54 protein-coding genes, 1 pseudogene and 2 riboswitches (1 of these 57 running past the window's edge) are annotated in these 57,671 nt (G+C 42.1%); of the genes and pseudogenes, 42 read left to right on the top strand and 13 right to left on the bottom strand.

What is annotated here, in order from left to right; translation table 11 throughout:
- Nucleotides 1-587, bottom strand: the 5' portion of a protein-coding gene (locus M8E35_RS20255) for a phosphotransferase (RefSeq protein WP_252471735.1). It extends 328 nt beyond the left edge of the window; 587 of the gene's 915 nt are visible here — the first part of the coding sequence; its start codon is at nucleotides 585-587; its stop codon lies off the left edge, out of view.
- Nucleotides 588-914: 327 nt separating this feature from the next.
- Here M8E35_RS20255 and M8E35_RS20250 point away from each other — a divergent pair, with 327 nt between their 5' ends.
- From M8E35_RS20250 to M8E35_RS20140, 23 genes are all read left to right on the top strand, one after another.
- Nucleotides 915-1,214, top strand: a complete 300-nt coding sequence (locus tag M8E35_RS20250; RefSeq protein WP_252471733.1) for a BMC domain-containing protein — start codon at nucleotides 915-917, stop codon at nucleotides 1,212-1,214.
- A 27-nt stretch (nucleotides 1,215-1,241) separates the two neighbouring features.
- A complete protein-coding gene (locus tag M8E35_RS20245) occupies nucleotides 1,242-1,532 on the top strand; it encodes a BMC domain-containing protein (RefSeq protein WP_252471731.1) in 291 nt (96 codons plus the stop codon).
- 55 nt (nucleotides 1,533-1,587) lie between these two features.
- Nucleotides 1,588-3,081, top strand: coding sequence for an acetaldehyde dehydrogenase (acetylating) (locus tag M8E35_RS20240; RefSeq protein ID WP_252471729.1), 1,494 nt, complete (start codon nucleotides 1,588-1,590; stop codon nucleotides 3,079-3,081).
- Nucleotides 3,082-3,108: 27 nt separating this feature from the next.
- Complete coding sequence (locus M8E35_RS20235) at nucleotides 3,109-4,245, top strand: 1-propanol dehydrogenase PduQ (RefSeq protein WP_252471727.1); 1,137 nt, start codon at nucleotides 3,109-3,111, stop codon at nucleotides 4,243-4,245.
- A gap of 51 nt (nucleotides 4,246-4,296) precedes the next feature.
- A complete protein-coding gene (cutC, locus tag M8E35_RS20230) occupies nucleotides 4,297-6,840 on the top strand; it encodes a choline trimethylamine-lyase (protein ID WP_252471725.1) in 2,544 nt (847 codons plus the stop codon).
- Between the two features lie 81 nt (nucleotides 6,841-6,921).
- Nucleotides 6,922-7,932 (top strand): DMT family transporter, encoded by a 1,011-nt coding sequence (locus M8E35_RS20225; RefSeq protein WP_252471723.1) that lies wholly within the window; start codon nucleotides 6,922-6,924, stop codon nucleotides 7,930-7,932.
- Nucleotides 7,933-7,934: 2 nt separating this feature from the next.
- Nucleotides 7,935-8,225, top strand: a complete 291-nt coding sequence (locus M8E35_RS20220; protein ID WP_252471721.1) for a hypothetical protein — start codon at nucleotides 7,935-7,937, stop codon at nucleotides 8,223-8,225.
- Between the two features lie 37 nt (nucleotides 8,226-8,262).
- The gene (cutD, locus tag M8E35_RS20215; protein WP_252471719.1) at nucleotides 8,263-9,246 is read left to right on the top strand and encodes a choline TMA-lyase-activating enzyme; all 984 of its coding nucleotides are present in this window, start codon (nucleotides 8,263-8,265) and stop codon (nucleotides 9,244-9,246) included.
- Nucleotides 9,247-9,272: 26 nt separating this feature from the next.
- A complete protein-coding gene (gene eutS, locus M8E35_RS20210) occupies nucleotides 9,273-9,626 on the top strand; it encodes an ethanolamine utilization microcompartment protein EutS (protein ID WP_252471717.1) in 354 nt (117 codons plus the stop codon).
- The gene (locus M8E35_RS20205) at nucleotides 9,623-10,078 is read left to right on the top strand and encodes a EutP/PduV family microcompartment system protein (RefSeq protein WP_252471715.1); all 456 of its coding nucleotides are present in this window, start codon (nucleotides 9,623-9,625) and stop codon (nucleotides 10,076-10,078) included. The genes eutS and M8E35_RS20205 overlap by 4 nt, the downstream gene beginning before the upstream one ends.
- 118 nt (nucleotides 10,079-10,196) lie before the next feature.
- Complete coding sequence (locus M8E35_RS20200) at nucleotides 10,197-10,868, top strand: cobalamin adenosyltransferase family protein (protein ID WP_252471713.1); 672 nt, start codon at nucleotides 10,197-10,199, stop codon at nucleotides 10,866-10,868.
- Nucleotides 10,856-11,698 carry an ethanolamine utilization protein EutJ gene (gene eutJ / locus M8E35_RS20195; protein ID WP_252471711.1) on the top strand — a complete coding sequence of 281 codons (843 nt, stop codon included), beginning with the start codon at nucleotides 10,856-10,858 and terminating at the stop codon, nucleotides 11,696-11,698. Before M8E35_RS20200 ends, eutJ begins: the two co-directional genes overlap by 13 nt.
- 19 nt (nucleotides 11,699-11,717) lie before the next feature.
- Nucleotides 11,718-12,029 carry a BMC domain-containing protein gene (locus tag M8E35_RS20190; RefSeq protein WP_252471709.1) on the top strand — a complete coding sequence of 104 codons (312 nt, stop codon included), beginning with the start codon at nucleotides 11,718-11,720 and terminating at the stop codon, nucleotides 12,027-12,029.
- Nucleotides 12,026-12,286, top strand: coding sequence for a EutN/CcmL family microcompartment protein (locus tag M8E35_RS20185; RefSeq protein ID WP_073027696.1), 261 nt, complete (start codon nucleotides 12,026-12,028; stop codon nucleotides 12,284-12,286). The genes M8E35_RS20190 and M8E35_RS20185 overlap by 4 nt, the downstream gene beginning before the upstream one ends.
- A 21-nt stretch (nucleotides 12,287-12,307) precedes the next feature.
- The gene (locus tag M8E35_RS20180) at nucleotides 12,308-13,645 is read left to right on the top strand and encodes a 4Fe-4S dicluster domain-containing protein (protein WP_252471707.1); all 1,338 of its coding nucleotides are present in this window, start codon (nucleotides 12,308-12,310) and stop codon (nucleotides 13,643-13,645) included.
- Nucleotides 13,638-14,186: a BMC domain-containing protein gene (locus M8E35_RS20175; protein WP_073027699.1), complete on the top strand. Its 549-nt coding sequence runs from the start codon at nucleotides 13,638-13,640 to the stop codon at nucleotides 14,184-14,186. Before M8E35_RS20180 ends, M8E35_RS20175 begins: the two co-directional genes overlap by 8 nt.
- 52 nt (nucleotides 14,187-14,238) lie before the next feature.
- Nucleotides 14,239-14,919 carry a EutQ-related cupin domain-containing protein gene (locus M8E35_RS20170; protein ID WP_252471705.1) on the top strand — a complete coding sequence of 227 codons (681 nt, stop codon included), beginning with the start codon at nucleotides 14,239-14,241 and terminating at the stop codon, nucleotides 14,917-14,919.
- Nucleotides 14,920-14,930: 11 nt separating this feature from the next.
- Nucleotides 14,931-15,599, top strand: coding sequence for a BMC domain-containing protein (locus tag M8E35_RS20165; protein ID WP_252471703.1), 669 nt, complete (start codon nucleotides 14,931-14,933; stop codon nucleotides 15,597-15,599).
- A gap of 76 nt (nucleotides 15,600-15,675) precedes the next feature.
- Nucleotides 15,676-17,160, top strand: a complete 1,485-nt coding sequence (locus tag M8E35_RS20160; protein WP_252471701.1) for an acetaldehyde dehydrogenase (acetylating) — start codon at nucleotides 15,676-15,678, stop codon at nucleotides 17,158-17,160.
- 2 nt (nucleotides 17,161-17,162) lie between these two features.
- Nucleotides 17,163-17,804: a phosphate propanoyltransferase gene (locus M8E35_RS20155; RefSeq protein ID WP_252471699.1), complete on the top strand. Its 642-nt coding sequence runs from the start codon at nucleotides 17,163-17,165 to the stop codon at nucleotides 17,802-17,804.
- A 20-nt stretch (nucleotides 17,805-17,824) separates the two neighbouring features.
- Nucleotides 17,825-18,115, top strand: coding sequence for an ethanolamine utilization microcompartment protein EutM (eutM, locus tag M8E35_RS20150; protein WP_073027707.1), 291 nt, complete (start codon nucleotides 17,825-17,827; stop codon nucleotides 18,113-18,115).
- Between the two features lie 396 nt (nucleotides 18,116-18,511).
- Nucleotides 18,512-19,705: a histidine kinase gene (locus tag M8E35_RS20145; protein ID WP_252471697.1), complete on the top strand. Its 1,194-nt coding sequence runs from the start codon at nucleotides 18,512-18,514 to the stop codon at nucleotides 19,703-19,705.
- Between the two features lie 2 nt (nucleotides 19,706-19,707).
- Nucleotides 19,708-20,469, top strand: a complete 762-nt coding sequence (locus tag M8E35_RS20140; RefSeq protein WP_252471695.1) for a response regulator transcription factor — start codon at nucleotides 19,708-19,710, stop codon at nucleotides 20,467-20,469.
- Nucleotides 20,470-20,737: 268 nt separating this feature from the next.
- On the opposite strand, the gene M8E35_RS20135 is transcribed toward M8E35_RS20140, so the two are convergent.
- Nucleotides 20,738-21,646 carry a LysR family transcriptional regulator gene (locus M8E35_RS20135; protein ID WP_252471693.1) on the bottom strand — a complete coding sequence of 303 codons (909 nt, stop codon included), beginning with the start codon at nucleotides 21,644-21,646 and terminating at the stop codon, nucleotides 20,738-20,740.
- Nucleotides 21,647-22,101: 455 nt separating this feature from the next.
- Here M8E35_RS20135 and M8E35_RS20130 point away from each other — a divergent pair, with 455 nt between their 5' ends.
- The 6 genes from M8E35_RS20130 (at nucleotide 22,102) to M8E35_RS20105 (ending at nucleotide 30,887) form a co-directional block, all read left to right on the top strand.
- Nucleotides 22,102-23,667: a BCCT family transporter gene (locus M8E35_RS20130; RefSeq protein ID WP_252471691.1), complete on the top strand. Its 1,566-nt coding sequence runs from the start codon at nucleotides 22,102-22,104 to the stop codon at nucleotides 23,665-23,667.
- Between the two features lie 375 nt (nucleotides 23,668-24,042).
- Entirely contained in the window at nucleotides 24,043-26,091 is a 2,049-nt protein-coding gene (locus tag M8E35_RS20125; RefSeq protein WP_252471689.1) for an alkaline phosphatase family protein, read from the top strand.
- Between the two features lie 164 nt (nucleotides 26,092-26,255).
- Nucleotides 26,256-26,582 carry a thioredoxin family protein gene (locus M8E35_RS20120; RefSeq protein WP_252471687.1) on the top strand — a complete coding sequence of 109 codons (327 nt, stop codon included), beginning with the start codon at nucleotides 26,256-26,258 and terminating at the stop codon, nucleotides 26,580-26,582.
- Between the two features lie 26 nt (nucleotides 26,583-26,608).
- Nucleotides 26,609-27,823 carry an FAD-dependent oxidoreductase gene (locus M8E35_RS20115; RefSeq protein WP_252471685.1) on the top strand — a complete coding sequence of 405 codons (1,215 nt, stop codon included), beginning with the start codon at nucleotides 26,609-26,611 and terminating at the stop codon, nucleotides 27,821-27,823.
- A 173-nt stretch (nucleotides 27,824-27,996) separates the two neighbouring features.
- On the top strand, nucleotides 27,997-30,057 hold the full coding sequence (locus M8E35_RS20110) for a methyl-accepting chemotaxis protein (protein ID WP_252471683.1): 2,061 nt from the start codon (nucleotides 27,997-27,999) through the stop codon (nucleotides 30,055-30,057).
- A 220-nt stretch (nucleotides 30,058-30,277) separates the two neighbouring features.
- Nucleotides 30,278-30,368, top strand: a riboswitch (cyclic di-GMP riboswitch).
- 129 nt (nucleotides 30,369-30,497) lie between these two features.
- Nucleotides 30,498-30,887, top strand: coding sequence for a helix-turn-helix domain-containing protein (locus tag M8E35_RS20105; protein WP_252471681.1), 390 nt, complete (start codon nucleotides 30,498-30,500; stop codon nucleotides 30,885-30,887).
- 399 nt (nucleotides 30,888-31,286) lie between these two features.
- On the opposite strand, the gene M8E35_RS20100 is transcribed toward M8E35_RS20105, so the two are convergent.
- Entirely contained in the window at nucleotides 31,287-31,466 is a 180-nt protein-coding gene (locus M8E35_RS20100) for a GntT/GntP/DsdX family permease (RefSeq protein ID WP_252471679.1), read from the bottom strand.
- Between the two features lie 165 nt (nucleotides 31,467-31,631).
- Between M8E35_RS20100 and M8E35_RS20095 the strand changes: the two genes are divergently transcribed.
- The gene (locus M8E35_RS20095; RefSeq protein ID WP_252471678.1) at nucleotides 31,632-31,865 is read left to right on the top strand and encodes a hypothetical protein; all 234 of its coding nucleotides are present in this window, start codon (nucleotides 31,632-31,634) and stop codon (nucleotides 31,863-31,865) included.
- Between the two features lie 39 nt (nucleotides 31,866-31,904).
- Nucleotides 31,905-32,012, top strand: a riboswitch (TPP riboswitch).
- A 232-nt stretch (nucleotides 32,013-32,244) separates the two neighbouring features.
- Here M8E35_RS20095 and M8E35_RS20090 read toward each other — a convergent pair.
- The 5 genes from M8E35_RS20090 to allB (M8E35_RS20070) form a co-directional block, all read right to left on the bottom strand.
- Complete coding sequence (locus tag M8E35_RS20090; protein ID WP_252471676.1) at nucleotides 32,245-33,633, bottom strand: cbb3-type cytochrome c oxidase subunit I; 1,389 nt, start codon at nucleotides 33,631-33,633, stop codon at nucleotides 32,245-32,247.
- Nucleotides 33,633-33,974 carry a c-type cytochrome gene (locus tag M8E35_RS20085; RefSeq protein ID WP_309446488.1) on the bottom strand — a complete coding sequence of 114 codons (342 nt, stop codon included), beginning with the start codon at nucleotides 33,972-33,974 and terminating at the stop codon, nucleotides 33,633-33,635. The genes M8E35_RS20090 and M8E35_RS20085 overlap by 1 nt, the downstream gene beginning before the upstream one ends.
- Before the next feature lie 269 nt (nucleotides 33,975-34,243).
- A complete protein-coding gene (locus M8E35_RS20080; RefSeq protein ID WP_252471672.1) occupies nucleotides 34,244-35,638 on the bottom strand; it encodes an NCS1 family transporter in 1,395 nt (464 codons plus the stop codon).
- A gap of 61 nt (nucleotides 35,639-35,699) precedes the next feature.
- Nucleotides 35,700-37,052 carry an allantoinase AllB gene (gene allB, locus M8E35_RS20075; protein ID WP_252471671.1) on the bottom strand — a complete coding sequence of 451 codons (1,353 nt, stop codon included), beginning with the start codon at nucleotides 37,050-37,052 and terminating at the stop codon, nucleotides 35,700-35,702.
- A gap of 60 nt (nucleotides 37,053-37,112) precedes the next feature.
- A complete protein-coding gene (allB, locus tag M8E35_RS20070; protein WP_252471669.1) occupies nucleotides 37,113-38,471 on the bottom strand; it encodes an allantoinase AllB in 1,359 nt (452 codons plus the stop codon).
- Between the two features lie 661 nt (nucleotides 38,472-39,132).
- Here allB (M8E35_RS20070) and allE point away from each other — a divergent pair.
- Together allE and M8E35_RS20060 are read left to right on the top strand one after the other, a co-directional pair.
- On the top strand, nucleotides 39,133-39,894 hold the full coding sequence (gene allE, locus M8E35_RS20065; protein ID WP_252471667.1) for a (S)-ureidoglycine aminohydrolase: 762 nt from the start codon (nucleotides 39,133-39,135) through the stop codon (nucleotides 39,892-39,894).
- A gap of 38 nt (nucleotides 39,895-39,932) precedes the next feature.
- A complete protein-coding gene (locus tag M8E35_RS20060; RefSeq protein WP_252471665.1) occupies nucleotides 39,933-41,156 on the top strand; it encodes a Zn-dependent hydrolase in 1,224 nt (407 codons plus the stop codon).
- A gap of 150 nt (nucleotides 41,157-41,306) precedes the next feature.
- Here M8E35_RS20060 and M8E35_RS20055 read toward each other — a convergent pair whose 3' ends face one another.
- Nucleotides 41,307-41,831, bottom strand: a complete 525-nt coding sequence (locus tag M8E35_RS20055) for an ureidoglycolate lyase (protein ID WP_073027750.1) — start codon at nucleotides 41,829-41,831, stop codon at nucleotides 41,307-41,309.
- Nucleotides 41,832-42,016: 185 nt separating this feature from the next.
- Here M8E35_RS20055 and M8E35_RS20050 point away from each other — a divergent pair, with 185 nt between their 5' ends.
- The 4 genes from M8E35_RS20050 (at nucleotide 42,017) to M8E35_RS20035 (ending at nucleotide 46,184) form a co-directional block, all read left to right on the top strand.
- Complete coding sequence (locus tag M8E35_RS20050; protein WP_252471663.1) at nucleotides 42,017-43,654, top strand: PucR family transcriptional regulator; 1,638 nt, start codon at nucleotides 42,017-42,019, stop codon at nucleotides 43,652-43,654.
- A 55-nt stretch (nucleotides 43,655-43,709) separates the two neighbouring features.
- Nucleotides 43,710-44,372, top strand: a complete 663-nt coding sequence (locus M8E35_RS20045) for a response regulator transcription factor (protein WP_252471661.1) — start codon at nucleotides 43,710-43,712, stop codon at nucleotides 44,370-44,372.
- Between the two features lie 93 nt (nucleotides 44,373-44,465).
- Complete coding sequence (locus M8E35_RS20040) at nucleotides 44,466-45,218, top strand: exodeoxyribonuclease III (protein ID WP_252471660.1); 753 nt, start codon at nucleotides 44,466-44,468, stop codon at nucleotides 45,216-45,218.
- A gap of 228 nt (nucleotides 45,219-45,446) precedes the next feature.
- Nucleotides 45,447-46,184 (top strand): MgtC/SapB family protein, encoded by a 738-nt coding sequence (locus M8E35_RS20035; protein ID WP_252471658.1) that lies wholly within the window; start codon nucleotides 45,447-45,449, stop codon nucleotides 46,182-46,184.
- Between the two features lie 102 nt (nucleotides 46,185-46,286).
- Here M8E35_RS20035 and M8E35_RS20030 read toward each other — a convergent pair.
- Nucleotides 46,287-46,795: pseudogene (locus M8E35_RS20030) on the bottom strand (gamma carbonic anhydrase family protein).
- A 289-nt stretch (nucleotides 46,796-47,084) separates the two neighbouring features.
- Here M8E35_RS20030 and M8E35_RS20025 point away from each other — a divergent pair.
- The 6 genes from M8E35_RS20025 to M8E35_RS20000 all read left to right on the top strand — a co-directional run bounded on the left by M8E35_RS20025 (nucleotide 47,085) and on the right by M8E35_RS20000 (nucleotide 52,729).
- Nucleotides 47,085-47,279: a helix-turn-helix transcriptional regulator gene (locus M8E35_RS20025; protein WP_073027772.1), complete on the top strand. Its 195-nt coding sequence runs from the start codon at nucleotides 47,085-47,087 to the stop codon at nucleotides 47,277-47,279.
- 4 nt (nucleotides 47,280-47,283) lie between these two features.
- Nucleotides 47,284-47,730 (top strand): DUF6773 family protein, encoded by a 447-nt coding sequence (locus M8E35_RS20020; protein ID WP_252471656.1) that lies wholly within the window; start codon nucleotides 47,284-47,286, stop codon nucleotides 47,728-47,730.
- Nucleotides 47,731-47,968: 238 nt separating this feature from the next.
- A complete protein-coding gene (gene hcp, locus M8E35_RS20015; protein WP_252471654.1) occupies nucleotides 47,969-49,606 on the top strand; it encodes a hydroxylamine reductase in 1,638 nt (545 codons plus the stop codon).
- A 261-nt stretch (nucleotides 49,607-49,867) separates the two neighbouring features.
- Nucleotides 49,868-50,500 (top strand): hypothetical protein, encoded by a 633-nt coding sequence (locus M8E35_RS20010; RefSeq protein WP_252471652.1) that lies wholly within the window; start codon nucleotides 49,868-49,870, stop codon nucleotides 50,498-50,500.
- A 357-nt stretch (nucleotides 50,501-50,857) separates the two neighbouring features.
- Complete coding sequence (locus M8E35_RS20005; protein WP_252471650.1) at nucleotides 50,858-52,135, top strand: HD-GYP domain-containing protein; 1,278 nt, start codon at nucleotides 50,858-50,860, stop codon at nucleotides 52,133-52,135.
- Between the two features lie 21 nt (nucleotides 52,136-52,156).
- Nucleotides 52,157-52,729: a DUF5317 domain-containing protein gene (locus M8E35_RS20000; protein ID WP_252471648.1), complete on the top strand. Its 573-nt coding sequence runs from the start codon at nucleotides 52,157-52,159 to the stop codon at nucleotides 52,727-52,729.
- A 4-nt stretch (nucleotides 52,730-52,733) separates the two neighbouring features.
- Here the strand turns inward: M8E35_RS20000 and M8E35_RS19995 are convergent, their stop codons facing one another.
- From M8E35_RS19995 to M8E35_RS19985, 3 genes are all read right to left on the bottom strand, one after another.
- Nucleotides 52,734-53,498, bottom strand: coding sequence for a tRNA threonylcarbamoyladenosine dehydratase (locus M8E35_RS19995; RefSeq protein ID WP_252471646.1), 765 nt, complete (start codon nucleotides 53,496-53,498; stop codon nucleotides 52,734-52,736).
- 283 nt (nucleotides 53,499-53,781) lie between these two features.
- On the bottom strand, nucleotides 53,782-55,524 hold the full coding sequence (locus tag M8E35_RS19990) for an NADH-dependent [FeFe] hydrogenase, group A6 (RefSeq protein WP_252471644.1): 1,743 nt from the start codon (nucleotides 55,522-55,524) through the stop codon (nucleotides 53,782-53,784).
- Between the two features lie 153 nt (nucleotides 55,525-55,677).
- Entirely contained in the window at nucleotides 55,678-57,561 is a 1,884-nt protein-coding gene (locus M8E35_RS19985; protein WP_289710941.1) for an NADH-quinone oxidoreductase subunit NuoF, read from the bottom strand.
- Nucleotides 57,562-57,671 lie beyond the last annotated feature (110 nt).

The following is a 57,671-nucleotide window of genomic DNA, read 5'->3' as shown; positions in this document are numbered from 1 at the left end:
GTTTTGCCAGTATCATCAGTGATAAAGTTTTCAGGTACTGTGTCATTGTGACAGGGCACCAAAATTGTATTTTTGATATTTTTTTGGACGAAAGTGACTAACTGGTCTCGTAGAGTTGTGTAATCAAAGAAAAGGTCGCCGTGCAATTGTTGGATAATCAGTTCGTATTTGGAAAGCTCTGCTTGCCAATCGAAGCGGTTCAAAAAACCCTTGGGATATGAGTGGATTCTCTTCATTATAATCGAAACGGAATCCAGGTTTTTGGGTGAGCCAGGATCAGCTTGAGCCAAGTTTTGGCTATTTTTTATGTTTATGCTTATTTTGATTCCGCTGTATTCATCAAAGTAAATGCAATCGGAGTTCACGCCTAACTCAGAGGCAATATTATTATTGACTCTCTCTATTTTTCGATCAATAATCTGTTCCGTCATGCCGCCGGGTTGCCTGATGACATATTCAATACCCTTAATGTTCATGATGTAGTTGTAATTGGTAAGTCCGCCGGCAAAGCGGGATTTATCAAAGACAATGCTTTCATCATGAAAAGCATGGCGCAGTTTTTCTTGGACTAATTCTTCCATTCTCATAAATATCTCCACCAAGTTATTAACTTGTATTTTAGGATTATTTGTTAATTTACTTTAGCAAATAATCCTAACAAAATCAATGCTTGGACAAATGAATTTCGGATAAGTGAATTTTGAACTAAGGTATCGATTGTGCAAAAAAATCACTTTAATACAATAACCAAATATTGCTGGATACAATAATGCTAATTATACATATTCATTCTTCAAAAAAAAATTTTCTGCATGCGATACTATTAAAGTACAAATTATCGGTTTAGTTAAAAAGTAAAACTGACAATCCTAAGAAGTTTAAATTTAATAGAAAGAAGAAGAGGGGTTGTTTCAATGAAATACTCTGGAGAAGAGGCATTAGGTCTTATTGAAACAAGAGGCATGGTTCCGGCAATTCAAGCGGCAGATGTCATGTGTAAAACGGCTGACGTTGTTCTTGTTTCGTATGAAAACATGGGTTCCGGACTTGTCACGGTCATGGTTAAAGGGGATGTAGCAGCAGTGAGGTCGGCTGTAGAAAACGGTGCAGCAGCCGCAGCAGCCATTGGAGAGTTGACAGCCTTCCACGTTATGCCGCGTCCCATCAGCCGAGTAGGCAAGATTGTTTCGAGTCATGACATTGATGCGGAATGAAACATTGATTTGGAAAGGGGAGTCCGCGTGGACAACAATAGTGCTTTAGGGTTCATAGAAACGTATAGCCTGGTTTCGGTGCTGGAAGCAGCGGATGCCATGTGCAAGGCTGCGGATGTAGAATTGGTTGGGTATGAAAACGTGGCTTCCGGTTTGGTTTCAGTCGTGGTCCGTGGGGACGTGGGCGCGGTGAAAGCGGCGGTAGATGCCGGCGTTAAAGAAGCGGGCAAAGTGGGCCAGATCTATAGCTCCCTTGTGATTGCCAGGCCGCATGCGGAGGTAGAAAAGATTGTCGCCAAATACGTTATCGACTGGTAAATAACGCATTTGTAAAACCATTGATTCTGCGAGGGAAAGGGGGGAGCAACTGAATATGAGTAGAGTTGACAATGATTTGCTCTCCGTCCAAGAGGCTCGAATTCTTGTGGAAAATGCCCGAGAGGCGCAAAAGGAGCTAGCGGCTTTTCCACAAGAAAAACTGGATAAAATCGTCGGGAATATGGCTGAAGCAGCCTATAAACATGCTAGAGAACTTGCAGTGATGTCCCAGGAAGAAACAGGATTTGGTAAATGGCAGGACAAGCTTGTCAAGAATATTTTTGCGAGTGATTTTCTCTTTAAGAAAATCAAGGACATGAAAGTTGTCGGCATTATCAATGAAGACAAAGAAAACAAGACCATGGATATTGGCGTGCCTGTTGGAGTGATTGTTGCGTTGCCACCTTCAACCAACCCTGTATCAACTACTATATATAAAGCGCTGATTGCCATTAAGTCTGGTAATGCGATTGTTTTTTCTCCTCATCCTAAGGCCAAAAAAACAATCACCAAGGTACTTGATATATTAATACAGGCTGCAGAAGAAAGTGGATTGCCAAGCGGTGCCATCGGTTATTTGCGAACGCTGGCCGTGGACGGTACGGTTGCCTTGATGAACCATAAAGATACATCTCTTATTCTGATTACGGGCGTGCCCAAGATGGTCAAGGCGGCGTATACATCTGGAAAACCGACTATTTATGGTGGCCCGGGGAATGGACCCGCCTTTATTGAGCGTTCTGCTGACATTAAAAAGTCCGTAGCAGATATCATTGTCAGCAGAACCTTCGATAACGGAATTGTCTCAGCCTCGGAACAATCCATTGTTGCTGAGGGCTGTATCGCTGATGAAGTAAGGCAAGAGCTCAGGAAAAAGGGAGCTCATTTCATGTCAGAGCAGGAATCAGTTCAGCTCAGTAAGTTATTTTTCCGTCCTGATGGCAGTTTAAATACAGAAATTGTCGGAAAAACGGCGTTAGAGTTGGCGCGGCATAGCGGCATATGTGTCCCCGAGGATACGGTAGTATTGATTTCAGAACAAAAATATGTCTCCTCCAGCAATCCGTATTCAAGGGAAAAACTTTGCCCGGTTCTGGCCTTTTACGTTGAAAAGGACTGGATGAATGCTTGCGAAAAATGCATAGAATTGCTTATAAATGAAGGTCGAGGACATACCTTGGTCATTCACTCGAAGAATGAGAATGTGATCCGGGAATTTGCCCTAAAAAAACCTGTATCCAGAGTACTGGTGAATACGCCGGCGTCATTAGGGGGTATAGGGGCGACAACCAATCTCTTCCCGGCTTTAACCTTGGGTTCCGGTACGGCAGGCGGCGGGTATACCTCTGATAATGTCACCCCCATGAACTTGATTAATATTCGAAAAGTCGGCTATGGTGTACGGCAACTAGAGGATATAACCAAGGGTGCGCAAGTGGAAGAGGTCGCTGAAACAAGCAGAACTCGTTGCTTCGTCGATGGTTGTTCCATTGAAAGTTCGGGTGATTTAAAAGAGGTGCTCGAAAAATTGCTTGAGCTACTTAAGTAATGCGGAGACGATTGAGGTGACGCGTTAATGAAAAAGTTTGTTATTAAACCGAAGATCTATTTTAACGAGGGATCCATGGAATTTCTTAAAGAAATCAAAGGGTCCTGTGCGTTTATTGTATCTGATTCTGTTATGGAGAAGTTGGGGTACCTTCAAAAAACTATCGATTATCTTAATGAAACAGGGATAAAGTCTGTTGTTTTTACGGAAGTGACTCCTGACCCTGATGTAAGAGTTATTGCCGCAGGGATGAAAAGATACCTGGAAACCAGTGCGGATACTATCGTCGCTTTGGGCGGTGGGTCTGTCATTGATGCAGCTAAGGGCATTTTATACTCTTTGTGGCAGTTCCGAAAAGCTGCCGGAGAGGAATTCAAGAAACCGCTATTCATTGCTATTCCTTCCACAAGCGGGACAGGATCTGAAGTGACGAATTTCGCCGTCATTACTGCCGAAGGGGAAAAGGTGTGTATTGTTGATGAGTGGATGGCTCCGGATATAGCCATACTTGATTCCACTTGCATCCAGCATGTACCCCAGTCCGTGGTGGCAGATACCGGTATTGATGCTTTGGTACATGCCATCGAGGCTTATGTTTCTACGGAGGCGACGGATTGCACTGATGCGCTTGCGGAAAAGGCGATCCAATTAATTTTTGGGAATCTCAGGACTTTATATAAAGATGTGACTGATTCCAGTGCGAGAGAGCGAATTCAAAATGCATCTTGTATTGCGGGTATGGCGTTTACAAATGCCAATCTGGGAATTAACCACAGCCTCGCCCATGCTTTGGGAGGAACGTTTCACATTTCCCACGGGAGATCCAATGCGCTTTTACTGAGTGCAGTGCTTGAATACAATGCTAATTTGAACAGCAATACCAGTAGAAACGTTTCCCAAAAATACGCGAAATTGGCCGCTATATTGCAACTGCCTGCTCGGACTAACCGGGAAGGAACGATAAATTTCATGCAGGCCGTCGCGGATTTGAGGAAATCCCTGGGCATTCCCAGTCGCATTCGCGATTTGGGAATTGATAAAAGCAACTTTGAGAACGAAGTAAGTAATATGGTTGAGCTGGCCCTTCATGATCGGTGTACCCCCACCAATCCTAGACAACCATCCAAAGAAGATCTGATCGGTATCTATCAAAAAGCATTTTAATCGATCAATAGAAGCTTATCCTGCTTAATTAAGTAAGAGGAGGAAAGAAAGTTGGATATCAAAGAGTTTTCAAATAAATTTGCGGATGCCACAAAACACTTGTCCCCAGAGGAAACATCCGCCATCATGAAATTGTTTCAGGGGATTTCCAAGGAATTGTCCGCAAACACTCCGGCAACAAACACTGTGACAAAATCACCTGTCTATGAAGGGGAAATCACAGGACTGACACCTCGACTGGAACGACTGAAAGCAGCTTATTTAAAGGTTAAACCAAGTGTTAGTATTTATCGTGCCAGAGCCTTCACCCAAGTGACCAAGGAAAATGTGGGGTTACCCAAAATTCTCCTACGGGCCAAGTGCTTTAGAAAAGCCTGTGAGACTGCTCCCTTGGTGATTCAAAACGATGAGTTGATTGTAGGACATCCTTGTGGTAAACCAAGAGCTGGTGCAGTATCCCCGGATATTGCCTGGAGATGGGTTCGGGACGAACTAGACACCATGTCAACTCGGCCCCAGGATCCCTTCCAAGTCAGTGAGGAGGACAAGCGGATTCTGCGGGAAGAAATCTTCCCCTACTGGGAAGGAAAGAGCCTAGATGAGATTTGTCAGAATCAATATGAAGAGGCTGGGGTATGGTCATTTTCTGGCGAATCTTTTGTCAGTGACCTTTCTTACCATCAGGTCAACGGCGGTGGAGACACTTGCCCGGGTTACGATGTCATACTGATTAAAAAGGGTATTAACGCTGTAAGACAGGAAGCTGTCGACAGATTGAACCAATTGTCCATGGAAAATCCGGATGACATGGATAAGATTTACTTCTATAAAGCGGAGATAGAGACTTGTGACGGTATTTTGGCTTATGCCAAACGGCTTTCTGATTATGCAAGAGAACTGGCTGACAGAGAGCATGACTTAGCCCGACAGAAAGAACTTTACAAGATTTCCGATATTTTAACGTCTGTACCAGCTAATCCGCCTCGTACTTTCCATGAAGCACTCCAGTCCATCTGGACCCTAGAATCCTTGTTTGTAGTGGAAGAGAACCAAACAGGTATTTCCCTCGGACGCTTGGATCAATACATTTATCCCATGTTCAAGGCCGACATGGAAGCAGGCCGAATGAACAAATTAGAAGCCTTTGAACTGCTGAGTAGTTTTATTATTAAATGCTCCGAAGTAATGTGGCTCTCCAGTGAACTGGGAGCAAAGTATTTTGCAGGCTATCAACCGTTTATCAACTGTACTATTGGCGGACAGAAGAGAACCGGTGGTGACGCAACCAACGATCTGACGTATCTGATTATGGATGCCGTTCGTTTCACTAAGATGTATCAACCGTCTCTGGCTTGCCGGATTCACAACAAATCACCGCAACAATATTTGAAGAAGATCGTCGACGTTGTTAAAGCAGGGCTTGGATTCCCCGCCTGTCACTTTGATGATTCTCATATCAAAATGATGCTTGCCAAGGGATTCTCCATAGAAGATTCACGGGATTATTGCCTTATGGGCTGCGTAGAACCGCAAAAGTCCGGCCGAATTTATCAATGGACATCCACCGGTTATACCCAATGGCCTATTGCTATAGAATTTGTTCTTAATCGCGGTATGATGAAATGGCATGGCACCATGCAAGGTCTAGACACAGGAGATCTTGACAATATCAAGACCTATGAAGAATTTGATGCTGCCTGCAAACAACAAATCGAGCATATTATCCGCTTATCTGCCATAGGAACTCTTGTCAGCCAGCGGGTTCACAGAGACGTAGCTCCAAAACCCCTCATGTCTTTACTGGTAGAAGGGTGTATGGAAAAAGGCACCGATGTTACAAACGGTGGCGCTCTAGTCAATTGCGGCCCTGGACTTATCTTCTCCGGCTTAGGAACCTATGCTGATTCGATGGCCGCTATTAAAAAGCTGGTTTTTGACGACAAGAAATATACTCTAAAACAAATCCGAGAGGCATTGGTTGCGAACTACGAAGGCTTCGAATCCATTCGCACGGATTGTCTAAATGCACCGAAATATGGAAATGACGATGACTATGCCGATGAAATTGCCTCGGATATCATCATCTGGACTGAACGGGTTCACCAAACCTTTAAAATGCTGTACTCGAACTTTACTCATGGTACCTTATCCATTTCGAACAACACGCCTATCGGAGAAATTACTGGTGCATCCGCGAATGGACGCTTGGCCTGGACACCTTTGTCAGATGGAATTAGCCCGACACAAGGTGCCGACAAATTGGGACCCACAGCTATCATTAAATCGGTCAGCAAGCTAAGTAACGAGTCTATGAATATTGGTATGGTACACAACTTCAAACTGTTACGAGGCATTCTGGAAACTCCGGAAGGAGAAAATGGCCTGATCACCTTGCTCAGAACAGCATCCATCCTCGGAAATGGTCAGATGCAGTTCAGTTATGTTGATAACGAAGTATTGAAGAAAGCGCAAATCGAACCTGACAAGTATCGAGACTTAATCATTCGCGTCGCTGGGTACAGTGCTTACTTCGTAGAACTGTGCAAGGAAGTACAGGATGAAATTATTAGCAGAACAGTGTTAGATCACTTTTAGAATAAGTTTTATTTTAAATGGAATATCTGAAGAATTTAAGCTCTACAGATCTTCCGTAAATAAGGAGGGAGGATAGCCTAGATGAGCATATCTGGAAATCAAAAAGCTATTATGATGAAGGAAAAATTGAATGCAAACTTTGCCAAAAAAGGTGTCTTTACAGGTCTTTTCAGCGGCTGTACTTGGGGTTTGAACAGTGTTCTCTTAGGGCTGGCTTTAAGTATGGTACCTATCATGGGTGAAAGTGCCGCCATATTTGCCATCCCACTTGCCGCCGCCTGCATGAACGATTCTTTTGCAGGCCTATGGTTGCTCCTCTATAACGGCGGGGCAGGACGGTTAAAAGAAATTCTTCGCAGTCTTAAAACGTTCCCAGGTCAAATGGTTTGTGTAGCGGCCTTGCTGGGTGGACCAATTGCTAATGGCGGATACCTATTGGGGATTTCTCTGGCAGGACCTGCTTATGCTTTAACAATTACAGCCCTATATCCCATTGTTGGTGCTCTTCTTTCCCGAATTTTCCTTAAACAACAAATTGTACCGCGCGTTTGGGTTGGTATGCTTCTCTCCGTTGTTGGAGCTATCGTCATATCCTATGTTCCACCCGAAGGCGGGAACAGTGAGACCTTCTACCTCGGTCTTCTCTTTGCATCATTAGCTGCGTTGGGTTGGGGCGCGGAAGCCGTTTTGGCGGTATTCGGTATGTCCATGATTGACCCAAAAGTTGCCATCAATATTCGTGAGCTGACTTCTGGTCTTTTTCTGGCTGTTTTCGTTCTTCCTATCGTCGGTGGCTGGGCTATCGTTTCCCAAGTTTTCACTCTGCCTGGAACACTCGGGGCATTTGCTATTGCTGCCTTGGCGGCGGCGGTATCCTACTTGGCATGGTATAAGGCTAACACCACCATTGGCGTGGCCAAAGGAATGGCTCTTAACGGAACCTATGTCATGTGGGGAGTTATCTTCTCGGTTATTTTCTTGAAATCCCCCCTTACGCAGAACCTGGTTATAGGCAGTCTTCTGGTACTGATAGGGGCTACTCTAGTGGCTATTAACCCGAAGGAGTTTTTCAAGAAAGGAGAGGTGGCATAATCATGGCGGACACATTACCACTGCGATTCAGAGTGCTTCATTATGTTTCCACGGTTGACAAAGCCAGCGCGGGCGAGATTATGAAGGCGTTGAAACCGGAATATGGCACAGAAAAACAGTTTACAAAGAAGGTCTTTGTTGATCATCTCCTTGATATGAAAGCGAACTTTATCCTAGACGATAATGATGTGGAACTTGATGACAAGGGAGAATTGGTCATTTACTACTCCATCAATGATGAGGGGAGAAGACTTCTCAAAAAGTATCTTCCCAAAGGGTGGAATCAGAATTAAATTTTTGCAGGGGACTTTTTAGAGGGATGGGGACAATATGAGTACAGAAACCGGTAGCTTCTTAGAAAGAAAGGCAAGAGTCTTCAATGTCCAGAAGTATTCCATCTATGATGGACCGGGCGTTAGAACATTAATTTTTTTCAAAGGGTGTCCCCTGAGATGCAAGTGGTGTTCAAATCCGGAGGGACTTGAACGAAAATATCAGGTCATGTTCAAAGAGGATTTGTGCGTTGACTGTGGCAACTGTATTCCTGTTTGTCCCGTCCAAATACATCATTTCTTAGATGGAGAAGACGGGCAACTGCAAACTAAAAGTGAAAGACTCGTGCATAAAGTCCGGAGAAGTATCGACTGTGTCGGTTGCCGAAAGTGCGAAACCGTATGTCCTAAACAGGCACTGTCCATTGTTGGCACGGATAAAACTATTTCCGAAGTCCTGGAAATTATTCAACAGGATTTGCCCTTCTACCTCAGTTCAGGCGGTGGAGTCACTCTTGGGGGAGGGGAAGTCACAGCACAACCGGAATTTGCCACCAACCTGTTGACGGAATGCAAGCGCATGGGAATTCACACAGCCATTGAAACCTCGGGATATGTAAAACTGGATTCCCTGCTTACGATTGCGCAGTTTACTGATTTGTTTTTATATGATATTAAGCAAATCGATTCTGAGCGGCATTATGAACTTACTGGGGTGCGCAATGAACGTATTCTGGACAACCTGACAGAACTCATACGCCGCGGATATACAGTTAAGGTCAGGATGCCCCTCATCAGGGGACTGAATGATAGTGCAGACACCCTGCGAAGAACACTGGAATTTCTAGAGTCCTTCAAACGTTACAAAAACTTTCAGGGTATAGACTTGCTTCCTTATCATAAATTGGGCATTAACAAATATAAGCAATTGGACTTAAAATACGCTATCAGCGAGGATTTAAGCTTCAAAGAAGAAGAGTTAGATAAAATTGAAGAGTTCATAAAAGGGTATGACTTACAGGTTGAAGTCATCAGACATTAAACCCTTATACCTGACGGAGGGATTTTATGAGTGCAGCCGATGAGTTTGACAGAAAACGTATTATCCAAGAATCCGTGCCTGGCAAGCAAGTCACGCTGGCTCATATAATAGCCTCGCCTGTACAAGACTTGTACGAACGTCTAGGCATTGAAGAACAAGGATCGATTGGAATTTTAACCCTCACTCCCAGTGAGACAGCAATTATAGCAGCCGATGTTGCCACAAAGACCTCTGATGTAGAGATAGGTTTTCTTGATCGTTTTACAGGATCATTGGTTATATCCGGTGATGTGGCAAGTGTCGAAGCGGCCATGATTGCCATTAATGACACCCTGGAAAAGCTGTTAGGCTTCACGCCTGCCAAGATTACACGCACATGAAAAAACGAATTATGGTCGTCGGTCCAACCCAATCAGGCAAATCCACCCTGGCCAATGTTTTAAATGACTCTACAAGGCCCTTAAAAAAGACCCAAGATGTTATTTATGGGAAGAATACCATTGACACACCGGGCTCATATCTTGAAAACGCTTCTATGTATAAATATCTGATTGCAACTGCACAAGCTGCATCTCATGTGCTCATGCTTGTTGATCAATCGAAACCCAGGGAAGTATATCCGCCTGCTTTTGCCAAAACATTTACTTGTCCCGTCATTGGAATAATTACCAAGATTGATTTAGTCCCGGAAAATTCCAAGTTGTGTATTCAACAGTTAAAAAAAATCGGGATTGATGAACCTTACTTCTGGATTTCATTAAACGATAATACAGGCGTGGAAGCCTTGAAGCAATATTTATTTGGAAAACAAGAAACATCTGAAAATAATTGAGTTTTTGATATAGATATATTCGTGATCCCAGTTTAACGTTTCACTTAAATCTAATCACTTCAGCAATAATCTATGAGAAGTTTGCTGAAAGGAGATCTCAGGAAAGGCAGGTGAGGCAATGAAATTCATCACTGAAATGGAACTGCGGGATTTATATAAAGCTGGGCCCTTTGAAACTTATGTTCTGGAATCAGATACAAAGATTACCCCAGGTGCCCGTCAATTTCTGGTGGACAGACGAGTTACGCTGGTTCAGGCTCAGGGCAGTGACAGCAAAACATTAAAAATCGACGAGACCAGTCGGATGCAAGTACGGGAAAACTGGTGTACTCTGAGGCTGCTTGGAAAAATGGAATCCATAGAATCCTTATTTATCCTGACTGCCACAGAAATTCTACACACTGGAAATCTCACTCTGTCAGAGGAAGTCATGGCACTAGCTAAATGCTTCCGAAACGTGCGAAACGCTGAACGGGAACAGATAGTCCCGGACAACCTTCATTTTTGGGGATTGACGGCAGAAGAAATTAAAACACGAGCCGAGAATCTGAAACAATCTATTGACATCAGTGAGTTTTACGTGGGATTGGAAAATGGAAAAGAGATTGCTCTGTTAAATCACTTGCGTGCCTCCCTGCGAGAGGTCGAACCAGCCCTTTTGGAAACCTATTGGGACGAAGAGAAGCAAGTCTGTTCACGCCAAGACCTGATTGATACGGTTAATCTGATCATTAACATACTCTGCATAATGATGTGGAAGTTTTCTGGAGGTAGGAAATGGAAAATGTAAATGCAACTTTTCAATACTGCGATCAACTCGTTCGTGATTTTGAGAAAGTCATCACAACACCCATATTAAATAAATCCTCCGTTTATTACACTGGTGTTGACCTGGGAACAGCCTATATTGTTCTGGCAGTCCTTGATGAGAATTATCAACCTGTGGCCGGCGCCTATCGTTTTGCCAGTGTTGTCAAAGATGGCATGGTGGTAGACTATATCGGTGCAATTCGCATAGTTAAAGAATTAAAACAGGAACTCGAAGAGAAACTGGGCGCTGAACTGATCTACGCAGCAGCAGCGCTTCCTCCAGGGACTGTTACCCTTGACTCAGGCGCTATCAAACATGTAGTTCAAGGGGCTGGTTTTGAAGTTACCAACGTATTGGATGAACCTACGGCAGCTAATGCTGTACTCAAAATTCAAGACGGAGCGATTGTCGATATCGGCGGCGGCACTACGGGAACTGCCATTCTGAAAGACGGCAAAGTAGTTCATGTCGACGATGAACCTACAGGCGGCACTCACTTTTCTCTCGTTATTTCCGGTGCCTATAAAATGAGCTTTGAGGATGCGGATCAATATAAGCGGGATTTCAAAAATCACAGAGAACTAATGCCCGTATTGCGTCCTGTCATTGAAAAAGTCTCATCCATTATCAGTCGCCATATACGTGAATACCAAGTAAAAGAGATCTATCTGGTAGGGGGAACCTGTTGCCTGGAAGGAATCGAAGATATTATCGCTAAACAAACTAACCTTCCCACCTATAAGCCACAAAACCCCATGTTTGTAACCCCTTTAGGTATTGCACTTAACTGCACCCAGGAAATCCTTTAGACAGGAGTGACTTTCACACATGGAATATCGAATTATTAAATCCCCATCCAGTGGGACAGTGGATATTCTCTTTCGGCGAAAAGGCTCCGCTTCAACAATCCCTATCGAGAACTATGATGCTGTAGGTTTGGTTCAGGGACGGTTGATTGATATGGTTTTTGCTGCTGATATTGCTGAAAAAGCAGCCGGAGTAGTGGTAGAAGACATTAAAGGTCATTGCCCGCAGAATCTGATTATGATCGCCATCTTCGGAGACACATCGTCGGTGGAAGCTGCTATTCAGGAAATACAATATAAATTTAAAGAAGCGAAAACAGGTGAGATGCTATGATAGCAGCCAAAGTAATTGATAGTATATGGTCAACCAGAAAAGCCGATTCTCTCGTAGGACTGAAATTCATGTTGGTCGAAGTCCTTGGCGGTATTGATGCCGGACGTCTCATGATCGCTGCCGACACCATCAGTGCCGGCGTTGGCGAACGAGTGATTGTCTGTAATGGCAGCTCGGCCCGCAAAATGTTGGGTCGGGAGGATGTACCGATTGATGCCGTCATTGTAGGAATCATTGACGAAGACTGCAAGTTTTAAAAAACTGGAGGCGGGAAAAAGTTGGATCTAGTAAATATTGTAAGGGATGCCGGGGTTATTGGGGCGGGAGGAGCTGGATTTCCAACTCACGCCAAACTAACGTCCAAAGCCGAGTATATATTGCTTAATGGAGCTGAATGCGAACCCCTGCTCAGAGTGGACCAGCAATTGATGGAGAAGTTCCCTGATGAAATCATCAGAGGAATGGAAGCGGCGGGGCGATATATTGAAGCCCGCAAGGCCATCATCGGTATAAAGGGCAAACACAAACAGGTCATTGTCCTTATGAGAGAAAGAATCGCCGCTCTGGGATTTTCAGATTATATGGAAGTAATGGAACTCCGAGATATTTATCCTGCTGGTGACGAACAGGTTCTAGTTCATGAACTGACTCAACGAATTGTCCCGGAAGCATCTATTCCCCTGAAAGTGGGCTGTGTGGTTATCAATGCGGAAACTGCACTTAATATATGTAAGGCCATGGCCGGGAACCCTGTCACGGAAACCTACATCACTGTTGCCGGTGATATTCCTCAGCCCAGGACCCTTAGAGTACCTGTGGGGGTATCCGTCCGGGAGGTAATTGGACAATGCGGAGTGGAAAATGTGGATGATTATGCCGTAATAGACGGCGGTCCCATGATGGGTTCTGTCATGAACAATATTGATGGGTATGTCACCAAAAAAAGCAAAGGCTATGTACTCCTGAAAAAGGATCACTTTCTCATCCGTAAAAAAACGGTAAGCCCCGATCGAGCAAGAGTGATAGGCAAGACTGCCTGCGAACAATGTCGCATGTGTACCGATCTGTGTCCTCGTTATCTCCTAGGACACAATATGCAGCCCCATAAAGTCATGCGTGCTTTGAGCTACAATCTAGAGGACTTGAAGGAACAACAAATTGCCCAATTATGTTGTGAATGCAATGCCTGCGAATTATTCTCCTGCCCGGTTAATCTTCATCCCAAATCTGTCAATGTCTTATTCAAGCAAAAACTGGCAGAACAAGGGGTTAAATATCAGCCGATTCAGATGGATTTTCAAGCTAGATCGGCCAGAGAATATCGCCTTATTCCGAGTAAACGTCTAGTTATTAAAATCGGTTTAACAGCCTACGATAAACCGGCACCCATGACCGAGGTCGAATTCCGACCTGAATACATCCAGATCGCTTTGCGACAGCACATTGGAGCACCAGCAATCCCTGCCGTCTCTATCGGCGAACAGGTGAAAGCGGGGCAACTGGTTGGTAAAATTCCGGATAACAGTCTTGGAGCTGCCGTTCACTCCAGCTTTAATGGAACTGTGGTTGAGATCAACGATAATTCTATTGTGATAAAGGTGGGTTCGTATGTATAGTGCAATAGGTATGATTGAGCTTACGAGTATTGCCAGAGGAATTAATGCAACAGATTTAATGCTTAAAACAGCCTACGTGGAAGTGGTTAGTGCGACACCTGTCTGTCCAGGTAAATATATTGCCATCATCAAAGGAGACGTTGCCGCCGTAGAAAGCTCTATCAGCGTTGGTGTTGAGATGGCAGGAGAATATCTGGTAGACAGCTTTATCCTTGCTAATGTTCATCAGGGCATTTTCCCGGCCATCACGGCCACAACCATGCCCGATGGAATCGGGGCCTTGGGTATCATGGAATGTTTTTCACTAGCTTCTATGATCATTTCAGCGGATGCGGTACTAAAAGCGGCTGATGTACAAGCTCTCGAACTGCGTTTGGGCAGCGGGCTGGGCGGCAAAGCCTACTTCACCTTCACCGGAGATGTTGGCGCAGTAGAAGCAGGTATCGAAGCTGGAATATCCATCGCTCGCGAAAGGGGCTTGTTAGTTGATACAGAGGTAATTCCTTCGCCCTCTGACAAACTGTGGGCATCGCTATTCTAAAATCAACAAACACAAACTTCTATACCCGATACGATAGAAAGGAGGTGCGACCTTGAAAAAACTAGTTTCAGCAAACGAAGTAAAAGTAGCAGCGGAAAAGGGACAAAATGTATTTTACGTAGACTGCAATACCATCATTACAGCGGCAGCTAAGGATTTAGCCAAGGAACTGGGCGTGGAATTTACTACAGACTCACCTGCTGAAGGAAATCACACCTGTAAAGAGATTGGCCTGCCGAAGAAAGACAGCCGGGAAAACGAGATTGACCCGGAAATGATCTTTCAAGTGGTAAAAGCGGTACTAGCCAACAGGCTCCTGGAAAGCGTCCCTGTTTCAACTTCAGAAATGCCTTTCCGTGCAGATTGTGACCCGAAAAGTGGATTTAAAATCGTACGCGGCAGAACAGTGAACCTCGAGACCTTTGACACAGGCGATTCAAGCACCGACGTAGCTTATCGTGAAGTGATCAGTAAAGAGGATTCCCAAATGAGCGCAGGCTTTTTGACCATTGAAAAATCCAGCTTTGAGTGGGAATTATGCTATGAAGAGATTGATATTGTTCTCGAAGGAAGCCTAACCATCACCATCAATGGTGAAACTTATCAGGCTAACCAGGGAGATGTCCTCTTTGTACCTAATGGCTCTAAAGTAACCTGGGGTTCCTCCGATTATGTCAAACTCTTTTACGTAACCTATCCGGCAAACTGGCCTGATCTTATGGCGCAACAATAGGAGGGTAAGCTATGCAGGCTCTTGGCCTAATTGAGACTCACGGGCTCCTTCCCGCTATTGAATGTGCAGATGTCATGCTAAAAACGGCACAAGTGGAACTTTTAGGGAAGACCTTTGTAGGTGCCGGCCTGGTAACAATCACCATAACCGGTGATGTGGGAGCCGTTAAAGCAGCTGTGGAGGCAGGTGTAACTGCGGTTGAAAAGATTGGTCCCTTGTCTTTAGTTTCTCACCATGTCATTCCCAGACCTCATCAGGAGATTGAAAGCATGGTTGGAGAAAAGGCAAATCCCGTTGAGGAGCAACCAATCCCAGTAGCAACACAGGAGAAATCAAGCTTTCTTTCGGACGCTGATCCAACCGCCAATATAATCGTTCCCTTGCCAAACCAGGACACAGCAACAGAATCGACGGAACCTGCCAAAACCAGACATGAAAGCATTGAGTCAGCGCAAATAGTGCTGAACCAACTCTGCAAAGAGAGGGTAGATGCCTTCGTAAAGGAATTCGGCCTTGAAAAAAGTTTGGACGTCCTGAGAACTATTACTGTGGTAAAACTCCGAAATTTAGCAAGAGAATACAAAGAACTTGGCATAGCAGGAAGAGCCATATCTAAAGCAGACAAGGACTTACTGATCCAGAAACTAAAGGGATACTACGAGCAGGAGATTCAAAGGTAGCCTGTCCGCAAGATCATATTATGCAAACTTGTCTGCTAATAAAAATAAATAGAGACGTGGAGGGAGGAATAGCAAATTGGAAAACTTTGATTATGATTTACAATCCGTGCAAGAGACAAGAAATCTTGCCCGTCAGGCTAAACTGGCACAGGCTCAACTTGCAAAGTTTAATGGCGAGCAAATTGAGAAAATCATCCGCAATATGGTGAAAGTAGCAGAGGAAAATGCTGTTTCTCTGGCCAACCTGGCTGTAGAGGAAACGGGATTTGGTAAAGTAGAAGACAAGATCTTCAAAAATCATTTTGCTTCCACAGAACTGTATGAATTCATTAAACCTATGCAAACCATTGGAGTCATCAAAGACGATAAGGTCAATAAAATAATGGAAATCGCTGAACCGGTAGGAGTACTCATGGGGATTATTCCCTCAACCAATCCTACATCGACGGCCATATACAAATCCATTATTGCCATTAAATCTCGTAACGGGATTGTGTTCTCTCCGCATCCTTCAGCTTTGAAATGCACCATGCAAGCAGCCAGACTGATGAACGATGCCGCAGTAGCTGCCGGTGCACCGGCTAATATCATTGGCTGTATCTCAAAACCCTCGATGAATGCAACCAATGAACTCATGAAATGCGATGAAGTCGCCATGATTATAGCAACAGGCGGTTCAGCCATGGTTAAGGCTGCCTATAGTGCAGGGAAGCCGGCCTTGGGTGTAGGCCCGGGTAACGTTCCGGCTTATATCGAAAGAACTGCCAATATTACGAAAGCAGTCAAAAATATTATTGCTAGTAAAACCTTTGACAATGGAACCATATGTGCATCCGAGCAATCAGTTATCGTCGAGGAATGTATGCGTGACCAGGTTATGGAAGAATTCAGACGACAGGGTGGATACTTCATGACCCCCGTGGAAACAAACCAAGTTGCCAAAAAATTGTTTGTCCGCGGTCATGCTATGAATGCGAAAATGGTAGGCAGATCCGCTGCAGTTATCGCAGACAGTGTCGGCATAGCCATTCCTCCGGGCACAAAAGTCCTGTTAGGGGAACAACAGGGCGTGGGCGAAGAATATCCCTTGTCTTACGAAAAGCTGACTACCGTGCTGGCATTTTATACAGTAAAAGATTGGCAGGAAGCTTGTGACCTGTGCATCAAACTCTTGAATAACGGCGGTGTTGGGCACAGCCTTTCCATTCATACGGAAAATCAAGAAATGGTCATGAAATTCGCTGAAAAACCTGTCTTCAGGATCTTGGTCAACACAGCCTCCAGCCAAGGCGGTGTGGGCGCAAGTACAGGACTTTCCCCATCCTTTACACTGGGTTGTGGTACTTGGGGCGGAAGTGCAACCTCCGATAATGTAACCCCCATGCACTTGATCAATATTAAACGTATAGCCTATGGAATCAAAGACTTCACCGAAAACACAACCTCCTGCTCTTCAGCCTGCGTGGCACAGAGCAACAGCCCTGCTGCCATTAGCGATGATCAGATTATGAACGTTGTGAATGAAGTTATTTTGCTCCTGAAAAAAAGAGGTGGTAACTAAACGTGGGAAAGTATGACGATTTAGCAGCGCTTCTATTGGAAGCAATCAAAGAAGGGGGGTATTTAAAAGCGGATTTAAGCTCTATACCCGTAGGAATATCTAACCGTCATATTCATCTTTCTCAAGTGGATTTGGAAACCTTGTTTGGTGCAGGATACCAATTGACGAAAACTAAGGATTTGTCCCAACCCATGCAATATGCCTGCAAGGAAACGCTAATCCTGGCTGGTCCCAAAGGGACTATTGAAAAGGTTCGCATCCTCGGGCCGGCGCGAAAAGAGACTCAGGTAGAAATACTCCTGGCAGATTGTTTCAAACTCGGCATAACCGCGCCCGTGAGATCATCTGGAGACCTGCAAGGAACTCCGGGAATCACTCTTATTGGTCCCAAAGGAAGTATCCTTCTTTCCAAAGGGGTTTTGATTGCCCAGCGGCATATTCATATGACCCTGGATGATGCCCATAACTTTGGGGTTACAGATGGAGAATTGGTAACCATCCAAATAGACGGACTTCGGGGAGGAACTTACTCGAATGTCCTTATCAGAGCAAATAACACCTCGGCACTTGAATTTCATCTCGACACGGAAGAAGCGAATGCCATGCAGCTCGCATCAACCTCAAAAATAACAATCACAAAATAAAATTTTAGGAGGAAACAAAAATGAGTAGATCAGAAGCTTTAGGATTAATTGAAACCAAAGGTCTTGTAGGAGCAATTGAAGCGGCGGACGCCATGGTGAAAGCGGCCAATGTTCAACTGATTGGTTATGAAAAAGTCGGGGGTGCTTTAGTTACCGTTATGGTAAGAGGAGATGTAGGTGCTGTAAAAGCAGCAACCGATGCCGGTGCTGCCGCAGCTCAGCGAGTTGGAGAGTTAATCTCCGTTCATGTCATTCCGCGTCCACACGGTGACGTAGAAATGATGCTCCCTCAAGTTAAAAAACAAGCATAATTTCCATTAGACAAGCCATACAGCAAAGGTCAAAATCTCCTAGGGGAGGTTTTGACCTTCATCTTTTCTGGAGAGGTAATCACACATACTCCTAGCAATGTTGTATTATGAAATAATTTGTTGTATTATGAAAATGCAACCGAATCACGTATCTTTGGAGGTCTTCTTTTTTGAGAAGGTTTAGAACATTTTGGGTCGCGTGCTTTATGGAATGCTTGTTTATTTGCGTATTTAATGAATTAAACTACTGTCTAGACAGTGGTTGATTCTTTTTTATTATAAGGGCAGCTTGTTAAGCCAAACGCAACAGGAATCTAAAACACTTTGAAAGTGTTCTCCTGAAAATCTGTCAAGTAAAATAGAATTAATTATAGAAAAGGAAGTTTGGCGAAAAGCATGAACAAGACTGACGAAACATTAAAGAATTTAATGGATTCCAATCTGTATTCGCGCTATAGCGGACTATTATCCCTATCCAATATTTCTTTACAGATGATAGATACCAGTGGCAATATTCTGCTTGAGTTTAATCCGTCTCCCGATTTTTGCAAATTTATTTGCCAGGAAGATGAAACACGGATATGTGCAGACTATATTTCTAGATTAGAACCAGGAAAGAGTGACCGATTTATCTGTCGACACGGACTGGAAAATATCCTTTTGCCAGTCGATATTAGCAACCAAACAATAGCCTATCTCGTCGGAGCGCAGGTTTACTCAACGGATAGTGAATATCAAAAATATCTAATTGATATAATGGCCATAGCAAAGGATAAAAAACTTGAACCGGAAGCTATTGCTAAATCAATTGCAGCGATAAAAACCATTGAAGAAAATAAAATTGAAGTTCATGAACAAATTTGCAACCATATCACTCAAAATATTGGCCACGACTTTTCTCAAAGCATTCATACAGCAGATAAGGCTGTAGTAAGATTGTCTATTGAAAAAGAGATGCTGGAAAAGAAGATTATTGACCTCGAAGCTAAAAACATGTCTCTGGTGATTAATCCCCATTTCTTGTTCAACACCCTAAACTCTATAGCCCGTATCGCCTATTTTGAAAAATCTCATACAACGGAAGAACTCATTTACTGTCTTTCCGATTTATTGAGGTACAATTTAAAGCAAGACGATGAGTTACACACTATCGGAGCCGAGATGGATAATATCGAGAAATACCTTTATATTCAGAAGGTAAGATATAAAAATCGTTTGGAATATGAGATTGACATTGCAGAGCATATTAAACCTCATAGAATACCCAATATGATTATACAGCCCATCGTTGAGAACGCTCTAATCCATGGCATTACACCTAAAAGGGACGGGGGAAAGATAAAAATTTATGCAGAATTATATAAAAATGACATCAAAATTTTTGTTGTGGATAATGGAAATGGTTTCCCCAAAGAAGTCCTTGAAGGTTTGCAACAATCGGAAAATAAGCTGGGAATAGGCTTTCGCAGTACGGACAAACGTTTGAAACGATACTTCGGAGAACAATACGGGCTAAAAATTGCTAAATCAGATTATAGTGGAAGTACCGTCACGATTTCGATTCCAAGCAAACCCAATGTGAGGCGATAGTGATGAGCGTAGTTTTAATTGTGGAAGATGAATTACTCGAATTGGAATTTCTCAAATCGATTGTGGCCGAAGAACTTCTCCCTACAGATAAAATAATCACCTGTGATAGCGGAATACAGGCTGTTAAAATGGCCAAACAGTATCGACCGGACATTATAGTCATGGATATACTTCTTCCCGAAATGGATGGCTTACAGGCCCTTCAGGAGATAAAGAAATTCCATCCCCAGGCCTGCGTTATGATTCTATCGGCTTGTTCAGACTTTTCTTATGCACAGACAGCAATTCGCCTCCGCGTTCAGGAATACTTGCTCAAACCCATCAAGCCGTCCGTTTTTAAGAAAACATTTCATGAGCTGTTGACTACTGTAACTGCGTGCCAGGTAGATGTTGATGAAGAAATTGTGGAACAAGAAACTAATCAGATATATTTTATTGAAAAATCATTAAGATATATACACGACAACTTTAAACAAAAATTACCTCTGCAACTGGTCTCGTCCAACGTATTTTTGAATCCCCAATATTTTAGCCGCATCTTTAAAAAAGAAGTAGGGGTTACCTATATAGATTATGTCAATAAATTAAAAATAGATCATGCCTGCAAATTGTTGGAGACAACCAGCTATCCCGCCTATCGCATTTCCAGTGAGTGTGGTTTCACGGATCCTTCCTATTTTAATCGTGTTTTTGTACAGCAAATGAATATGACCCCTAAGGCATACAGAAGAAAACATCTGTCTGATAGCGAAAATAAGGGCTGAGTTCCTTGCTACTAGCCAAAATTAAGGCTTGCCGGAATAGGAATTACGTTCATTTTCATAAAATAATTGTTGTAAAAAGTGTAAAAACAAGCTGAAATTGACAATTAGTGACGTAATTTAGGTGTCTGGCAATAAAAATAACGAATGGCTAGACAAAATGACGAAGGCTAAATTTGCCCTCTTGATGCGAAAGGGTAAATTTAGCCTTCGTGTGTTATTAACTAATTGGCATCCTTGGAAACCGTCAGATGGGGTTGTTATAGCCTAATTATCTTTGCATTTTCAAAGAACAGACGGTTTTGATGACTTTGATAAATTCCTTTTCGACCATGGAAAGATGGTGGCGATTCAACCAAATTAAGATAATTGAAACCTCTAAACGAGCATCACTTAGAGTTACTTTTTTTATCATATTAGATTTGACATATTCATCCGCCATAAATTGAGGGACAAACGCAATGGTCTTTCCTTGGGATAAGATCTTTTCCATCATTTCTAAGTTGTCAACCCTATAAGAAACATTAAGATCACCATACTTTTGCAATACGCTGGATACTCCGCAATTGGTAATGTACTCGGTGTTGTACAAAAGTATAGGCAAAGAAAGAGCCTTCTCGAGAGACATTGTGGTCGATCCCTTGGTCATTTCGCAGTTATTTCCAGCAATAATGACAAATTCATCAGAAAATAATTCTTTAAAGTTAATATCTTTCGAACTGCAAAAAGCATCAGTTTTCAAGATGATGCCAAAATCGGCTTTGCCTGATTGGACATCTCGCAAAATATTATTCGATTCTCCGACTTTCAAAATGGCATTAACTTTAGGATGATTGTGTTTAAAGGTTGTTAATATATCAGGCATTACTGTAATATTTATGCTTGGTTCTACTGCGATTGAGATGTTTCCAGTTAGCTCGAATGAATCACCTTGGGCAATGGATTTGATCTCATCAACCTTATTTAGCACTTCTTTGGCTATGATAATGATTTGTTCCCCGATTTCGGTTAGAAAGGCACCCGCGTTAGTTCTCTTTAACAGAACCACACCTAGTTCATCTTCCAATTTACTGATGGCAGAACTAAGCGCAGGTTGGGATATATGAGAGCGTTCGGCAGCTAATGAGATTGATTTGGATTCGTGGACAGCGATTAGATAGGTTAATTGTTCTAGGCGCATATTTCTAACCATCCTTGAAAGCTCAATTTGGGATTTATTCTATGAGGTTTGAACTTAACTATTACTCCTCATTATACTATGAGTTATTCAGATAACAAAGTAATAAAACAATAATCATTAGACCTATTATTGGAAATAGTGGTTAATTGTAAGAATTTAACTATAGGAAAATTTAATAAGCCTTCTCTATATTAACTATAGGGGGCATAATCACTAAGTATTTTACAGATAAACCTATATTACCTTATAATCTGCAAATAAGTGATGGAAATCACAATTAAAGCTTAGATTATGAAGGGGGAAGAGTTAACGGTCTTATTTGGATTTATTAATTTTTATAAGTGGGGTGCCATAATATGACCCCAAGCCCTTGGAAAGACTAATTAAAGTTGATTATCGTTTCAATAGTATTTCTTAATCCGGTTCTGATTAAATCACAAGAAAGGGTGAATAACTTGTCGCAAGAGAAGTCTAAAGGTTTATATGCTCGTATTAATCCTGTTGTTTTCTGGGGTAGTGCTATTTTATGTGTTCTGTTATATGCCCCAATGCTTATTTTTGGTAAAGAGCTGCAACCTTATGTTTCATTCATATTAAAAGCTATAACCTATAATATGGACTGGTTATGGTTATTATTTGCTTTGGGTTGTGTAGTGTTTTCACTTTGGTTGGCTTTTGGCAGATATGGCAATGTAAAATTGGGCGGAAAAGATGATAAGCCTGAATTCTCAGACTTCAGCTGGATATCGATGATGTTCACTGGCGGTGTTGGAGCAGGTTTAGTGTATTGGTCCATGGCCGAGCCTATTTTTTATCTTAAGTTTCCTCCTTTCTGGGGTGAGGCATTTTCAGCACAAGCTGCGCAATTCTCTATTGCTTACGGAATATTTCACTGGGGTGTTACGGCATGGGCTATCTTTGTCCCAGGGGCCATCGCCTTTGCCTACATGATTCACGTAAGAAAAAAACCCTTCTTCTACCCAAGCTATGCTTGCAGGGGAATATTGGGGGACCGGGTAGACGGATGGCTTGGCAAAGCTATCGATATCTTTGTTATTATCGGTCTGGTAGGCGGATTAGGAACAACCTTAGGAACGGTTATACCTATGATGGCGGCTGTAAGCGCCGATATGCTGGGTATTGCGGATTCTATGACGGTAAAAGTTGCGGTCACACTGGTGGTTGCAGCGGTATTTACCTATAGTGCTTACGCCGGTTTAAATAGCGGAATTAAAAAGTTATCGGAATTAAATAGTTGGTTATGTATGGGATTATTAGCGTTTGTTATGCTTGTAGGCCCCACCTTATTTATGTTATCTTTTTATGTTGACAGCCTAGGGGTTTTGGCTACTAACTTTTTACGGATGAGTTTATATACAGATCCGATTACCAAATCCGGTTTTCCTCAAGACTGGACAGTGTTTTACTGGGCCTGGTGGGCAGCATGGGCCATGTATTTCGGATTATTTGTTGCCAGGATCTCCAAGGGGAGAACTATCAAAAATGTTGTTATAAATATGATGGTCGTAACGACAATCGGATGTTCACTGTTCTTCTTAGCGTTCGGCACCTATGCGGTAGATCTTCTGCTTAATCAAGGGATAGCACTTGATAAGACATTAGCGGATGGCGGTGCTGCGGGAATGATTTCCCAAGTCTTGCATACCTTACCCTTAACCCAAATAGTGATTCCCTATTTCTTACTTGTAATGCTTATTTTCCAAGCTACGACCATTGATTCCAATGCGTTTGTTATCTCCATGATTGCTTGCAAAGAGGTTAGGAGTGATCAGGAATCTCCTCGCTGGACAAGACTTTTCTGGTGTTCACTCCTTGCAGTGATCGGGGTGGCTATCATGATGGTGGGCGGATTACAGGTAGTTCAGCTTTCATCTGTTGCTACCAGCGTACCCATTATAGTTATTATCGTCATCTTAGGGCTGTCCCTATGCAAGATGCTCAAGGAGGATTTCGGCGGAGAAAGTAAAGTGCAAGCTGTCGATTATCCGGAAGAAGACTAATGATACGGGGCTGTCGCAGTAAGACCAGCCCGGAAAATAGCAAAAGGCGGCTTCAGCCAGAAGCTGCCTTTTGCCGTCAGATATATAATGAGGTTGAATAAGTAAAAGTATCCAAAAGAGGATGGTTGATTACGGCCATCGAAAAACTTCAACTATTAAAAATACTGATGAGCCCTAGTTAACTTAACTATACGGGGCATAATTAGTCGGTATTTTACACATAAACGCGAATTGAATATAATTCGAATTGAAAGTGAATGAAATAACAAGTTCAACAACAAAGGACTTCAGTCTTTGAGAAAGTCAATTTTTCTTCCGCTTAACTCGGAGGATGTCATAACGCTTAAGTCTAATTTATAAGAGGAGATGAGTATTTTGAAGAGAACAGCACTTACCCAAAAGTTATTGGTATTAGGTGTGGATGGTATGGACCCTAGAATTACTCGGAAGTTTTTAGCAGAAGGAAAAATGCCTAATTTACAAAAATTCATTGAACGCGGATCTGCTAGAGAAGATTTGCGTCTGCTTGGGGCAATTCCAACGATTACACCACCTTGTTGGACGACACTTGCCACCGGCGCTTATCCAGGAACCCATGGCATCACATGTTATTGGAGACAATCACCCGAAAGTCTTGATGCAGTTGTTTATAATATGGACTCTCGTAATTGCACCGCAGAACAAATTTGGAATATCACAGCTGAAGCTGGCCTAAAGACACTTGTTTGGCATTGGCCGGGGAGTTCTTGGCCCCCAACCTCTCATAGCGAAAATCTCAGTGTTGTCGACGGCACGCAACCAGGTTCCGTGAATATGGGAGTTGCTCAGCTTGACTGGGAAAAAGTAATTGTTGCTTCACCTGAGATTAAAGAAGTGCGTTATGCACCAAGGGTGGATAAACCAGCCGGTGTTGGTTGCATCATCACTGATTTGGAAGACTCCTTAGACGCAGACGTTGATGATGAAATGATGGAACTTTGGTGGGGGGATACAGCTCGTGAAGGCGGCGAAATTCGCACCTTCGTTATGGACGATGAAGATACAGAAGTAGTCATTGGCAGTAAGGTAGCTTATGATATTGTAAACTCTCCTCTCAAAGATGCTACAGGTTGGGCAAATGCTCCTGAAGGGGCTAAAGAATTCACGATCTTGACTTCTGGCGGTGTCATGAGACGCCCTGCCTTAATTCTTAAAAATGAAGCTGGCGAATACGACCGAGTGGCTATTTATAAGAATAAGAAAGCAGAAGCACCTATCGTTACGCTAGAGCGAGATAAAATGGTATCAGGTATTATTGATGATGTTACCAAGAAAGAAGTCACTAAGCCTGCCTGCCGTTCTATGAAGATCTTAGAACTTGATCCAGTTGGCAATAAAGTTAGGCTTTGGATTAGTAATGCTCTTGATATTGCTAATGACCAATTATGGCATCCGAAATCTCTCTTTGGTGAAATCGTTGAAAATGTTGGCGTGGTTCCACCTGTCAGCCTAATCGGCGGGGAAGATGCTGAATTAGTACGTGAAATCTTTGAACCTTCTTGGGTACAATACAACCAATGGCAAGCAGATTGCATGAATTATTGCATCAATGAAAAGGGCTATGAAGCAGTATTTTCCCATCTGCATAATATTGACTGTGCAGGTCATCAGTTATGGCATCTTGGGAAGACACTGTCACCCTGGGATCATACTGATGAGAAAACCTATCAAGGGTTTATCGAAAAATTCTATATCCAAACAGATGATTATCTTGGCGAATTCATGCATTTATTAGATGAAGGTTGGACTGTGTTAGTTCTAAGTGATCATGGTCTGATTGTTGGAGAAAACGTACCTCCTATTATTGGAGAATATGGTGGCCTCAATACAAAGGTTATGGAAGACCTGGGCTATACCGTCATGAAAAAAGACGAAAATGGGAATTCCATAAGAGAAGTCGATTGGGAGAAGACAAGGGCCGTTCAGATTCGCAGTAACTATATTTATCTCAATATCAAAGGACGTGACAAATATGGAATTGTGGATCCGAAAGATAAATATGATTTAGAAGAACAAATCATCTCTGATTTGTATAATTACAGAGATGACAGGACGGGTAAACGTGTTATTGGCATCTGCCTTAGAAACAAAGATGCTGTGTTAATTGGTGCTAATGGACCAGAATGTGGAGATATTTTCTTCTCGGTTGAAGAAGGCTACAATCGATTGCATGGCGATAGTATTTCAACTTCAGAAGGATACTTTGAGACATCCGTTTCGCCGATCTTTGTGGCTGCAGGTAACGGTATTAAGCCTGGATTTACAACAGAGCGTACAATCCGACAAGTTGACGTTGCACCTTCGGTCTCGGTATTGCTAGGTTTGCGTTACCCTGCACAGTGTGAAGGCGCTCCAATTTACCAGATCTTCTCCGAAGATGTTTAAGTAAGTGCACTATGCGCAGCTATCAGAAGGAAGCACTCTGATAGCTGTTGCTATTTAAAATAGGAGTGAAAGCGGTCATAGTAATCATAAAAGGTCTGGGAAAACTGTTGCTGTATGATTATTATAGACAAAAAATAATGTTGATTTTAAGGAGTGGAAAAAATATGTCTTTGCAACAACTAAACTCAACCGGTTTTGAGGAAATTATCTATGATAATTGTGAACCCTGTTTAGTTATCTTTTCTAAAAAAGAATGTCATGTATGTAAAGAAGTCGTTCCAATGTTAGAAGAATTGAAACCTCAATATGATGGGAAATTTGGGTTCTATTATGTTGATGTTGAAGAAGATAAGGAATTATTCCAACGGTTTTCATTAAAAGGTGTTCCGCAGATCCTCTTTTTCAATAATGGTGAGTATCAAGGAAAACTTGCCGGTAAAGTTGAGGAAGAAAGCGTTGAAGAGAAAATCGCAGAAGTCCTTGGAGTGTAATCAAATTTAAAGGGGATGTAGAAGACATGGCTAATAGTTATGATTTGATTATTATCGGAGGTGGTCCTGCTGGACTTTCCGCTGCTATTTATGGCGGCAGGGCTAAGCTTAAGACCTTAGTAATCAATAAAGGGACGATCGGCGGTTTAGCGGATACAACTAGGGAAATCGTCAATTATCCTGGATATATCCAAGTCAGTGGACCGGATCTTATGAAAGATTTCAAGAAACATGCTGAGCATTTTAACGTTGAATTTTTAAAAGAAGAGGTTGTTAGTGTAGATTTCTCTCAAGAAGAAAAAATAATTAGAACGAAGAAAGGCAAAGAACTATCTGCTAAAGCTGTTATTCTTGCCTGTGGCAGTGAACCGAGAATTTTAAATATCCCAGGAGAAAAAACACTCCGAGGGAGTGGAGTAGCGTACTGTGCGACCTGTGATGCGGAGTTTTTTGAAGGGGAAGATGTTGTCGTCGTTGGAAGTGGTGACCAGGCCATTGAAGAAGGTATGTACATCACCAAGTTTGCCCGTAAAGTGACCGTGATTGTTTTACATGATGAAGGAGTTCTTGATTGTAATAAAGTAAGTGCAGAAAGAGCTTTTAATAATGAAAAAATGGAGTTTATCTGGAACTCAACAATTGAAGCAGTTCTTGGGGAAGAAAATGTGGAAGGGGTAAAAATTAAGAATCTAAAAACAGGCGGTTCATCTGAACTTACCTGTCAGGGTGTATTCTTCTTCGTCGGTATGATTCCATCAACGCATTTTCTCAAAGATAGTGGACTTGAAACGGATACGAGAGGGTATATTCCCGTCAATGAAGGTATGGAAACGAACCTTGAAGGGATTTATGCCGTCGGTGACAATCGAGTAAAATATTTAAGACAAGTTGTCTCCGCAGCAGGGGATGGCGCGACTGCGGCTGTAGTAGCTGAACGTTACATTGAAGAACTAAATTATTTTAATTCCAATATTATTCAAAGTGATAAAAAGATATTATTATTATTTTTCAATGTCTTAGTCAATGAAAGCTTAGAATTCAGCACCTTATTGGAAGGGCTCATTAGTGAAAATGGTGATGAATATAAAATATTCAAAGTTGATATGGCAACAAAGAAGAGTCTTGCTGGAAAATATCAAATAGAAAAGGTACCCGCAGTTGTTGTACTAGATAAAGGGGAAGAAGTCAAACGTTTGGACTGCAGTATGGATAAAGAGCAGCTTAAATCTCAATTATCCTAGCCTCTATTTCTTGTGGAGAAAGAAGGAGTGCCGACAGTAATCTGATCAAATTAATAATACACATTAGTGCGTAATTCAGTGAAGATCCTGAATAGTGCAAACTTGTTATATTATGTGACATAAACGTTTATTAGTTTGTGGTTACGTCGGACTTATGTGGAGGGGGTATATGGATGAAATTTAAAAGCATCCGAACTCAGTTTTTAGCGATTTCGATAATAATTGTTATAATTTCCCTAACAGCTGTTGACGGTATTGCAAGTTACTATATTAACCAACAGGCTAAAAATGATTATTTTAGTAATTCGAACGAACAAATGAAAATTGCCGAAAAATCAATCAAAATCTTTTATGATCAGATTGATAAAGACATTAATATGATGGCTTCAAATCCATTGGTTATGGGAGCAAGCAACGGCATTACGTCCTATGCCAACAATACTGAAAAAGTCAAAATGACCCCTTCGCAAAATGGTGGATTAGAGCAAGAGATTTATGACATTTTTGATCACTATGCAAAAAATCATCCAGGCACGATGTACGTTTATTTTGGCACGGAAAATGGGACTTACCTACAGTGGCCTGAAACCGAACTGCCTGCGAATTTCAATCCGCCTGAAAAAGGATGGTATAAAATTGGCTTAAGCGGAAGCGGGTCAATTGTTAGAACCGAGCCCTACGTTGATGGAATTTCTAATGCTATGATCACGAGCAATGTAAGGTCTTTTGTAGACACGAATGGAAATCTGTTGGGCACAATTGGAATCGATGTGGAGCAGTCCGTCATCAGTGATATGTTGAACTCCATGAAGACCGGGGAAACAGGATTTTCGATGATCGTCCATAATACAGGAGTTGTTTTAGCGGATGGAAACAACTCCGAAAATAACTTTAAAAAACTGGAAGAAATTCAGATAGCGGGACTAAACAAGCTAGTGTCTGAAGATTTACAGTCCTTCGATGTAACTATTGAAGGACAAAAATACATAGTTAATCCCTATAAAGTATCGGGAACGGACTGGATTTTAGCATCCTTTATGTCTGAGCACGAATTAACTGAAGGTGCAAGAAGTATATCCTATATGGTTTTGGTTGTTTCTGTCATCATGCTTCTGATCACAATTTTATTCATTACGATAACGACAAAGAAAATCACGACACCGATTATTCAATCGTCTCAATATTTAATGCTTGTTGCCGGTGGGGACTTCTCACAAGAGATCAACCCTAAATTCCTGGCCCGAAAAGATGAGATCGGCTCAATTACGAACGCCATCAATGATATGAAAAATTCGATTAAACAGTTGGTTAATAATATTAAGAACGAATCGTCAGCCATCGAAGAGGAAGTACACGATGCCATGGACAACGTGATTACTCTAACCTCGAGCTTGGAAGAGATCTCTGCTACAACTGAGGAGTTGGCTGCAAGTATGGAAGAAACTTCTGCCACTACTGAAGAAATGTCAGCAACGACTCAGGAAATAGAAAAAGCGGTTCAATTAATCTCGGAAAAGTCTCAACATGGTGCAACCTCGTCAAGGGAAATCACCAAGCGAGCGGAAGATACTAAAAAGAACGTCAATATCGCTCGAAAGAAAGCAGAAGATATATTTATCGATACTCGAGAAAAACTGGAGAAGGCGATTATAGAATCACAGGTCGTCAGTCAAATCAATTTATTAACGGAAGCCATTATGCAAATCACCGAACAAACTAACCTATTAGCCTTAAATGCCGCAATTGAAGCTGCAAGAGCAGGTGAAGCCGGGAGAGGGTTCTCGGTTGTTTCAGAAGAAATACGAAAACTTGCAGAGCAATCAAAGGGAGCGGTAATGCAAATACAGGAAGTTACGACAAAAGTAACAAGCGCGGTCGATAATCTCTCCCGAAATTCTAATGGATTGCTGTCTTTTGTGACTGTCGATGTAAATAATGATTATCAGGTTATGTTGGAGGTAGCAGAAAAATACAGCGAGGATGCGAACTTCGTAGATGGGCTTGTAGCTGATTTTAGTGCCACATCTGAACAACTTCTGATGTCTATACAAAACATATCGCATGCTATTGATGGGGTAGCCCAAGCAGCCAATCAAGGTGCAAGTGGAACGACAGATATTGCAAATAGGGCGACTGAGGTAAACATTAAATCCTATGATGTTAAAGAACAGATCCTGAGAGCTAAAGAAAGTGCTAATAAATTACAAGAAGATATCAAGAGATTTAAAATATAATGCAAAGCCTTGAAGGGCATATCATAATGTGATATGCCCACAAGGCTTTTTGCATTATAAAGAAGATTCAAAGTAAAGTAAAAAAACATTTAAAGTTATTGGTAAATATGTTAAAATACCTCACGAGAGGTTTTTTAACAAAATACGACATCATTTAACACGGTTTTGTCTTTCTAAATAAAATACCCATATATTAGCTATTTTATTTAGAGAAAAATCGTTCTGATAAAGGCAAAGCATCTGAAAAGGTGTGACGCAAAGCCATGGGTCTACAGCAGTACAATTACTGCCATGATTGCCAGGTTGCCGGAGAAGAAATTAGAGCCCCAGCCGGGACTAAGTTCTCTGGTATGGAGTTCTTTTTGTTTTCTCTCCTTTAAATTAGGTTTGGATAATGTTGACTGTATTTAATCACTGATCTTACAAGGGAGGTTTTGAATATGAATAAAGTTGTCCATCAGTTACGTACAGCCAGGGAAGCTAAAGGAATGGAGCTGAAAGAGGTCGAGGAAATTACTAAGATTCGCACTAAATACCTGCAAGCATTGGAAGATGGGGACTACGGCGTTCTTCCCGGAGGGGTCTACACGGTAGGATTTTTGCGTTCTTATGCTCGTTACCTTGACTTAGACGCAGACAATTTAGTAAATACCTTTAGAATGGAAGCAACCGCTGCTAAATTAGAAACCACTTTCGATAATACTTTACAAGAAACAAATAGGCCGTATCGAGAGCAATCTTTACTAATAAGGATTTCACAATTCTACAGGGAGGCAGCTGATATATTTAGATTTTTAAAGACAAGCAGGATGGAGCAGTCAAAAAGATAGAAGGAGAATTACTTTTCTAAGATTGTTTTTGGAAAGACCTGCTGCTTCTTTTGTAGGCTTAGATAAGTGCGCCGCTCGTTCCCTAAATAACTCCGGAATTTTCGGAAAATAATATAAATTTTTAAAAACACCTTGAGGTAGATATTGATGTAGATCTCAAGGCTTTTTTGTATGTAAAAATGAATACCTCGCATCAATCGGATATGATAACACATATCTAAAAGATACGAGGTGCTGTACTCAACCTACGTCCGGCAGAGTTGTTATCGTGTGAAGGTCGTTTGTTATACAGTCAGGAATAAAGACATGATCCAAACTGCAATTATTGCGGCCACACTTCCTATTGCGGAACCGACTGAGACCAGCGAATAGCCTTCTTTCATAGAGAGATCGTTGGACTTAAGAAACGGAAAGGAGCAAGGCGACTAAGAAGGGCACGAACACAGCTGGCAGGGAAGTGGCAGCGATCAGAGTGCCCAGATACGTCCCTACGCCGGAGGCCTTGAGAACTGCACCGAAAGCTCCTGCCGCCCCGGTAGCTAGAATAATAAATCCCTGAGCTTTCAACAGCCCTGTCAAACCAGACCTGACGTATATTGAAGCTTCTTGACAGAAGATTTTTTTAGGTTAATATTAAGAGCAATCGCAAGTTTCTAGAGAAACAAAAAAGTGGAAGATTAGGTAACGGCGCAAATTATAGTATGATATTACAAGTGTCACAGAGATTTATGGAGGTGTAATGCTATGGAAGTAAAGATTGATAATTTTCTTGAAAATATATTTGGCAATCCTATGTTTCTGTATGTTAATTTATTTCTAGGCTTGGCGCTTGTCGCAGCTGGAGCAATCCTTTTGAAAAAGAATCAATCAAAAGGTAAAAAGACTGTCGGTATAATTTGTACAGGCATCGGTATAGTCGCAGGTTTATTTAACCTTGTGCGAATATTACTAGAACATCGATTCATCTGGAAGAATTGAAATTCTTCCTAGTAAGAAGTATACTTAAGCATGTATATTTTATTAAACATCGGGAGCTTAATGAACAGGCTGAGAGTACGACTAAAGTCGTAGACCGATTGAACCTGTTGGGTAATGCCAGCGTAGGGAATGTTATTTTAGTCAATAGCACTTTGCCTAGGCAAAGTGTTTTTTATTTTGGAAAAAGGGATTTGAGAAAAATGAGTATCTTCCATGGCATCACCTCCTTTCGGAGGAATGCCGACCGCCTGGAAGCCTTTTCCGTTACTAAATTTATTTTAGCATATGAGCATTCTGAATGGAGTGCTTTTTATTTTACCCTGTTTAGTAGATGCGCTTCACTCCGGTAACTTCGGCGCTCAGAGAGTTTCAGATTTGGCTACCTGTAAGACCTCGTTGCCTGCCAGGCCTTAAAAATACGCCAAGAAAGCAATAGGTCCCCGAGAGTGAATATCGCTCCGCCCAGTGCCCGTATACTTAAATATGGGTTAAGGATGAAACGTACTTGCATAAAGTCCATACCCAGGACTCTCCAAAAATAAGTCTCCATGAAACCGGCAACCAGCAGGGCTGAGGACATAATGATCAGTCCGCTGTTAAGTAAAATTACTGCCAGGACTCCACCCTTATACCCTTTGAGTGTAGGCTCGCTGCCCTGACTCAGGATGTAATAACACCCAGCCAAAACCGCAAAACCCAGGCTTCCAAATAAGGCTAAATGGGCATGCCCGGAAGTAATATACGTCCCATGGGTGTAAAGATTAATCCAAGGAACGGTAAGAAATAGACCTAAGAGGGAAGCACCGGTTATATGATGAAATACACTGCTGAGCAGCAACCACAAGGTAAGTTTTTCCCGATTACTCCTAATTTTAGTGGATTTCAGTCCTTTATAGGTCATGCGAACCAACATACCCACAGGAATGACCTCTACCAAGCTGACTAATGAACCAAGTACTAACCAAACAGCGGGAAAACCAATCCAGTAGTAGTGATGTCCGGTACCGTACAAGCCTCCGACGACCGCTAAAACGGCTTCTAGATAAAGCCACTTTTCAACCTCTGTACGAGGAGCTAGACCTGAGACAATGAAATACGTGGCAATGAAGCCGGCGGATGTTAGTTCGAAGGCCATTTCTTCCCACAAGTGAACTACCCAGAACTTGGTAGCTTCATCAGTGATCGGATTGCTAAAGGTAATGGTGTTCGGCAACAATAGTAACATCAGAAATATGACTCCCACTGTCATTGTTGCGGCAGCCGGCGTAATATTCCTTTTATCTGTCATCAATGTTCGGACAAGGTTATAGGAAGCCAGAATTAGAGATATACATATGCCAACGTATAAAATGGGGATTCCTTCAAGATATTCTCGACCATTACCAATCCGCAGGGCTAAAGTGCTAAAGATACCTAAGCTGAAAAACATAACCACCCAATACTGCCAGCGGGCCAGACGGGGGGAGTAGATCTCCCTGTTGAGTTCAGCAGTGGTAAAAAAGTAAACCATGCCCATGGTGCCAATTAGGGGCCAAAGAACGGCCAAGGCCAAGTGGATTGCTCTACCGTACTCAAAGGGAATCGGTGAGGGTAAATCCGGTATTACTAATTCCAATGCGCCCAGTGAGGCTACCACACTTTGCAGGGCAAATAGACTTACTGCCGAAAAACAATATCTGCGACTGATCTTTTGGGCAATAAATTGCTTTTTTCGAGCACTAGATTTATCAATTTTACCTCTAAAAAAAAACCGCTTGAACAACTTCATTAGTTCTCCTCCACTTCTTCTTGCTGAGGAGGCCACCCCAAAGTGGGTATGGTGTGAACAAACTCTAGGTAGTTCACTAGATTCTCTGCATCTGCTTCATTGAGAGCCGGGTGACGGGTGTATTTGTTGGGACGCATCACCGGCGGTTGGACAAGATAGTTAACGAGGTATTCCGAAGTCTCCTGAGCGGTAATATGAGTCAAATCGTCCGCTTCATATCCGCCGTGTCCAAACAGGGTGTGACAGCTTACGCAATTATTTCTTTGCCAGACAGACTTTCCGGCTTCAGCCTGTTCAGGCACGGGAGACGGAAGTCTTGACGATATTAGTGTAATCGCCACAAATAATATCCAGGATAATATGCTTAGTAACAAGAAACTCCGTAGCTTCAAGAGGCTTCCTTCCAATTCTATTAGAATAATATTATGGTAGTATTTGCCAAAAACATGATAGTATACAGTTTTTAATAAAGTTCGATAAATCTTATATGTCGTTTTCAATAGGGCACAGGAGATAACCCATAATACAAAAAATCCCTGGAGCCAAGTTTATGGCATTCCAGGGATTTATAAGTGTAAATGGGTCTTAATCAATAAAAGATATACAATTATTACTCAAATATCGTACCCTTTTTGAATTTGGAATCTTTAAATGCATACTTCATGAGAAGAATATAGGCAATGCCTGCCACAACAACACCGATAATCCAGGCCAGCTCGACTTTTGTAAAGGCGGCTCCAGCTCCGATAAGCATAGCAAGCACCGCTGCTGGGTTATATCCGGCAAATGGACCGTCTTCCTCGTACAAATCTGCAACATTTACTTTTTGCTTTCTTAATATATAGTATTCGATTAATAAGATTGAAACAATCGGGCCTAAAAATGCGGAATAGATAAGAATGAACATCCCAAGACCCTTTGCCGAAGAATCCTGTACAAGCACCCAAGGGAAGGAGCATAACGCAAGTAGTCCGGTTATGGTAACAGCCACTTTATATTTCAATTTTGTAATTAATGTAATAACATAGGTTGGCGGAATAATATTGGCAACCATATTTACGGCAATCGCACCCATAACAATAAACGCAGATACAAAGACTGTAATATAAGGGTTGTTTACCACGATTGCAAATGCTTTCACAGGATTAGAGATGCCAGTAGCGGAAGCAAGCATCGCGCCGATTGCGAGTACGAATCCGTATGCTATTAAGATAGGCATAAAGTACAAAAATCCGCGTTTTGCATCACTAATACCAGATTTTAGCTCTCTCGAATAGTCCGCAGCGCTTAAAAAGATAGCTGCATAATTCCCCATAAACATCATTATGAAGGCAAAGAACGGCAAGCCCCATGAACCTTTTGCTTGAATCCATTTTTCTGCAATAACAGCGCTGTGGGATGTTAGAAGGACGCCAAATACATAAACAAGAGCGAGCATAATGACAATAGACGTCAGGGATTCCACCCATTTAATAGCATGGAAGCCGTACAGCGAAAGCCCGATTTGCACTAACTGAAGCAGAACAAAGCAAATAAAAACATTATCAAAGGCGCCGCCTGTAAGGATCTTCGCGATTTCGTTTAAGGCAGTACCGCCAATCCAACTTTGAAATCCATACCACACGATGGCGGGGATACCGCGCAAAAGTGATGATATGACGGAGCCTTTCACTCCGAAGGACATTCTAAGTTGTACAACATAGGGTATACCCGTTCTGTATCCGAGCCTGTCATTTAAAGCAAAGATAGTTGAAATAATCCCAATTGCTATGATCGCTGCGGCAAATGTCTGAAACATGTTTAACGTTGCGATTCCTGCAACAACCAAACTGGCTCCAAGCGTCATGTTGCCTAAATTGACACCGTCTCCAATCCACATGAACATATAGTCTATGGGACCTACCGTCCTACCCTTTTCGGTTTTCGGAATTAGTGATTCATCCACACCCGCAGCATGTTGGATCTGCGTCTCTTTTATGACGTTACTTTCTGTATTAGTAGACATCGTTATACACCCAACTCCTTCTCTTTTTTAGTGTTCACCGTAGTTCTAGGTCATATGTCGTTTACAAATTAGGTCTTAGATGTCTGCCAATAGGCTTAGATACAATCTTTCCATCTTTAAAAATAGTTGTTCCCCTAAGAATTGTTTGTGTGACTGTCCCGCGGAAGCGGTCACCAACATAAGGGCTTACTTGGTGCTTATAGAAAAGAGACTCCGCCTGCAATATAAATTCCTTATTCAAGTCTACCAGCGCAAAGTCCCCTTCGCAGCCAAGAGCAATTTTCCCCTTACCTTGAATTTTAAATATCTCGTTGACATTTTGCGAAGTTAATTTTGCAATAGCCTCAAGTGCAACCTTTCTATTATGGCAAGCATGCGTCAGCAGGGCTGGAAGTGTTGTTTGGCAAGCAGAGATTCCACCCCAAACCTTTAAAAATTCTCCGTCCTTCAGCTTCGGGTCGCAGGGAGAATGGTCGGAGGAAACGAAAGCTATCTCGCCATTTAATAGTTTTGCCCACATCTTAGTTTGGTTTTCAGTATTGCGAATAGGAGGTGAGCATTTAGCAACTGTTCCCATCCTTTCTACATCGTCATCTGTAAGAATTAAATAATGGCCAATTGTTTCACAGCAGACGTCAACCCCTCTGTTTCTTGCCTGTGTAACGAGCTCGATTGCCTTCGCTGTGCTGATGTGAGCGATAATTAATTTACAGCCGGTTTCCTCGGCAAGTGAAATCATGCGGGAGACGTTTTCTATTTCCGTAATTGGCGGGCGGGCTGCAAAATAATCCCGTACGGTTGTTTTGTTATTGGAAAGGGCGATGGACGTCAAATCTCTTGTGATTTCATTATTCTCACAATGGACCATAAGCGGCAAGCCAAGCTTTGCTAATTTTTCCATGCCCACAAGAGCTGTAAAATCGTCCATTCTTTCAAATTCATCAATACCGCTATTGCAGGAAAATGCTTTAAACCCTATTACGCCACATTCTGCAAGCTCTTCAAGTTTATCCAAATTTTTGGGAGTCAGTCCGCCCCAAAATCCATAATCAACTAAAGAGTCCTTCTGGGCCACAGCAAGCTTGGCATTAAAGTTTTTGGCGTCAAGAGTGCATGGGCTGCAATTAAGCGGCATATCAAAGTACGCAACCCCGCCGCCTGCTGCCAGAGCACTGCTTCCGGTTGTGATGGTTTCCCAATCTGTTCTTCCCGGATCATTAAAATGTACATGTCCGTCTGTTGTGCCGGGAAATACATAGTTTCCTGTTGCGTCAATTATCTCTTTTGCATCTCCGGATATTTCTTCGGCAATTTCTACAATTTTTTCATCACAAACAGCAACATCCGCTTTTTTTACGCCATCCGGGCAAACAAGAATCCCGTTTCGAAGGATTACATCAAAACGCTTGCTCATTAGTTATTCCCCCTTGTTTACTATCATTTGCATGCCTATAAGCCTGCAAAACGAGTTCACTTATTTGGCTTTTCTCACAAGTTTACCAAATCCCTTTTGACCTGTTAATTCACCATCTTTGGCTACGACTTGACCTCTGACTAATGTACATACAGGCAGACCTTTACCCCTTAAGCCTACAAACGCGGAAATTTTGTTCAGATAATGTAAGGAATCCGGTGTGATTTCCCATTCCTGTCCTGGATCTAGAATTACAAGGTCTGCATCAAAGCCAACCTCGATCGCGCCCTTCCTACCATAGATTCCAAAAGTCTTAGCCGGTCCTTCGCTTAAGGATCTCGCCAGCAAAGTAGGACTATAACCTCTCTTAACCACACCTTCACTGAATACAACCTGCATTACATTTTGAAGTCCGCTGATACCGCCCCAGGCCCCAAAGATGCCATGCTTTTCTTCACTCTTTTCACTTAATTCACAAGGTGAATGATCAGAACCAACACAGCACAAGGTTCCATTGTTTACATACTCCCACATTTCTTCGACCGCAGCTGCTTCTCTTAGTGGAGGTGCACATTTGAACAGACTCCCATTCCTTATAACATCTTCATCAGTAAAAGTAAGGTAGTGGCCACAAGTTTCAGCTGTTACATCTATGCCTTCCAACTGAGCGTCTCGGATGATTTTTGCAACTCTTGGGTGGCTGACATGACATATATGAACTTTGGCATCAAGTTCTCTTGCAAGCTCAATAATATTTTGAGTAGCAATCAATTCCGCAATAACAGGCCTTGAATTAAGGAAATCTCGCCAATCATTTTTTTCTTTTCTCTTAGCTCTTTCTTCTTCCCATTTGATGATAGAATAATCTTCGCAATGGAAACCTGCACGGGCATCACAATCCTTGAGGATTTCCAAAGCTTCTTTAGCTTGCCCTATGGTTAATGACACATAATCGGGAGAAACTGGTCCAATAAACGATTTGAAAGCTACACAACCTTTTTCATCTAAATCTTTTAATTTATCCAAATTGTAGTCGACCAGACCACCCCAAAAACAATAATCTACATAAGCGTTCGGAGAAACGGTTTCCACTTTCTTATCGAAGATCGTGGCATCTGTCAATGCAGGTTCATTTTGAAGAGGCATATCAACTATCGTTGTGAACCCCCCAACCCCTGCGGCTGCCGTACCATGAATATAGTCCTCTCTCCAGCAGTACCCGGGATCGTTTAAGTGGGCATGGCTGTCAATGGCTCCTGGAAATACATAATTTCCTTTGGCATCTATGACTTCTTCTGCTTCTATAGGACTTCCAGCTTCAACAATTGCGGCGATTTTACCATTATTCACACAAATGCTTGCCTTAAAAATCCTGTCCGATGTTACGACCTTACCATTTTTAATAACTAGATTGAACACATTTATGCCCCTCTCTGTTTACTAAAATTGTTATTCTCTTTGTGTACACCAAGAATATACTAAATATTTTCATTTTTCATTATCCGTCATTGCTAATTAGCTTGAATTGTTTTTATCCCATTAAAGACTAAAGGCTACTTCAGGCCTTTTATTACAATAATAGGTCAAAGCTCGTTCGCTATTATAGTCTCCTTTTAGTCATAACCGAATTCCTGCAGTCTTAGGAGGGACTTTATCCAAAGCCGGAACACACCCCTAACTATCGAATTTCGGAGTATAAGGGCGATATTTAGGGATATTGCTGTCTACCTATAGTAATGAAATTCAAGTGATCTTTGTATGTTTAGGAAGATTATTTGTCATAGATAAGAGAAGGGCTTTAATAATTATCTGGAATAGATCCTTGTATTGAAATTCCCGGACCCTTACAAAGGATAATTAAATAGTCAAATAATTATCCATGATTACCAAAGACAAAAGGCTGAAAATATCCAATAATTAAAGAAGGATGGTACTAAGAACAATTTATACAAAGATTATCTCGATCAGGTTTCACAAAAACATTCTTTTTAACCTTCTTAAAAGGCTGAGGTAGTTGATACTAACTCAACCACGATAAAAGCTACATCAAATCTTTGAAAAAATAAAAGGAGGAGTAATTATGGGTTATCCTAACGATTTATTAGCTACCCGTGCCATTATAAAACATGGCAGATATGCTGTTATTCCACCCGAAGGACGCGTCAATAACGTTATTCCAAATTTGGAGAACTGTAAAGTAAGCATTATTGCTTCACCAGAATTAGGAACTAAATTCGCTTTCTACACAGTAGATGTTCAGCCGGGTGGAGGAACAACACTGCCATTTCAAGAAGAGGGTATTGAGACATTTGTATTCTGTATCAATGGTCAGGGTACAGTTCAAGTAGAAGATCAGAAATTTGTGTTACAAGACAATGGCTATGTATTTGCACCCGCATCTCAAGCGGTCTCCTTAACAAACCAGTCTGAAAAGGTATGGAGACTGCTGCTATATAAGCAAAGGTATCGTAAACTTGAGGGATATGAGGCAAGAGTTGTTCTCGGAAATCTTAATGATCTGCCCAATGAAGTCTATGATGATATGGACAATGTTTTGGTAAGAAATCTTCTTCCAGCTGATCTTGGCTTTGATGTTAATTTTCACACCTTGACCTTTCATCCGGGGGGAAGTCATCCGTTTGTTGAAACGCATCAACAAGAACACGGGCTCTACTTTCTAGAGGGAGATGGGGTATATCTTATTGACGACAAATGGCTCCCAGTGAAAGAAGAAGACTTTATCTGGTTTGGTCCTTACGTTCCGCAGGCTTTTTATTGTTCAAGCAGAAAGAACGCTTGTTACATTTATACAAAGGACTGTAACAGAGATGTCAAGCTGTAAGGGGTTACAGAATAATTATGGTATAGGTTGTGGGACACATGATTAATGCGGATAGATTGTGGAAGAATTTGTTGGACATAGGGGAGATTGGGAAGAATCCTGATGGGGGTATTACAAGACTGGCTTTTACCAAGGAAGATCGTCAAGCCATTAAGATGGTAGAAGCCTTGATGAAAGAGGCTGGCTTAGCTGTTCATGAGGATGAAGTCGGAAACCTAATAGGCCGAAAAGAAGGGGAGGACTCTAATGCTCCTGCTGTGCTTATAGGATCCCATTTGGACTCGGTTTTTAACGGTGGAATTTTCGATGGAAGTTTAGGAGTACTCGCAGGGATAGAAGTATTACAGAGTATGAAGGAGAACGGGATCAGCACTAAACACCCCATAGAGGTATATGTCTTCAGGGATGAAGAGGGTTGTCGCTTTAATTTCAGTTTGCTGGGCAGCAGAGGGATGTCAGGCACTTTAAAATTGGAAAACTTAGAGTATAGAGATAACGAGGGGATTTCTCTTGCCGAGGCCATGAAAAGCTGTGGAATGAATCCTAAAGAGTTTTTTAAAGCTTCCCGCAGACCGGATGAAATAAAGGCCTATCTCGAACTTCATGTGGAGCAAGGCAAAGTACTTGAATGCGAAAATTTGCAGGTCGGTGTTGTCACAGGTATTGCAAGTTCTTTGAGATTGATGGTAACCGTAACGGGTAAGGCGGATCATGCGGGCGCTACCCCTATGAATTTAAGATTCGATGCACTGGCCGCAGCGGCCCAAATTATTGGTGTAGTAGAAAAGGAAACCCGTGCGACCAAGAGTGCAGTTGGAACGGTTGGACAGATTCATGCCTACCCGGGTGGGATCAATATTATCCCGGGGAGGGTGGAATTTACGGTCGATCTGCGTGATGTTTCTATTAAAGTCGCGCAACAACTTGAAAAAAGCATACTGTCACAGGCAGAGGATATCTGTACTCAAAGGGGTTTAAAACTCGAGGTTGATTTCTTGCAACGTGTTCCTCCAGCACCTTGTTCTCCAGAAATTATTGATACTATTGCCGAAAGTTGCCGCGAATTGGGAATTAAAGAGTTACATTTGCCAAGCGGTGCAGGTCATGATGCAATGCAGGTCGTGAATCTCTGTCCAATCGGGATGATATTTGTTAGATCCCAAAACGGCATTAGCCACCATCCTGCAGAATGGAGTACCCCAGAGGATTGTACAGCGGGGGCGAAGGTTTTGTATCAAACAGTATTAAAATTAGCAGAATAGAATACAATGGTCAGAGACATCCATATGTTAAAGTTGGATGTCTTTGATTTAAACGTACAAAAAAATGAGGTTGCAACAAGAAAATTTGAAAAAGTTTTGTTGCAACCTCATTTTAGAATAAAATTCAGGACAAGAAGTTAAAGAGAAACATTATAACATGATCTCAAAGGTTGTTTCTAGATTGCGTATTTGAACGTCACCATCATATAAAGGAGAAAGGGACTCGTCAGTTGTTTGTTGGCGTGTTGCAAGGATGTAGCCGAACTTTTCTTCTAACGGAAAGATCATACCGTGCCAAACGCCTCGGTTAATAACGAAGGCAGTGTAGCTTTCTAAAAGAAAGGCTTTAACTGAATTGGCAGAGGGCAATGATTCCAGGTCATTCGCATCTGTAGCAGGGGCTACTGTAATGATAGCAGGTCCACCATAAAGGGGGAAGAAACCTTGAGTTACTTTCAGATGTCTTTCCATACTTGAGAATTTGAACTCGCGCCTTTCCAAAAGAGCATAAACGAATTCTGCCTCCCCATCATCGACAGAAAATGGCATTCGATCAGTAAACTGAGGGGGATCAGGTTTAATTAGCGGTTGCCCCGGATTAAGCATCAGCACATGCCCAAAAGGAGCAAATGCTTCTTTGGTAAGGGTTTGGACCTTTATTATTTTACTTTTCATGTACGTTCCCCATTTCTAAGAATACTTGTATTATTGAAGGATTCACTTTATCTACATATTATTGTACTATAAAAGAATGGAACGGCCTTTATCCAGTTGGGATATAGTTAATATAAAAAGTTTAGTGTATTTGGATATGCCAAAGTGAGGAAATTTTAGATATCACTTCAGGAGGACAATACAGTATGGAAATAACAGTAAGGGATATTATGGAGATAGGGCCATTACGGGAGGCCAAGTTATTGGCGGGAAAGCATCGTGCCAATAATATCGTCAAAGGTATTACGATTATCGAAGTCCCTGATATCGTGGACTGGCTTTCGGGAGGAGAAATTCTACTGACTAGTCTTTACAATGTACGGAATGAAATCATGTCTTTTAGGGACTACATCAGGAAGATGGCCCAAAGAGAAGTCAGTGCCTTAATTATTAAAACCGGAAGAGTGGTCGAGGAAATACCTCAGGAAATTATTCAAGCCGGAGATGAATTTGGTCTTCCCATCATTGAACTGGGCAGAGAGGTTAAATTTGTTGATGTAATGTATCCGGTAATGGCGGAATTGTTTAATAAAGAAGTATCTAAGCTTCAGTACTACAAGCAAGTGCAAGATCATTTCACAGAATTAGTCATCGCAGGAGAAGGATTAGAAGGTATATCCAGGGTTCTCGAAGAGCTTATTGGCAACCCTGTTATCATCTATGATAAAGAATATAAAGCCGTGGCTGCCACGGATCATAGTGTAACCACATTCGGTGAAGTACAGGATAGTACTCAAAGAGAAAATTTGAATGAGAAATTCTATTATTACAGACAGGAAGTAGTTTTTCCGGATTTAAATAATATTACAGCTACTCAAGTAGTAATACCCATTCAACAGTTAAATCAGATTAACGCTTACCTTGTCGTTGTGGAAATAAACAAAAGGCTTACAGATATAGAGTATATTATCTTAGAAAACGCCTCTACAGTGATCTCTCTGGAGCTTGTAAAAAGGTTCGCTATTAGTGAAGTAGAGAGAAGATTTAAGAATGACTTACTGGATTCTCTTATTAGCGGGAATATCTTGATAGAAACTGCCTTGGAACGAGCATCAATTATAGGGTGGGATCTTAAAGGTCCATACTGTATTGTTTTAATGGAATTTCTAGATATTAATGACTACTTAACAGGCAAAAAACAGAGGACAAATTTCATTACTGAGGTCGGTTCGACTGTTGCCAATGTTATCAATGAATACACGAAACATTTCATGAGGATTAGCAGTGATTCACTTTATGTTTTGTGGCCAACCCAAGGCAAAAGAGAAGCACCAGTCGTTGCTGATATAAAAAAGGCCTTTCTTAAAATCTCAGCATTATTTGCAAAGAAATACCCGAAGATGCATATCTCAACAGGTGTAGGCAGTATAGCAGTTAATATTAAGGATATTGCAGACAGTTACCGAGAAGCAAAAAATGCGATTAACATTGGGCGAATAATGAATGAAGCTTTTATAAGTTTTTCGGAACTTGGGATAATGCGCATGTTGTGTCAGCTAGGCGTGAACAATGACCTAACAGAATTTGTACCTAAATCTATTAATAATCTGATTCTTTATGATAGAGAAAATAAAACCAACCTATTAAATACCTTTGAAGTATTCTTAAAAAACAATAGTAATGCAACTCATACAGCAAAGGAACTCTTTATTCATTACAAGACAATTCTCTATAGGCTTGAGAAGATTAGAGAAATTAGCGGAATAGATTTTTCAAATCATAAAGACCGACTTGAGGCCGAGCTTGGCTTAAAGATAGTCAGTCTCTTGAAAACTTGTAAATAGCCCGCTCCATTAGGGAGAGGGGTTATGTTGCATACCCACCTTGCGGAAACGATGGATGAAGAAAAATTCTGTCTTGATGCAATACCTGCTTGAAACCTACGGTATTAAGGTTGCAGGTGTGGCAAAGGATGGTAAAGAAGCGCTTGTACAGGCCCGGCTATTAAAGCCAGATATCATCTTAATGGATATAATGATGCCTGAGTGCAGTGGAATGGATGCCTTGAAGTTGATTAAGGCTGAAATGCCGGGTATTAAGATCGTCATGCTCACTACATCGGAGGAGGAGGACGATCTTTTTGAGGCTGTTAAATATGGGGCATCAGGCTATCTATTAAAAAGCACTAATGCCAAAGAGCTTGTCGAGATGTTGTCTGATCTTGAAAAGGGTGAGGTTCCTTTATCAGCGGGCCTTGCCGACCGGTTTTTAAAAGAATTTAGACCCAGCAGCGTACATGAGCAGAAACTTTTTAGGAATGAATCAGAGGAGAAGAAGAGAGGGAAGCTGCAACTGACCGAGCGGCAATTAGAAATTCTGGAAATGGTCGCCAGGGGAATTACTTATAAGGAAGCCGGAGAAGCTTTGGGGCTTACAGAACGGACGTTAAAGTATCATATGGGAAGAATTATTGAACTGCTTCATCTAGAGAATAGGGCTCAAGTGATTGCTTATGCAGCTCAGATAGGGCTGGTAAAGAATATGAAAGACAATGCAGGATAATAGTTTAGAAGCCCATTGCTTAATTGGTGTGCTATAATTGGATATTGCACAGAATTAATTCAACTATTTAAACTAGTAAGGGGTATTTTATATATGAAATTAGTATCGTGGAACGTCAATGGAATTCGGGCTTGTGTAAAAAATGGTTTTTTAGATTTTTTTGCTAGAGAAAATGCCGATATATTTTGCATTCAGGAAACAAAGGTGCAGGAGGAGCAGATTCCGTTTAAACTTGACGGGTATTATCAGTATTGGAATTTTGCTCAAAAAAAAGGCTACTCAGGAACGGCAATTTTCTCCAAGATTGAACCAGTCAATATTGTCTACGGAATAGGTATAGAGGAGCATGATAAAGAAGGCAGGGTAATCACCCTGGAATTCGAAAAGTTTTATGTAGTGACAGTATATACACCGAATTCTCAAAGAGGGTTGGCCAGACTGGAATATAGAATGAGGTGGGAAGAAGACTTTTTAAACTTTGTTAAAGACCTGGAAATACTAAAGCCGGTCATATTTTGTGGGGATTTAAACGTCGCTCATATGGAGATAGACCTTAAAAATCCCAGTACTAATAGAAAGAATGCTGGTTTTTCTACCGAAGAACGAAACAAATTTAGTGAAGTTATTAAGAATGGCTTTGTGGATACATTTAGGTTTTTTTATCCTGATAAAGAAGGAGCCTATACGTGGTGGTCGTATATGTTTAATGCCAGAACTAACAATGCAGGCTGGCGAATCGATTACTTTTGTGTTTCTGCAGAGTTCAAAGATCAGTTGAAAGACGCGGTTATCTATAATGATATCTTAGGCTCGGATCATTGCCCTGTCGGTTTGGAAATATTTTAAACAGCCCAACAGGGCTGTTTTATTGTGGCCGTTTCTTAACAAGAACGCATTATATCGGTTCGCTTTACTCCATGGTTTTTATCAGGCTCTATCAAGAAACTGTATTATGCCGTGGATGAAATAAAAGGAATTATAATTGGATTTATCGTATAGTATATTAAACTTAAAATATAATTGTTTAATGTATAAGTTTACTGTTTGTCCTGAGAAAGAGGTGAAGATAGAAGAATGTATATCACCGAATATGAGATTGCTTTGAGACTCTTTCTGGCGTGTGTTTTTGGCGGAGTAGTAGGATTTGAAAGAGAGAAAAATGATAGTCCTGCTGGATTTAGAACCCACATCTTAGTATCCTTAGGGTCTGCTTTAATCATGATTTTATCAATGTATGGTTTCAATGATTTTGTTTCAGTCAATAAAGACCCCGCTCGATTGGCTGCTCAAGTCGTTTCAGGTATAGGATTTTTGGGAGCAGGTACTATTCTAAGAGATAGAACGTCCGTTAAAGGATTAACAACCGCTGCTTCACTATGGGTAGTTGCAGCAATCGGGTTGGCGGCAGGCGCAGGATTCTATTTCTCGGCTTTCTTTGTTACTCTGTTAGTTTTTATTACATTAGAACGCTCAGTAGAAACGTATTTTTTCAGAAACAGTCAGACCTTAAAAGTAGTTGCTATCAACGGAACTTGTAAAGTAAAAGAAATAAATCGGCTTTTTGAGGCTCACAGCATAGTGCCACAAAATATTTTAATGACTTTATTAAATGAAGAAAACAATAAGACTACTATTCAATATAAAGTAAGAACACCCTTTCGAAAAATAAATATGGAACAAATCATTGAGGATATCAATGAAATTGATGGGATATATTCAGCTGAACAAGAGGGTAACAGTGAAAGTCCATTTCCACGCTCTTTTACCCGTCTGTTTGGGCGCTTTAAAAGGCCGAATAAGCCTTCAATGTAGTGCAAAGTCCTATGCAGTTCTGACTAGTATAAGATGGATACAGCCTTCACTTACGCGGTGAAGGCTGTATTTTTTCAGCTTGTGATTAAAAACTAGCACTCACTAGGGAATCAAAGCATCCATAGCCTCTTGGGCTTTGCCAATGTATCGTTCTGCAGTTTCACGCATGGCTGATATTTCTTTTTCTGTAAGCTCTCTTACTACTCGCGCGGGTACTCCCATCGGCATAACTCGGGGGGGATAAGTTTTGTTTCTGGAACAAGGGCCCCAGCGGCAACAGACGTTTCCTTATTGATAACGGCACCATCAAGAATAATAGCCCCCATTCCGATCTGAGACCCTTTACCAATCGTGCAACCATGAAGGATAGCAGAATGTCCAATCGTAACATAGTCTGCGATTGTCACGGATTGATTTAGGTTCACGTGAATAACGACTAAATCCTGAATATTAGAACATTTTCCAATCTTAATTTTAGCGAGGTCGCCTCTAATAACTGAGTTAAACCACACACTAGATTGTTCATCGATGTGGACGTCACCTCTTATTTTACAGCCATCAGCGAGATAGACACTTTTGGCTATTTGGGGCTCTTTGTAATTATCTAATATATACTTTTCCTCCAGTTTAATAACTAGTTAGCATTTAAGGCTATATCATTTTACATTATAAAATGGTATGGCCTTAAATGCCAGCGTGGTTTCCACAGGAGTCTTGGTTATTATCCAATTGTCAGGGTGCATTGCTCTCGTTTGGCTGTTGAGAATAGTTGCCTATAGAGTAAAGAATAAAGAGAGTGCCTTTTTAACCTTTTTAATTAACGACCCTTAACAATATGCAATATATAGTTTACATAACGATAATTATATTGTATAATATGCAATGTAAGGGGGGCTGCATTTGAAGAATCTTAGATTGAAGTCAGCAAGAGCTATTTTGGATATGTCTCAAGAGCAATTAGCAGAAGCAGTTGGTGTAACGAGACAGACCATAGGAATGATCGAAGCCGGGAAATTTAATCCATCATTACAGTTGTGTATAGCTATATGCAAGACATTAGGTAAAACATTAGACGATATTTTTTGGGAGGTATAGAATCATGCAAGATGAAAGAATTGAACAAGCAAAAAATAAAATTAGAAGTGAAATGGCCGTTATAGTATTTTTAGGTGTTGTCGCATCATTTTTAGTAAAGACTATGATATTCAAAATGGAGTTGCAGGAATGTATTACAGAATATGTAATTATGATATTTTTCCCGCTGTATCAGTTTATAAGAATGCATACGATGAAGATAAGTATTTACGGTGAGCGCAGGAAGAAACAAGCTGTAAAGAATCTGATTATAATAATTACAATCATAGTGGTTATATCAGCAGTGTCCATTTTTGATTCGATGTCGGAGTCAGCATTGTATGTCTGGCCAAACGCAGTAGCTGGCGTAGCCACATTTTTGGTACTATTTGTAGCAATTTTTTTCATTGCCAATAAATTTAATCAGCACAGAGGGCATAAGTATGAAGAGGAATTTGATGATGACAAATAAAGTATAAATAGAATGATAGTTGTATGAAAAGTATTTACATCTATGACCTTAAAGGTTACAGGTTACTAAAAGCAAGGCGGCGAAAGTCGCCTTGCTTTGTCAATTTATCACGATGAAACCGTGACCCAAATCACATAAAGGTGCCGTTTATAGTGATAGTATTAGCTCATCGGATAAAGAAACCAAGGCGCAAGGAAAACACAAGGACGCCAAATATAAATGAAGGAGTTGTTATCTATTGTTTTGTTACCAATGTCAGGAAACAGCTAAAGGAACCGGTTGCACGATTAAAGGGGTTTGCGGGAAAACGGAAAATGTCTCTAATTTGCAGGATCTTCTAATCTACACATTAAAAGGAATTGCCACTTATGCGGTTCAAGCACGTGAACTAAGTATTGCTCGACCGGATATTGATAAATTCATCATGGAAAGCCTCTTTAGCACGATTACAAATGCCAATTTTGACAGAAGCCGTTTTGTCGAACGAATCCAAGAGGGTCTAATCCTGCGTGAAGGACTCAAACAAGACATTCTCAAAGCTGGCGGCACTATTCCAGCAGTCTTGCATGATGCAGCCACTTGGACAGTACCTGCAGATCAATTTGAAGCTAAAGCGGTTGCCGTCGGCATTTTAGCCACGGAAAACGAGGATGTCCGTTCTCTCAGAGAGTTACTCACTTACGGACTAAAAGGGATAGCCGCTTATGCAGAGCATGCCTATACCCTTGAGTATCAAGAAAGCGGTATTTTTGCCTTCGTCGAAAAAGCCTTGGCAACAACCCTCGATGATACACTGGCAGCTGGTGATCTGGTGGCGCTTGTCCTGGAAGCAGGGAAATACGGTGTGAACGTTATGGCCCTTTTAGATCAAGCCAACACTACAACTTACGGAAACCCAGAACTCACCAAAGTTAACATTGGAGTCAGAAACAATCCGGCTATTCTGATCAGCGGCCATGACCTGAAAGACCTGGAGGAATTGCTCATTCAAACCCAAGGAACAGGCGTAGATGTCTATACTCATGGAGAAATGCTCCCAGCCCATTACTACCCGGCCTTCAAGAAGTATGACAATTTTGTCGGCAACTACGGCAATGCTTGGTATAAACAAGACAAAGAATTTGACTCCTTTAACGGCCCGGTTTTCTTAACCACCAACTGCCTCGTTCCTCCGAAAGAATCCTACAAAGATCGCATCTACACAACTGGGGTAGTCGGATTTGAAGGGGTTAAGCATATCTCTGACCGCGCAGACGGAAAGGCCAAAGATTTCTCCGCCTTGATTGCCCATGCCAAGAGCTGTCCAGCCCCAACGGAAATTGAAACTGGCGAAATCGTTGGAGGATTTGCCCACAATCAAGTTATGGCACTGGCTGATAAAGTCGTAGATGCCGTCAAATCAGGAGCGATTAAGCGTTTCTTCGTTATGGCAGGCTGTGACGGCCGCATGAAGAGTCGTGACTATTACACCGATTTTGCGAAAGCTCTGCCTCAGGACACTGTGATCCTAACGGCAGGATGTGCTAAATATAAATACAATAAACTGAACCTTGGGGACATCGGCGGTATTCCAAGAGTGCTCGATGCAGGACAATGTAATGATTCCTATTCCTTAGCCGTAATCGCTTTAAAACTCAAAGAAGTCTTCGGGCTCGATGATATTAACCAACTTCCTATCTCCTATAACATTGCCTGGTACGAGCAAAAGGCAGTCATCGTGTTACTGGCCCTGCTCCACTTAGGTGTAAAGAACATTCACTTAGGACCAACCCTTCCGGGTTTCTTGTCTCCGAATGTGGTCAAAGTTTTAGTTGAAAACTTCGGTATTGCAGGCATCTCCACTGTTGAAGATGATGTTAAAATGTTCATGGCATAAAAAACTTGAGAAGTCCTTTAAGGTCCCTTTTACTGAACCATCAGTAAAGGGGACCTTAATACTTTTCAAAATGAAGAATTAAGGTGAAATATGGGAAGAAAGAACTGTCAAAGAGAAAAATAGTTCGCAAAATTACTATATTGTGAAATGTTAGGATTTTTTAGAACTTTTACCAGGCGGGAATAAAGGAAAATGCAAGTAGACGTCGAAAATACACATTGCACTATAAAAAAGGAATCAGAGATACTAAGGAGTGTTTTCATGTCAGAAATGCCTTATCCGATTAAAGATTGGGAGCAGGCCATAAAACAGGTTAAATCGGTAGTAGCTGCTCGAATTAATATTAATCAGCTGGGAGAAATAGAAGAAGTTCATATCCTTGCTGGATCAGGACGTGTACCTAAGCAGATCGTAAGGGATGTCGAGTCGATTTTAGCAGCCCAATTCGACCTGCAAATTGATCATAAAAAAATTAGTGTGGCCCAACTGGAAGAGAACGAAAAAGGGAACTCTGCGATCGAGGTGTCAAATCGGCCTAAATTAGTTGGAGTGACACTTAGAACCGTTAATGGAATGGCAGAAGTTAAAGTAGAAATGTTAAAAGGAGATACACTGCTCGAAGGGCTTGCCGAGGGGCCGTCCTCATCTCATAATAAACTGCGTCTGTTTGTTGAGGCTACACTTAAAGCACTTGAACCTCTCAATTCAGGGCTTTTATTTGTTACAGAAGATGTTGGAATCATTCAGCTAGCGAAGCAGCATATTGCTTTAGTTTCTATAACTTTAATTGCCTCTACGGGTGAACAATCTCTTACCGGATGTGCCATTGTCAAAAATGATGATCGTGAAGCTGTGGTTAAGGCAACCCTTGACGCAGTTAATCGCAAACTGTAATTTCTCAGCTCCAATTAATTTTGCTAGATTTGGCCGACCACTTAACAATTTAGATATCTGGGAGTACACCTGTTTTATTTCCCTATAGCGAAGCGAAAAAAACAGCGGAACGGAAAAAGAGCGAAGCGGTAAAACTGTCCCTTTGATAAAAAAATCAAGGAGGTTTACCGCAATGAGCAAATTATTAAAAGCAATCTCTGTTCTCGTTACTCTCGTACTCGCCGGTGGCGCAACCTTTAAGTGGTAGTTCCTATAACCTAGACTCTAGAGTTACAGGGATAACTCACCTTCTTTCTAGGTGCGCAACCTTGATTTTGGTTGTGGAGTAAGTCGGCCAAATATATAATGAGGTGGCTAATGGAAAATATATCGGTTAAACTCAAGCTATTTTTTACAATAATTGTTACCTCTGCCACCATAATATTGCTGTGGAATATGATTAATACGGATTGGACTAAAATACAATTAGTCAATTTCTTGATTTTCTGTATTCTTGCGATCGGCTCTGAATCCTTGCCCGTTGCCCTACCAAAAGGGGGATACGTGACGGTTAGTTATTCCATTTTTCTTTCTTCTCTAATTCTATTTCCCTTAGGAGTAACGTTATCAGCAATGGCTTTGTCTGGCTTGCTTATCTTTGGTAAGGCTGGCTTAGAGCAACCTCTTTATAAACGTGTATTTAACGCATCACAATATGTAATATCCTTATCCGTAGCACATGTTGCAATAAGTTATTCGGAAATTCCTTTCTTTCAATTTGAAATAAGATCGATAATATTTTATATAATAGCGGCAACAATTTATATGGTAATGAATATGACAATCGTCGCTATAGTATTGGGGCTGGCTTCTAATAAATCGCCTTGGTCAATATGGATTGTCAATTTCCGATGGGCTGTACCAAATTTTATGGCACTTGTTCCCCTTGGTTTTTTATTAGCATTGATCTATAAAGATTGGGGTGCTCAGGGAATCCTCTTGCTATTTATCCCATTTTTAATCTCGCGTCATGCCTTTCAACTCTATATCGATATGCGGGAAAACTATCTCGATACAGTCGAAGCCTTAGTCCAAGCTCTAGAGGCTAAGGATACATACACCAGTGGGCATTCAGCAAGGGTAGGCAAGCTGGCAGTCGCTGTTGCAGAAGAAATTAAAATGAGTGAAGAAAAAATTGAATTTCTTAAATATGCTGCAGCCTTACACGATGTCGGTAAGATTGGAGTCAGCGAAGTAATCCTAAATAAAGAAGGGGAACTTCTAGAGGTGGAGTGGGAGGCTATTCGCAGTCATCCCGTGATTGGTCAAACGATAATCAAAGGTATTAAATTCTTATTTGATATTGGACAAGTAGTTCGCCATCATCACGAGCGGTTTGATGGAAAAGGATACCCAGATGGGATCCAAGGGGAAGAGATTCCACTGGAATCACGGATCATTGCTGTTGCCGATACCTATGATGCGATTACCTCGGATCGCAGTTACCGCAAAGGGCGGACTCATGATGAAGCTATTGCTGAGTTAAAAAGGGTTGCAGGATCACAATTAGATCCAAAAATTGTAGAAGTTTTCTGCAATGTGGTTACGGACGAGGTAGCCCAAAGGGTTAATGTGGAACACGTGCAAATTGCTTAATTTCTACTCAAGAGGTGAAGTATGCTCATAGAAGCTTTAATTCTGGCATTAATAATAAGTGTGTTATGGGGAGGGAAAATTAACCGCTTAGGCCAGCTCGTTTTGAGGGAATCTTGGCTGGTCCCAGTTGCGCTTATAATACAAAGTGGTCTCTACTGGGCCGCTGTTAGAGAAGTTGGGCTAGACTCAAGTTGGCTGGTTCAGTCGCTTGGTACAGGGTCCTATTTTTTATTGCTATTTTTCACATGGCGTAACAGAGCATGCCCAGGTATGAGTTGGATTACTCTGGGGATTTTGCTTAACACTATTGTAATTGGTGTAAACGGAGGAGTAATGCCGGTCGATCCATTGTTCCTTCCAGAGGAGAGCCGCAAAGCATTGCTAGAGGGACAAGGTACTCATGGTTTGATGACATCGATGACTCACCTGAGTTTCTTAGCAGATCGTTTCTATCTAGATATCCTAGGATTAAAAAAACAAATGTTTAGTGTTGGCGATATCCTTATTGATATCGGAGTATTTTTTCTCGTATTCAAGACTATGGTGAGTCAAGACAAGCGTCCTAAGACTTCAGTGCTTTCTAAAAAGATCTAAATTTTCACGCATTTATCTCGTAATTAAGTAAATCCCGAATAACTTCTCCGGCAATAAGCAGACCAACAACAGGTGGAACAAAGGAAATGCTCCCAGGGATTTGGCGTTTTTCAGTGCAGTGGGCATCCCCGCTTGGGCAGATACAATTTGTTCGACAGTCATTGTCGGAGGGGATTGGAGTAAGCGGCAGGTCGGGGCTAAATACTACCTTAATTCCTTTAGTGATTCCTTCTTTGCGCAGCAATTTGCGCATGGCCTTAGCTAGTGGATCTCCGCTAGTTTTAGAAAGGTCAGTAACTTTGTAATTTTCGGCAGTAAGGCGATTTCCTGCTCCCATACTGGAGATAAAGGGGATTTTGCGCAGTAAGCATTCTTTAGCCAAACTGACTTTACAGGAAACAGTATCAATGGCATCAACAACATAGTCTGGCTTTCGATCAAGAAAGCGCTCCGCATCTGCCGCCGAATAGAACTCTTTGATTGTTTCCACCTGGGCTGTCGGATTGATCTCTTGAATTCGGCGTTTCATGACCTCGACTTTCGCTTCGCCCACGGTGGAGCGGAGAGCGTGTAATTGTCGGTTAATATTCGTAAGGCATATATCGTCAAAGTCGACTAGGATCAGATTGCCAATACCGGCGCGGGCTAAGGCTTCCACAGTGAAAGAGCCTACCCCTCCAATTCCAAATATCATAACACTGCTTTGACGAAGCTTTTCCAAACCAGTATTACCAATGAGAAGCTCTGTCCTAGAGAATTCGTGTTGCATATTCCCACCACTTCTTTAAAATTTTACTCTACAGAGTTTATCATAACCTTTAACATTAAGAAATAGTAGGGAAGGAAGCTAGATCTTAAAAGGTAAGATGCGGGGACAGCTCTTCTGCCTGTTTTATAGACAGAAGAGCCGTCCCCGTTTCGCTGTATCTCCTTCGCAGATGGGCGGGAGGGCACGAGGGACAGTTCACCGAGTCATAAAAGACAAATGAAGCGTCCCCTGTGCCAAAGAGGAGTGAAGCTGTCTTCTTGTTTTGTGATCGCTCGGTTGTCGACTATATTTTTCGGCGCTTTGTAAAACTGGTGTGGAGTAATTGATGGGCTTTTTCTCCGTAGGGTTCGCCGATGAAATCCTTGTAAAGCTTGAGGACCGCGGGGTTTTCATGAGATTTGCGCAAAGGCTTGGAGCGGTCTTCTTCATAGATGGCATTAGCACGGGCTTGCAGTATTTCTATATTTCCATGGTGATAAGGCTGTCCTCCGCCCCCAATACATCCACCGGGGCAGGCCATTATTTCAATGGCATCATAATTACTTTCACCTGATTGAATTTTTTCCAGAATGGTTCGGGCATTTCCCAGACCATGTGTGACCGCAATTCGAAAGTCACGCTGACCAATCGGAATGACTGCTTCCTTAATTCCATCCATTCCCCGAAGAGACTCGAATTCTACGTTTTCCAAGGGTTTTCCGGTCAGCCACTCATAGGCAGTTCGCAAGGTCGCTTCAATGACGCCACCGGTAGCTCCGAAAACGACAGCTGCACCAGTAGATTCCCCTAAGGGGTGATCAAATTCTTCTTCTTTAAGGTGATCAAAATGAATCCCAGCTTCCCTAATCATGCGCGAAAGTTCTCGGGTCGTAATGACGATGTCCACATCCGGGGTGACCGGATCTTGCCCCAGCTCTGGGCGGGCTGCTTCGTATTTTTTGGCAATGCAAGGCATAATTGAGACAACGGTAATTTTTTGAGGATCAATCCCATAAGTCTCAGCATAATAGCTTTTAGACAAGACTCCTAACATTTCATGAGGGGATTTGCACGTTGAGGGAATGTCCAATAAATCTGGGAATTGATGCTCAAAGAATTTGACCCAAGCAGGGCAACAACTAGTCAGAATCGGTAGACGCCCGCCGTGTTCTATACGGTGAATCAGCTCAGTAGCTTCTTCCATAATCGTTACGTCAGCCCCGAACTCAGTATCAAAGACACGGTCAAAACCAAGCCTCCGGAGAGCGGCAACCATTTTACCAGTCACAATCGTTCCCGGTTCCAGTCCGAATCCTTCTCCGAGAGCGACCCGTACAGCAGGTGCCGTTTCTACAATAACGTAACGAGTCGGATCATTAAGGGCTTTCCACACTTTATCTACTTGATCAAGTTCCATCAAGGCCCCAGTAGGGCATACCGCTACACATTGTCCGCAGAACGTGCAAGAGGTGTCGTGTTGAGGTAAGTCGAAGGCAGTTTTAACCACTGTTTCAAAACCCCGTCCCACCGCAGAATATACGCCTACCGTTTGAACGTCGTTGCACATCGTTTCACAGCGGCGACAGCGTATGCATTTATTTGGGTCACGAATAATAGCTAAACTGGATTTATCGATTGGAAACTCGGATTCTTCCCCTTCATAGGTAATATTTCGCACACCTAGATCTGCCGCTAGGGATTGGAGGTCACAATCTAGGTTTTTAGCACAAGTTAAACATGATTTAGGATGATCGGAAAGCAGGAGTTCCACCATGGTCCGTCTGCCTTGGACAGCACGCAAGGTATCTGTTTTAACGACCATGCCATTAAATACAGGAGTAGAACAGGCTGGGGCTAAATTGCGTCGACCCTCTACTTCGACCACGCAGACACGACAGGAAGCAATGTGATTATTCATTCTCATCTCATGCAGGTTGAGGTAGCATAAGGTTGGAATATCGATGTTTATAGTTCGAGCAGCGTCTAAAATGGACATTCCTTCCGGAACGGTAAGGGATATGTCGTTGATTGTTAGTTGAATATCCATAACGGAGTCCTCCTTTAAAGCAAACTTGGCTGGCGCTCACACACACACACGAAGACACTGTCTTCGTACGTATAAGCCTTCTCTCAGCTTGCGAAACGGCCGCCTAGTTGCACTTATACCCACGCATTCTAATAAGTAGGGTACAGGGGTAACTTAATGACGAACGATGGCACCAAATCGGCATTTTTCCATACACGCCCCGCATTTGAGGCAACGTTCTTCGTCGATAACGTGCGGTTCCTTGACGGAGCCGGAAATGCAGTTGGCTGGACAATGTTTAGTGCAAAGAGTACACCCTTTGCATTTGTCAGTAATCTTATACTTCAGTAAACTCTTGCAAACTCCAGCCGGACAAGATTTATCGACTATATGGGCCAGATATTCGTCCCTGAAATACTCCAAGGTTGAGAGAATAGGATTGGGCGCACTTTGGCCAAGTCCGCAAAGTGAGGTATCCTTAATAATCTTGCTCAGTTTTTCCAAACTGTCTAAATCGTCTAAAGTTCCCTTGCCCTCCGTAATTTTTGTCAGGGTTTCATGAAGACGTTTTGTGCCGACCCGGCAGGCGGTGCACCGGCCGCAAGACTCGTCCACTGTGAATTCGAGGAAGAATTTCGCGATATTGACCATACAATCGCTGTCATCCATAACAATCAATCCCCCAGAGCCCATCATAGAACCGATGGAGATCAACGATTCGTAGTCAATGGGGGTGTCCAAATATTTGGTGGGAATACATCCGCCAGAGGGTCCGCCAGTTTGTGCTGCTTTAAAGGTTTTATGATGTTTGATCCCCCCGCCAATTTCAAAAATAATTTGACGCAGGGTCGTTCCCATAGGGACTTCTACTAGCCCAACATTGTTAACTTTTCCAGCTAGGGCGAAAACCTTAGTCCCCTTGCTTTTTTTCGTTCCGATATTTGAAAACCAGTCCGCTCCTCTTAAAATAATGGAGGTGATATTTGCAAAGGTTTCCACATTGTTGACACAGGTGGGCTTGCCCCACAGTCCCTCCTGAGCAGGGAAAGGAGGTTTAACCGAAGGCTCACCGCGAGCACCTTCGATGGAATGAATAAGGGCAGTTTCTTCTCCGCACACAAAGGCTCCTGCTCCATATTTAATTTCAACATCAAAGCAAAAATCGCTGCCTAGGATTCTTTCTCCAAGCAATCCATACTCTCTAGCCTGGGTGATTGCGATTTCTAAACGGTGAATAGCTAGTGGATATTCCGCACGGATATAGATAAATCCATGAGTTGAACCGATCGCTGAGCCGGCTATGAGCATCGCCTCTAAAACGCTGTGAGGGTCGCCTTCGAGGATCGAGCGGTCCATAAAAGCCCCGGGATCCCCCTCGTCAGCATTACAAATAATATAGCGTTGTTTCGCATCGCCTTGACGTGTTAGTTCCCACTTTACACCGGTGGGAAATCCGCCGCCGCCTCTCCCGCGGAGGCCGCTTTTTTTTATCTCTTCAATAACTGAATCAGGGGTCATCTTAAAAAGGACTTTGGCTAAGGCTTGATAGCCATCGGCAGCGATATATTCGCGAATGTTTTCAGGGGCAATATAGCTGCAGTTGCGGAGGGCAATACGAAGTTGATTATGATAGAAGGGGAGGTCGGAAGCAAAACGCTGTTCTGTGTTGGGGTCAATATAGAGAAGACGTTCAAGCTGCTTCCCTTGAACGAAGTGTTCCTCAACAATATCTGCTACATCGGTGCTGGAAACTTCTACATAGAGGGTATTATCGGGGTGGATTTCAAGAATTGGCCCTTTTTCGCAAAACCCAAAACAACCTGTTTGGAGCACTTCAACTTGATCAGATAATCCGCGGCGGTCAAGTTCTTCTTTTAGTAATTTTGCTATTTCAGGACTATCTGAAGCGTGGCAACCGGTTCCTCCGCAAACCATAATATGCCGAGGTTTGCCTTGGGCATCCATAGTCGTTAGTGGGGTAGCAATACGCCGATTTTCAAGAAGAGTCAGGCTCTTGGTTTTTAGGGCATTCAGCGCAGCGGTGTCTTTGAGTTTCATATGACGTTCCTTCCTTTAGTCGAGGTTCGAGGCGCGAGTTCGAAGTCCGAGGTTCGAGGTGCGAGTTCGAAGTCCGAGGTTCGAGGCGCGAGTTCGAAGTCCGAGGTTCG

The organism is Desulfosporosinus nitroreducens, from assembly GCF_023897015.1.
Taxonomy (GTDB): Bacteria; Bacillota; Desulfitobacteriia; order Desulfitobacteriales; family Desulfitobacteriaceae; genus Desulfosporosinus; species Desulfosporosinus nitroreducens.
The sequence above is the reverse complement of the archived record's forward strand: the minus strand, read 5'-3'. Positions and strand labels throughout refer to the sequence as shown.

Excerpts from the sequence above, each read along its gene's own strand:
- M8E35_RS20250 (WP_252471733.1), top strand. The coding sequence starts at position 915 with ATGAAATACTCTGGAGAAGAGGCATTAGGTCTTATTGAAACAAGAGGC.
- M8E35_RS20240 (WP_252471729.1), top strand. The coding sequence starts at position 1,588 with ATGAGTAGAGTTGACAATGATTTGCTCTCCGTCCAAGAGGCTCGAATT.
- M8E35_RS20235 (WP_252471727.1), top strand. The coding sequence starts at position 3,109 with ATGAAAAAGTTTGTTATTAAACCGAAGATCTATTTTAACGAGGGATCC.
- M8E35_RS20225 (WP_252471723.1), top strand. The coding sequence starts at position 6,922 with ATGAGCATATCTGGAAATCAAAAAGCTATTATGATGAAGGAAAAATTG.
- M8E35_RS20220 (WP_252471721.1), top strand. The coding sequence starts at position 7,935 with ATGGCGGACACATTACCACTGCGATTCAGAGTGCTTCATTATGTTTCC.
- cutD (WP_252471719.1), top strand. The coding sequence starts at position 8,263 with ATGAGTACAGAAACCGGTAGCTTCTTAGAAAGAAAGGCAAGAGTCTTC.
- eutS (WP_252471717.1), top strand. The coding sequence starts at position 9,273 with ATGAGTGCAGCCGATGAGTTTGACAGAAAACGTATTATCCAAGAATCC.
- M8E35_RS20205 (WP_252471715.1), top strand. The coding sequence starts at position 9,623 with ATGAAAAAACGAATTATGGTCGTCGGTCCAACCCAATCAGGCAAATCC.
- M8E35_RS20200 (WP_252471713.1), top strand. The coding sequence starts at position 10,197 with ATGAAATTCATCACTGAAATGGAACTGCGGGATTTATATAAAGCTGGG.
- eutJ (WP_252471711.1), top strand. The coding sequence starts at position 10,856 with ATGGAAAATGTAAATGCAACTTTTCAATACTGCGATCAACTCGTTCGT.
- M8E35_RS20190 (WP_252471709.1), top strand. The coding sequence starts at position 11,718 with ATGGAATATCGAATTATTAAATCCCCATCCAGTGGGACAGTGGATATT.
- M8E35_RS20185 (WP_073027696.1), top strand. The coding sequence starts at position 12,026 with ATGATAGCAGCCAAAGTAATTGATAGTATATGGTCAACCAGAAAAGCC.
- M8E35_RS20175 (WP_073027699.1), top strand. The coding sequence starts at position 13,638 with ATGTATAGTGCAATAGGTATGATTGAGCTTACGAGTATTGCCAGAGGA.
- M8E35_RS20165 (WP_252471703.1), top strand. The coding sequence starts at position 14,931 with ATGCAGGCTCTTGGCCTAATTGAGACTCACGGGCTCCTTCCCGCTATT.
- eutM (WP_073027707.1), top strand. The coding sequence starts at position 17,825 with ATGAGTAGATCAGAAGCTTTAGGATTAATTGAAACCAAAGGTCTTGTA.
- M8E35_RS20145 (WP_252471697.1), top strand. The coding sequence starts at position 18,512 with ATGAACAAGACTGACGAAACATTAAAGAATTTAATGGATTCCAATCTG.
- M8E35_RS20140 (WP_252471695.1), top strand. The coding sequence starts at position 19,708 with ATGAGCGTAGTTTTAATTGTGGAAGATGAATTACTCGAATTGGAATTT.
- M8E35_RS20135 (WP_252471693.1), bottom strand. The coding sequence starts at position 21,646 with ATGCGCCTAGAACAATTAACCTATCTAATCGCTGTCCACGAATCCAAA.
- M8E35_RS20120 (WP_252471687.1), top strand. The coding sequence starts at position 26,256 with ATGTCTTTGCAACAACTAAACTCAACCGGTTTTGAGGAAATTATCTAT.
- M8E35_RS20115 (WP_252471685.1), top strand. The coding sequence starts at position 26,609 with ATGGCTAATAGTTATGATTTGATTATTATCGGAGGTGGTCCTGCTGGA.
- M8E35_RS20110 (WP_252471683.1), top strand. The coding sequence starts at position 27,997 with ATGAAATTTAAAAGCATCCGAACTCAGTTTTTAGCGATTTCGATAATA.
- M8E35_RS20105 (WP_252471681.1), top strand. The coding sequence starts at position 30,498 with ATGAATAAAGTTGTCCATCAGTTACGTACAGCCAGGGAAGCTAAAGGA.
- M8E35_RS20095 (WP_252471678.1), top strand. The coding sequence starts at position 31,632 with ATGGAAGTAAAGATTGATAATTTTCTTGAAAATATATTTGGCAATCCT.
- M8E35_RS20090 (WP_252471676.1), bottom strand. The coding sequence starts at position 33,633 with ATGAAGTTGTTCAAGCGGTTTTTTTTTAGAGGTAAAATTGATAAATCT.
- M8E35_RS20080 (WP_252471672.1), bottom strand. The coding sequence starts at position 35,638 with ATGTCTACTAATACAGAAAGTAACGTCATAAAAGAGACGCAGATCCAA.
- allB (WP_252471671.1), bottom strand. The coding sequence starts at position 37,052 with ATGAGCAAGCGTTTTGATGTAATCCTTCGAAACGGGATTCTTGTTTGC.
- allE (WP_252471667.1), top strand. The coding sequence starts at position 39,133 with ATGGGTTATCCTAACGATTTATTAGCTACCCGTGCCATTATAAAACAT.
- M8E35_RS20060 (WP_252471665.1), top strand. The coding sequence starts at position 39,933 with ATGATTAATGCGGATAGATTGTGGAAGAATTTGTTGGACATAGGGGAG.
- M8E35_RS20055 (WP_073027750.1), bottom strand. The coding sequence starts at position 41,831 with ATGAAAAGTAAAATAATAAAGGTCCAAACCCTTACCAAAGAAGCATTT.
- M8E35_RS20050 (WP_252471663.1), top strand. The coding sequence starts at position 42,017 with ATGGAAATAACAGTAAGGGATATTATGGAGATAGGGCCATTACGGGAG.
- M8E35_RS20045 (WP_252471661.1), top strand. The coding sequence starts at position 43,710 with ATGAAGAAAAATTCTGTCTTGATGCAATACCTGCTTGAAACCTACGGT.
- M8E35_RS20040 (WP_252471660.1), top strand. The coding sequence starts at position 44,466 with ATGAAATTAGTATCGTGGAACGTCAATGGAATTCGGGCTTGTGTAAAA.
- M8E35_RS20035 (WP_252471658.1), top strand. The coding sequence starts at position 45,447 with ATGTATATCACCGAATATGAGATTGCTTTGAGACTCTTTCTGGCGTGT.
- M8E35_RS20020 (WP_252471656.1), top strand. The coding sequence starts at position 47,284 with ATGCAAGATGAAAGAATTGAACAAGCAAAAAATAAAATTAGAAGTGAA.
- M8E35_RS20010 (WP_252471652.1), top strand. The coding sequence starts at position 49,868 with ATGTCAGAAATGCCTTATCCGATTAAAGATTGGGAGCAGGCCATAAAA.
- M8E35_RS20005 (WP_252471650.1), top strand. The coding sequence starts at position 50,858 with ATGGAAAATATATCGGTTAAACTCAAGCTATTTTTTACAATAATTGTT.
- M8E35_RS20000 (WP_252471648.1), top strand. The coding sequence starts at position 52,157 with ATGCTCATAGAAGCTTTAATTCTGGCATTAATAATAAGTGTGTTATGG.
- M8E35_RS19995 (WP_252471646.1), bottom strand. The coding sequence starts at position 53,498 with ATGCAACACGAATTCTCTAGGACAGAGCTTCTCATTGGTAATACTGGT.
- M8E35_RS19990 (WP_252471644.1), bottom strand. The coding sequence starts at position 55,524 with ATGGATATTCAACTAACAATCAACGACATATCCCTTACCGTTCCGGAA.
- M8E35_RS19985 (WP_289710941.1), bottom strand. The coding sequence starts at position 57,561 with ATGAAACTCAAAGACACCGCTGCGCTGAATGCCCTAAAAACCAAGAGC.